General features: G+C 57.3%; 55 protein-coding genes, 1 pseudogene and 1 riboswitch. Of the genes and pseudogenes, 4 read left to right on the top strand and 52 right to left on the bottom strand.

Annotated features, from left to right (window positions below; genetic code table 11):
• Positions 1-693 precede the first annotated feature (693 nt).
• The 3 genes from pyk to FD02_RS03530 form a co-directional block, all read right to left on the bottom strand.
• The gene (gene pyk / locus FD02_RS03540) at positions 694-2,460 is read right to left on the bottom strand and encodes a pyruvate kinase (protein WP_056950512.1); all 1,767 of its coding nucleotides are present in this window, start codon (positions 2,458-2,460) and stop codon (positions 694-696) included.
• Between the two features lie 64 nt (positions 2,461-2,524).
• Positions 2,525-3,484, bottom strand: a complete 960-nt coding sequence (gene pfkA, locus FD02_RS03535; RefSeq protein ID WP_056950509.1) for a 6-phosphofructokinase — start codon at positions 3,482-3,484, stop codon at positions 2,525-2,527.
• A gap of 129 nt (positions 3,485-3,613) precedes the next feature.
• Entirely contained in the window at positions 3,614-6,904 is a 3,291-nt protein-coding gene (locus tag FD02_RS03530; protein ID WP_056950505.1) for a DNA polymerase III subunit alpha, read from the bottom strand.
• Positions 6,905-7,000: 96 nt separating this feature from the next.
• On the opposite strand from FD02_RS03530, the gene FD02_RS03525 reads away from it, so the two are divergent.
• Positions 7,001-7,204: a YjzD family protein gene (locus FD02_RS03525; protein WP_054723232.1), complete on the top strand. Its 204-nt coding sequence runs from the start codon at positions 7,001-7,003 to the stop codon at positions 7,202-7,204.
• A gap of 49 nt (positions 7,205-7,253) precedes the next feature.
• Here the strand turns inward: FD02_RS03525 and FD02_RS03520 are convergent, their stop codons facing one another.
• From FD02_RS03520 to FD02_RS03460, 13 genes are all read right to left on the bottom strand, one after another.
• Positions 7,254-8,087 (bottom strand): hypothetical protein, encoded by an 834-nt coding sequence (locus FD02_RS03520; RefSeq protein WP_056950501.1) that lies wholly within the window; start codon positions 8,085-8,087, stop codon positions 7,254-7,256.
• Positions 8,088-8,166: 79 nt separating this feature from the next.
• Positions 8,167-9,717 (bottom strand): bifunctional metallophosphatase/5'-nucleotidase, encoded by a 1,551-nt coding sequence (locus FD02_RS03515; RefSeq protein ID WP_056950498.1) that lies wholly within the window; start codon positions 9,715-9,717, stop codon positions 8,167-8,169.
• Complete coding sequence (locus tag FD02_RS03510) at positions 9,714-10,283, bottom strand: DUF1836 domain-containing protein (RefSeq protein WP_056950495.1); 570 nt, start codon at positions 10,281-10,283, stop codon at positions 9,714-9,716. The genes FD02_RS03515 and FD02_RS03510 overlap by 4 nt, the downstream gene beginning before the upstream one ends.
• A gap of 118 nt (positions 10,284-10,401) precedes the next feature.
• The gene (gene rpmF / locus FD02_RS03505) at positions 10,402-10,590 is read right to left on the bottom strand and encodes a 50S ribosomal protein L32 (RefSeq protein WP_054722742.1); all 189 of its coding nucleotides are present in this window, start codon (positions 10,588-10,590) and stop codon (positions 10,402-10,404) included.
• A gap of 159 nt (positions 10,591-10,749) precedes the next feature.
• Positions 10,750-13,341, bottom strand: coding sequence for an ATP-dependent chaperone ClpB (clpB, locus tag FD02_RS03500; RefSeq protein ID WP_056950493.1), 2,592 nt, complete (start codon positions 13,339-13,341; stop codon positions 10,750-10,752).
• 95 nt (positions 13,342-13,436) lie between these two features.
• Positions 13,437-13,787: a lipopolysaccharide assembly protein LapA domain-containing protein gene (locus FD02_RS03495; RefSeq protein ID WP_056950491.1), complete on the bottom strand. Its 351-nt coding sequence runs from the start codon at positions 13,785-13,787 to the stop codon at positions 13,437-13,439.
• Positions 13,788-13,795: 8 nt separating this feature from the next.
• Positions 13,796-14,581 (bottom strand): SDR family NAD(P)-dependent oxidoreductase, encoded by a 786-nt coding sequence (locus tag FD02_RS03490; RefSeq protein ID WP_054722738.1) that lies wholly within the window; start codon positions 14,579-14,581, stop codon positions 13,796-13,798.
• Between the two features lies 1 nt (position 14,582).
• Entirely contained in the window at positions 14,583-15,518 is a 936-nt protein-coding gene (gene rnz / locus FD02_RS03485; protein WP_054722736.1) for a ribonuclease Z, read from the bottom strand.
• A gap of 15 nt (positions 15,519-15,533) precedes the next feature.
• Positions 15,534-17,528, bottom strand: a complete 1,995-nt coding sequence (locus FD02_RS03480) for an acyltransferase family protein (protein ID WP_056950488.1) — start codon at positions 17,526-17,528, stop codon at positions 15,534-15,536.
• 23 nt (positions 17,529-17,551) lie between these two features.
• The gene (gene obgE / locus FD02_RS03475) at positions 17,552-18,838 is read right to left on the bottom strand and encodes a GTPase ObgE (protein WP_054722734.1); all 1,287 of its coding nucleotides are present in this window, start codon (positions 18,836-18,838) and stop codon (positions 17,552-17,554) included.
• 78 nt (positions 18,839-18,916) lie between these two features.
• The gene (gene uvrC / locus FD02_RS03470; RefSeq protein ID WP_056950485.1) at positions 18,917-20,707 is read right to left on the bottom strand and encodes an excinuclease ABC subunit UvrC; all 1,791 of its coding nucleotides are present in this window, start codon (positions 20,705-20,707) and stop codon (positions 18,917-18,919) included.
• A gap of 363 nt (positions 20,708-21,070) precedes the next feature.
• A complete protein-coding gene (locus FD02_RS03465; protein WP_054722731.1) occupies positions 21,071-21,814 on the bottom strand; it encodes an amino acid ABC transporter ATP-binding protein in 744 nt (247 codons plus the stop codon).
• Complete coding sequence (locus FD02_RS03460; RefSeq protein WP_156408233.1) at positions 21,795-23,264, bottom strand: ABC transporter substrate-binding protein/permease; 1,470 nt, start codon at positions 23,262-23,264, stop codon at positions 21,795-21,797. Before FD02_RS03460 ends, FD02_RS03465 begins: the two co-directional genes overlap by 20 nt.
• A gap of 159 nt (positions 23,265-23,423) precedes the next feature.
• Here FD02_RS03460 and FD02_RS11345 point away from each other — a divergent pair, with 159 nt between their 5' ends.
• Positions 23,424-23,591, top strand: coding sequence for an SPJ_0845 family protein (locus FD02_RS11345; RefSeq protein WP_175265166.1), 168 nt, complete (start codon positions 23,424-23,426; stop codon positions 23,589-23,591).
• Between the two features lie 74 nt (positions 23,592-23,665).
• Here the strand turns inward: FD02_RS11345 and FD02_RS03455 are convergent, their stop codons facing one another.
• The 19 genes and pseudogenes from FD02_RS03455 to FD02_RS03365 form a co-directional block, all read right to left on the bottom strand.
• Complete coding sequence (locus FD02_RS03455; RefSeq protein ID WP_054722729.1) at positions 23,666-23,959, bottom strand: nucleoside triphosphate pyrophosphohydrolase family protein; 294 nt, start codon at positions 23,957-23,959, stop codon at positions 23,666-23,668.
• The gene (gene yihA / locus FD02_RS03450; protein ID WP_056950478.1) at positions 23,946-24,557 is read right to left on the bottom strand and encodes a ribosome biogenesis GTP-binding protein YihA/YsxC; all 612 of its coding nucleotides are present in this window, start codon (positions 24,555-24,557) and stop codon (positions 23,946-23,948) included. Before yihA ends, FD02_RS03455 begins: the two co-directional genes overlap by 14 nt.
• A gap of 105 nt (positions 24,558-24,662) precedes the next feature.
• Complete coding sequence (locus FD02_RS03445) at positions 24,663-24,875, bottom strand: cold-shock protein (protein ID WP_056950475.1); 213 nt, start codon at positions 24,873-24,875, stop codon at positions 24,663-24,665.
• Entirely contained in the window at positions 24,875-27,652 is a 2,778-nt protein-coding gene (gene ileS, locus FD02_RS03440; RefSeq protein ID WP_056950472.1) for an isoleucine--tRNA ligase, read from the bottom strand. The genes FD02_RS03445 and ileS overlap by 1 nt, the downstream gene beginning before the upstream one ends.
• Before the next feature lie 242 nt (positions 27,653-27,894).
• Positions 27,895-28,590 (bottom strand): DivIVA domain-containing protein, encoded by a 696-nt coding sequence (locus FD02_RS03435; RefSeq protein ID WP_056950468.1) that lies wholly within the window; start codon positions 28,588-28,590, stop codon positions 27,895-27,897.
• A 26-nt stretch (positions 28,591-28,616) separates the two neighbouring features.
• Positions 28,617-29,399 carry a YlmH family RNA-binding protein gene (locus tag FD02_RS03430; RefSeq protein WP_056950465.1) on the bottom strand — a complete coding sequence of 261 codons (783 nt, stop codon included), beginning with the start codon at positions 29,397-29,399 and terminating at the stop codon, positions 28,617-28,619.
• A complete protein-coding gene (locus tag FD02_RS03425) occupies positions 29,396-29,692 on the bottom strand; it encodes a YggT family protein (protein ID WP_054722728.1) in 297 nt (98 codons plus the stop codon). Before FD02_RS03425 ends, FD02_RS03430 begins: the two co-directional genes overlap by 4 nt.
• Positions 29,693-29,704: 12 nt before the next feature.
• Positions 29,705-30,151 (bottom strand): cell division protein SepF, encoded by a 447-nt coding sequence (locus FD02_RS03420; protein WP_056950462.1) that lies wholly within the window; start codon positions 30,149-30,151, stop codon positions 29,705-29,707.
• 344 nt (positions 30,152-30,495) lie between these two features.
• A pseudogene (gene ftsZ / locus FD02_RS03415) lies at positions 30,496-31,450 on the bottom strand (cell division protein FtsZ); the annotation flags it as partial.
• 15 nt (positions 31,451-31,465) lie between these two features.
• A complete protein-coding gene (ftsA, locus tag FD02_RS03410; RefSeq protein WP_056950457.1) occupies positions 31,466-32,755 on the bottom strand; it encodes a cell division protein FtsA in 1,290 nt (429 codons plus the stop codon).
• Positions 32,756-32,878: 123 nt separating this feature from the next.
• Positions 32,879-33,715, bottom strand: a complete 837-nt coding sequence (locus FD02_RS03405) for a cell division protein FtsQ/DivIB (RefSeq protein WP_056950453.1) — start codon at positions 33,713-33,715, stop codon at positions 32,879-32,881.
• A gap of 25 nt (positions 33,716-33,740) precedes the next feature.
• Complete coding sequence (gene murG, locus FD02_RS03400; RefSeq protein ID WP_056950450.1) at positions 33,741-34,832, bottom strand: undecaprenyldiphospho-muramoylpentapeptide beta-N-acetylglucosaminyltransferase; 1,092 nt, start codon at positions 34,830-34,832, stop codon at positions 33,741-33,743.
• Positions 34,832-36,199: a UDP-N-acetylmuramoyl-L-alanine--D-glutamate ligase gene (gene murD, locus FD02_RS03395; RefSeq protein WP_054722726.1), complete on the bottom strand. Its 1,368-nt coding sequence runs from the start codon at positions 36,197-36,199 to the stop codon at positions 34,832-34,834. Before murD ends, murG begins: the two co-directional genes overlap by 1 nt.
• 13 nt (positions 36,200-36,212) lie before the next feature.
• Complete coding sequence (gene mraY / locus FD02_RS03390; RefSeq protein ID WP_056950447.1) at positions 36,213-37,181, bottom strand: phospho-N-acetylmuramoyl-pentapeptide-transferase; 969 nt, start codon at positions 37,179-37,181, stop codon at positions 36,213-36,215.
• Positions 37,182-37,201: 20 nt separating this feature from the next.
• Positions 37,202-39,349: a penicillin-binding transpeptidase domain-containing protein gene (locus tag FD02_RS03385; protein WP_056950444.1), complete on the bottom strand. Its 2,148-nt coding sequence runs from the start codon at positions 39,347-39,349 to the stop codon at positions 37,202-37,204.
• 1 nt (position 39,350) lies between these two features.
• Positions 39,351-39,563: a hypothetical protein gene (locus FD02_RS03380; protein WP_054723284.1), complete on the bottom strand. Its 213-nt coding sequence runs from the start codon at positions 39,561-39,563 to the stop codon at positions 39,351-39,353.
• Between the two features lie 177 nt (positions 39,564-39,740).
• Entirely contained in the window at positions 39,741-40,679 is a 939-nt protein-coding gene (rsmH, locus tag FD02_RS03375; protein ID WP_056950441.1) for a 16S rRNA (cytosine(1402)-N(4))-methyltransferase RsmH, read from the bottom strand.
• Between the two features lie 3 nt (positions 40,680-40,682).
• The gene (mraZ, locus tag FD02_RS03370; protein ID WP_054723285.1) at positions 40,683-41,114 is read right to left on the bottom strand and encodes a division/cell wall cluster transcriptional repressor MraZ; all 432 of its coding nucleotides are present in this window, start codon (positions 41,112-41,114) and stop codon (positions 40,683-40,685) included.
• 187 nt (positions 41,115-41,301) lie between these two features.
• Positions 41,302-41,619 carry a hypothetical protein gene (locus tag FD02_RS03365; protein WP_056950439.1) on the bottom strand — a complete coding sequence of 106 codons (318 nt, stop codon included), beginning with the start codon at positions 41,617-41,619 and terminating at the stop codon, positions 41,302-41,304.
• Positions 41,620-41,762: 143 nt separating this feature from the next.
• On the opposite strand from FD02_RS03365, the gene FD02_RS11045 reads away from it, so the two are divergent.
• Positions 41,763-41,873, top strand: a complete 111-nt coding sequence (locus FD02_RS11045) for a DUF4044 domain-containing protein (RefSeq protein WP_225352557.1) — start codon at positions 41,763-41,765, stop codon at positions 41,871-41,873.
• A gap of 141 nt (positions 41,874-42,014) precedes the next feature.
• Complete coding sequence (locus FD02_RS03360) at positions 42,015-43,001, top strand: IS30 family transposase (protein WP_225352558.1); 987 nt, start codon at positions 42,015-42,017, stop codon at positions 42,999-43,001.
• Positions 43,002-43,046: 45 nt separating this feature from the next.
• Here FD02_RS03360 and thiT read toward each other — a convergent pair whose 3' ends face one another.
• The 17 genes from thiT to FD02_RS03275 all read right to left on the bottom strand — a co-directional run bounded on the left by thiT (position 43,047) and on the right by FD02_RS03275 (position 56,938).
• Positions 43,047-43,640: an energy-coupled thiamine transporter ThiT gene (gene thiT, locus FD02_RS03355; protein WP_054723287.1), complete on the bottom strand. Its 594-nt coding sequence runs from the start codon at positions 43,638-43,640 to the stop codon at positions 43,047-43,049.
• 45 nt (positions 43,641-43,685) lie between these two features.
• Positions 43,686-43,782, bottom strand: a riboswitch (TPP riboswitch).
• Between the two features lie 36 nt (positions 43,783-43,818).
• Complete coding sequence (gene cls, locus FD02_RS03350) at positions 43,819-45,252, bottom strand: cardiolipin synthase (protein WP_056950436.1); 1,434 nt, start codon at positions 45,250-45,252, stop codon at positions 43,819-43,821.
• A gap of 73 nt (positions 45,253-45,325) precedes the next feature.
• On the bottom strand, positions 45,326-46,129 hold the full coding sequence (locus tag FD02_RS03345) for an amino acid ABC transporter substrate-binding protein (protein ID WP_054723288.1): 804 nt from the start codon (positions 46,127-46,129) through the stop codon (positions 45,326-45,328).
• Positions 46,126-46,764 carry an amino acid ABC transporter ATP-binding protein gene (locus FD02_RS03340; protein ID WP_054723289.1) on the bottom strand — a complete coding sequence of 213 codons (639 nt, stop codon included), beginning with the start codon at positions 46,762-46,764 and terminating at the stop codon, positions 46,126-46,128. The genes FD02_RS03345 and FD02_RS03340 overlap by 4 nt, the downstream gene beginning before the upstream one ends.
• 10 nt (positions 46,765-46,774) lie before the next feature.
• Positions 46,775-47,431, bottom strand: a complete 657-nt coding sequence (locus FD02_RS03335) for an amino acid ABC transporter permease (protein WP_056950433.1) — start codon at positions 47,429-47,431, stop codon at positions 46,775-46,777.
• Between the two features lie 424 nt (positions 47,432-47,855).
• Entirely contained in the window at positions 47,856-48,653 is a 798-nt protein-coding gene (minD, locus tag FD02_RS03330) for a septum site-determining protein MinD (protein WP_056950428.1), read from the bottom strand.
• Between the two features lies 1 nt (position 48,654).
• On the bottom strand, positions 48,655-49,320 hold the full coding sequence (locus tag FD02_RS03325; RefSeq protein ID WP_054723290.1) for a septum site-determining protein MinC: 666 nt from the start codon (positions 49,318-49,320) through the stop codon (positions 48,655-48,657).
• Positions 49,321-49,365: 45 nt separating this feature from the next.
• The gene (mreD, locus tag FD02_RS03320; RefSeq protein WP_056950796.1) at positions 49,366-49,896 is read right to left on the bottom strand and encodes a rod shape-determining protein MreD; all 531 of its coding nucleotides are present in this window, start codon (positions 49,894-49,896) and stop codon (positions 49,366-49,368) included.
• A gap of 11 nt (positions 49,897-49,907) precedes the next feature.
• Positions 49,908-50,768: a rod shape-determining protein MreC gene (gene mreC / locus FD02_RS03315; RefSeq protein ID WP_056950425.1), complete on the bottom strand. Its 861-nt coding sequence runs from the start codon at positions 50,766-50,768 to the stop codon at positions 49,908-49,910.
• A gap of 32 nt (positions 50,769-50,800) precedes the next feature.
• Positions 50,801-51,802: a rod shape-determining protein gene (locus FD02_RS03310; RefSeq protein ID WP_056950422.1), complete on the bottom strand. Its 1,002-nt coding sequence runs from the start codon at positions 51,800-51,802 to the stop codon at positions 50,801-50,803.
• 109 nt (positions 51,803-51,911) lie between these two features.
• Positions 51,912-52,574, bottom strand: coding sequence for a RadC family protein (gene radC / locus FD02_RS03305; RefSeq protein WP_056950419.1), 663 nt, complete (start codon positions 52,572-52,574; stop codon positions 51,912-51,914).
• Between the two features lie 56 nt (positions 52,575-52,630).
• Positions 52,631-53,260 carry an HAD family hydrolase gene (locus FD02_RS03300; RefSeq protein ID WP_054723605.1) on the bottom strand — a complete coding sequence of 210 codons (630 nt, stop codon included), beginning with the start codon at positions 53,258-53,260 and terminating at the stop codon, positions 52,631-52,633.
• The gene (locus FD02_RS03295; protein WP_056950416.1) at positions 53,257-54,546 is read right to left on the bottom strand and encodes a bifunctional folylpolyglutamate synthase/dihydrofolate synthase; all 1,290 of its coding nucleotides are present in this window, start codon (positions 54,544-54,546) and stop codon (positions 53,257-53,259) included. Before FD02_RS03295 ends, FD02_RS03300 begins: the two co-directional genes overlap by 4 nt.
• A gap of 87 nt (positions 54,547-54,633) precedes the next feature.
• Positions 54,634-55,047: a rhodanese-like domain-containing protein gene (locus tag FD02_RS03290; RefSeq protein ID WP_054723607.1), complete on the bottom strand. Its 414-nt coding sequence runs from the start codon at positions 55,045-55,047 to the stop codon at positions 54,634-54,636.
• Between the two features lie 13 nt (positions 55,048-55,060).
• Positions 55,061-56,020 carry an ROK family glucokinase gene (locus tag FD02_RS03285; RefSeq protein WP_056950413.1) on the bottom strand — a complete coding sequence of 320 codons (960 nt, stop codon included), beginning with the start codon at positions 56,018-56,020 and terminating at the stop codon, positions 55,061-55,063.
• Positions 56,013-56,258, bottom strand: a complete 246-nt coding sequence (locus FD02_RS03280; RefSeq protein WP_054723609.1) for a YqgQ family protein — start codon at positions 56,256-56,258, stop codon at positions 56,013-56,015. Before FD02_RS03280 ends, FD02_RS03285 begins: the two co-directional genes overlap by 8 nt.
• Positions 56,255-56,938 carry a rhomboid family intramembrane serine protease gene (locus tag FD02_RS03275; protein ID WP_056950410.1) on the bottom strand — a complete coding sequence of 228 codons (684 nt, stop codon included), beginning with the start codon at positions 56,936-56,938 and terminating at the stop codon, positions 56,255-56,257. Before FD02_RS03275 ends, FD02_RS03280 begins: the two co-directional genes overlap by 4 nt.
• Positions 56,939-57,308: the final 370 nt, after the last annotated feature.

Below are 57,308 nucleotides of genomic sequence, written 5' to 3'. Positions count from 1 at the left end.
GAATCGCGCTGCGGCCCTACGCAGACGTCTCTGCGCAGGTCATCACCACTTTGCCCGGCCAGGCAAGCTCAAAGTAGCGATGCGGCTGAAGCAGTTGGGCGAATAATGCTGACGGCCCGAGTCTGTGTGATATCACCGGCCGGCGAAACTCACACGTGTCGTGACGCAATGACCGACGGATCCGCTAGGCACGGCAAGCCCTGAGCGAATGGTGAGGAGAAACGCAATGTTCTCACTCATGTCCGCGTGGCGAGATGCGCAGTTGGTCCAAAATGGCCATTGCGTCACGGGCCTGTTCATCTCGAGCTGCGCGGGCTGCGCCGATAATGCGCGGTCAGGAGATTCACAGGCAGGGGCGAATGATGCTGGCGGCCCGCAGCCTGAACCAAGATTACTGGCGGTTCCCACCTGAGCAATATTGCTGGCGCTCTTACCTGGACGACATGGTGCTGACGGTCCGAGTCTGTGTGAGTCAATTGCCGGCCGGTGATGATCCCTACACCTATAAATGTCATTGAGATCGCCAAATGTTAAGGTCGCTTGGTTAACTATTTTTAAAAGCCTATTCTAGCGCGGGTTTGCGCCGCTGATTTTGATGAGAGTTTTCTCATTTTTTCGGTAATCGGGCTCGCGGAACAAAAAAACCGCCAGGCATTTCTGCCTGACGGTCGTGGTGCAGATCCGTCTGTGAGATTAAAGCGCGTTAGTAGCACCCTTGTAAACAATCCCGCGACGAGAATCAACGGTGATGATTTGGCCATCGGTGATGGCAGTTGTCGCGTCGGTCGCGCCAACAACGACTGGAATGCCCATCGCAATGCCGACAACCGCAGCATGACTCGTCAAGCCGCCGTTTTCAACAACTAAGGCAGAAGCCTTTTCGATGGCTGGCAGGTAGTCCTTGTCGGTGGTCTTCACAACCAGGACGTCACCCTTTTGCATCTTGGCCGCTGCTTCCGCAGCGTCAGAAGCGATGACCGCCTTGCCGACAGTGGATTCGTCGCCGACGCCAGAGCCTTCAACCAGCTTGGAGCCGATCAACTGAGCCTTCATGACGTTGGTCGTCCCGGTTTCGCCAACCGGCACACCGGCAACGATGAGGATCAAGTCGCCTTCTTCAGCGAACCCGAGCTCTTGGGCCTTCTTGGTGGCCAATTCGAACATGTCGTCCGTGTTAGCCGGCTTCTCAGCAACGATTGGGAACACGCCGCGAGAAATCGTCAAGCTACGCTGGGTCTTCTCGTCAAACGTTACGGCAAGAATATCAGCGTTTGGCCGATACTTGCTGATCATGCGAGCAGTAAAGCCAGATTCAGTGGCAGCCACGATGGTCTTGACGTGCATCTTTTCAGCAGTCAAAGCAACCGCACGGCCGAGGGATTCGGTGATGGTTTCCTTACCGAAGTCCTTCAGCTTCCAGTCTTCGCCTTGGTTCATGTGCTGCTCAGTGTATTCATCGATGCGCGCCATGGCCGCAACGGATTCAACTGGGTAGTCACCATTGGCGGATTCGCCGGACAGCATCGTCGCGTCGGTGCCATCGTAAACGGCGTTGGCCACGTCAGAAACTTCGGCACGCGTTGGGCGTGGGTTTTCCTGCATGGAATCCAACATCTGCGTCGCGGTGATGACCGGCTTACCAGCGGCATTGGCCTTTTGAATCATGGTCTTTTGCACGAGTGGTACTTCTTCGAATGGAATTTCGACACCCATGTCACCACGAGGAACCATCAAACCATCGGAGACCTTCAAGACGGCATCGAAGTTGTCGATCCCTTCTTGCGATTCGATCTTCGGGAAGATCTGCACGTTCAGCGCGTCTTTTTCTTCAAGCAATTCGCGGATGTCGAGAATATCCTGCGGCTTGCGAACGAAGGAAGCGGCGATGAAGTTGATGCCGTGGTCCAAGCCGAAGCGAATGTCATCGGCATCCTTTTCGGTGATCCCTGGCAGGTTGATGCCGACGCCAGGCGCGTTAACACCCTTCTTACCGCCAAGCACACCATTGTTTTGAACAGTGGTCACCAATTCGCGGTTGGCTTCGTCTTTTTCGGTGATGAGCATGTCGAGTAAGCCATCATCGAACAGCACGTGGCCGCCCACGTGGGTGTCATCGTACAGGCCTGGATACGTAACGGCAATCTTCTCCTTCGTGCCGGCCAATGAGTCGTCCATGGAAATGCGAACAACATCGCCAGTGTGGAATTCGATCTTGCCATTCGGCGTATCCTGAACCGTGGTGCGAATTTCGGCACCCTTAGTATCCAGCATAATCCCAACGGTCTTGCCGGTGATCTTCTCAGCTTCGTGAACCATGTTCAACCGGCTCAGATGTTCCTCGTGATCACCGTGTGAGAAGTTAAACCGGAAAACGTTAGCCCCCGCTTCAATTAACTTAACAATGATATCGGTCGTGTTGGAAGCAGGACCGAGCGTGCTAACGATCTTGGTTTTTTTCATAAATGGAATCGCTCCTTTAAGCAAATTTTGTCAAAGTGACGTGTATGTCAGTTTTAACCAGCAATTAGAAAGACAGATCCTGTGCGAGATCGTACAGGGATAATTCGGCTTGGTGCTTGGCATCGAATAAATCGAGCATCGGGTGACTCACCAGTTTGTTGTTCTGGATCCCAACAGCCAAGCCGCCCTTGCCTTGCAGCAACAGCTCTACCGCGTAGGCGCCCATTTGTGACGCCATGACCCGGTCGCGGGCGGTTGGTGAACCGCCACGCACCACATGACCGAGCACGGTTGCCCGCAACTGGAAGTCGCCGTATGCACTGAGTTCCTTAGCAAACTCATCGGCGTGCATGACCCCTTCGGCCAACACGATGATGGCATGCTTTTGGCCCAGTTCACGGGACCGGCGCAGGCGATCGGCAATGGCCTTCACGTTGAATTCGTGTTCAGGAATAATAATATCCTGAGCACCACCGGCTACACCAGCCCACAAGGCGATGTCACCGGCACCACGGCCCATGACCTCAACCACGAAGGTCCGCTCATGGCTGGCCGCAGTGTCGCGCAAGCGGTCGATGGCTTCAACCACCGTGTTCACCGACGTGTCAAAGCCAATCGTAAAGTCGGTGTACGGGATGTCGTTGTCGATGGTCCCGGGCAGGCCGATAGCGTTGTAGCCATGTTCGGTCAAGCGCAAGGCCCCATGATAGGACCCGTCACCACCGATGACGACCAAGGCCTCGATGCCAAACTTGTTCAGTTGCTCAATGCCGCGCAACTGACCTTCTTCTTTGGCGAATTCTGGATAACGTGCGGAGTACAACATGGTGCCCCCACGTTGAATCTTGTCCCCAACGGTGTGGAGGTCCATCTTGAAGATGTCCCCGGCCACTAACCCGGCAAAGCCGTAGTTAATGCCGTAGACCTCAAGGCCTTCATGTAGCGCCTTGCGCGCCACGGCGCGAATTGCGGCGTTCATGCCTGGGGCATCCCCGCCACTGGTCAAAATCCCAATGCGTTTCATCATTTCACCTCATGCGTAGTATTGTGGCGACGGCTTCTTCACCACTCTCGGTGGACCCGGCGTCCCGAATCCAAGCCAAAGTTAAGCATATCACTTTTCAGAAAAAATGTCGCCAGTGGGCCGAATAATTTACGAATTTTGCTTGGCGCCGGCCCGCGGGCGATACGCCACGTTTGCCGCCCCGATTAACGCGGTCAGTTGCGCCGTCAAGGCAGGACTTTGGGTCACCCAATATTGTCTCGCCAACAAGACACTTTCATGGTTAACCGCATTGACCGTAATCACCGGAATGTCCCCGCGATTTGCCGCAAGCGTTTTCAGCAAGGCGGCGCTATCGGTGAAGGCTGCCGGCAACTGCAAAAAAAGCTGCCCCGCCGGCAACGCGGCCAGCGCCGCCTCGCCCGTCGTCACCTTGGTGGCAATGAGTTGGAGGCCGTTCTTGGCCTCGGTGCGGCCGGTGACGACAATCACGGTGTTGTCCGCCAATGCCTTGACCTGCGGATATTGCTGCGGAAACACCGTTACCGACAAACTGCCGGTGGCGTCTTGACCGTCGATGAAGCCCATTTCCTGCCCTTTTTTGGTGCGGATGCGCTTGATGCGGCGAATGACGAGCACGACGGTGGTGGTTTGCGGTACGACTAAATCCGCCACGGCAGTCACCGGTTGGTAGGGCCGCAACGCGGCGACATAGCGATCCACCGGGTGGCCGGACAGGTAGACGCCAAGCACGGCTGCTTCGCGATCCAGGCGCTCGGTGGCCCCGTAATCCGGAATGGCCACGGGCTTAGGTTGCAAAACGCTGAACAATTCGACGTCGTTACCCGCCAGCCGAACCGACTCAATCAATTCGTCGAGGCCGGCGGTGGTAGCCGCCCGGTTTTGGCTGAAGCTGTCGAAGGCGCCGGCGTCGATCAATGGCAAAAAGTGATCGGGCTTCAGCCACTTAACGTCGAGGCGCTGTAAGACATCTCGCAAGGATTTGAAGGGGCCGGCTTGGCGCGCCGTCAACACGGCTTCGACAAAATCGCGGCGCATCCCCTTCACCGACATGAAGCCGAAGCGAATCGCGCCGTGGCTCAACGTGAAGGTCCAGGCGCTGGCGTTGATATCCGGACCTAATACGGTGAGTTTGCGGTGCCTGGCTTCTTGCAGGTACACGCGCAACTTGGCCGTATTGTTCAGACTGGCGTTCATCAACGCAGTGAAAAACGCAGCCGGGTAATGCTCCTTCAGGTACGCCAGCCAAAACGCCACCATGCTGTAAGCCACGGCATGCGAGCGGTTGAAGCCGTAATTGGCAAACCGGTCGATGTAGGCATACACCGTTTCTGCGGTATCCGCCGAGTAGCCCTTGGCCTTGGCGCCGGCGATAAACTTCTCGCGTTCGGCGGCCAACACCGCGGCTTTTTTCTTACTCATGGCGCGCCGCAACAAGTCGGCTTCGCCGAGACTAAACCCACCCATGGCACTGGCCACCTGCATGACCTGCTCTTGATACACCAAGACGCCATAGGTTGGCTTCAGGATCGGCTCCAAAGCGGGGGCCGGATAAGTAATCGGCTCGCGCCCATTTTTCCGGGCGATAAAGGTATCGATGTTTTCCATCGGGCCCGGGCGGTACAGCGCGTTCACCGCCACGACGTCTTCAAATGTGGTCGGCTGTAACTGTCGCAACACGCGGCGAATCCCGTTGCTTTCAAACTGGAACACGCCATTGGTGTCGCCGCGCGCGAATAGCTTCAGCGTGGCGGCATCATCCAGCGGAATCTGCTTGGGGTCGAACGGTTTGCCGGTGATACGCGTAACGGCCTCACAGGCGCTGGCGAGGATGCTCAAGTTGCGCAGGCCCAGGAAGTCCATTTTTAACAAGCCGAGGGCCTCGATGTCGCCCATCGGCACCTGCGTCTGGGCGATGCCATCGCCGCCGGTTTGCAGCGCCACGGTATCCGTCAGCGGCTCTTGCGCCAAGACAATCCCGGCGGCATGCGTCGAGTCGTGTCGCGGCAACCCTTCAATCGCCAATGCCGTGTTGAACAAGGCGGCGTTTTGCTCGCTGTCAGCGACCAGATTCTTCAGCGCCTGCGACCGCGAATAAGCCGTCCGCAAGTCGATGTGAAAATCGTTGGGAATGGCATTGCTCCACTTGGCCGCGTCGAATTGGCTGAGGCCAAACACGCGGGCCACATCGCGCAACGCCTGCTTGGCGCCAAACGTGCCAAACGTGATGATCTGCGCCATGTGGTCATCCCCATAGCGCTCGTGGACATACTGAATCAACTCGCTGCGCCGATTGTCAGGAATATCCAAATCGATATCCGGCATGTTGGCGCGGGCGGGATTCAAGAAGCGTTCGAACAACAGGTGATAGGCAATTGGATCGACTTCCGTAATGGCTAGCGCATAGCTGACCAACGCGCCGGCGGCCGACCCACGACCAGGGCCGGTCATGATGCCCACCTCATGCGCGTGGTTCATGACGTCCCACACGACCAGAAAATAATCGGCAAAGCCCATTTTGTCGATGACGCCAAGCTCGTAATCGAGCCGCTCACTGTAAGCCGCCGGCACCACCCCATCACTGAAGCGGCGGGTCAGCCCAGCAGTGGCAAGCTGGCGGAGGTAGTCTTTAGCCGGTTGCTGATTAGGCGTGGCAAAATGCGGCAACTGTGGCTGTTTGAATTCAATGGTCACCTCCGCGCGGGCCGCCAAGGCGGCTGTGGCAGCGACCGCCTGGGCCAACCCTGCCGCCTCAAAAGGGGCCGCGGCTTGCTCGGGTGGCATTAGCCAGTGAGTACCGGGATCCATCAAGGTCGGATCACGGCAATTCAGTTGGGTGCCGGCACCGATGGCCTGCAAGACGGTTTGGGTAAAGGCATCGGTGGGATCTTGATAGCTCACCGCACCCAGCGCCATTAAGGCCACGCCGGCGTCTTGGGCAAACCGAGGCAACGCCGTGTTCACGCTGTCGGCCGTAATCCCGATGGCCAGGCTCGCCGGGTGCTTGGCCGCCAAGGCGGCCAACTGGGTTTCAGCCGGCTGAGCCGACTCCCCCAGCAAGGTCTCACCCGGCACAATCGCCGCGATTTCGGTAAAGTCCGGCAATTCGGCCAGGCTCGGTAAGGTCTCCGCCAGTTTCACCGCCGAGGAGAGCCGTAGCAATTGGTGGTAGCCGGCGGTCGTTTCGGCGATCAACACCACTGTGGCATCCGCCACCGCGAGTTGCAGTCCAATCAGCGGCTTGATCCCTGCCGCCTGGGCCTGCCGATAGAAATCGACACTACCGTACATGACATTGGTATCCGTCAAGGCAATCGCGGTGTAGCCCCGGTCCTTGGCCGCGGCGACGATTTGCGCCACGGTCAGTGGGGATTGTAATAAGCTGAAGGCACTTTGGACCTGTAATTGAATAAACGTCATGTTGCCACCTCGGCTTCCATTATACCGAACTGACGCCCCAATTTGGTTGCAATTCAAAAGTGCCGTGTTAAGATAAACGTTGAAAAGAGGGATAGTATGCGATATATCGTGACTTTATTTTGGGGCATCATCCTCGGCCAAGTTGCCGGTTTCCTGATCGGCGCATTGTCCGGGGCGAGTTACGACCCAGCCACCAGCGCCATCGTAAGCGTTGTGTTCGTGCTGATTCTCTTCACGTTGCCCGCCATCATGAATCATTACACGCCAAAACCAGCTCAGGCAAAATCAGACGATCAATAGGCAACAGTAAAACACCGATGGACGCAATTCGCGCTCATCGGTGCTTTTTTTATTTCGTCATGTAAATGAATAACTCACTCGTCGAGAAGCCGACGTTAAACTTCACGCCATTGCTGCGAATGGTTTTAATCGTCGTCGCTGAGGAATCTTGGTCCTTGGTGGCCTTTTGGAAGGCACTCGCCACCTTTTTGGCATTGGCCCCAACGGCTGTGGCTAACAACCCGAACTGCAACCCAAATTGCTTCTGCTGGGTCTTGTTCTTCAACGCGCTCATTGGCACGATGTCAGCAATGCCCATTAGCTGGCCAGCTTGCACGTTGAGTCGAATCTTCCCACCGGCAGTCGCTACCACTTGCTTCAACCCGCTCACGCTGGCTGGCAGTTGCGCGTCCTTGGTCGCGGCAGTGGCCTTGGCCATGGCGGCCTTGATCGCGGCTTGCTGCTTAGCCATGGCGGCTTGTTGCGCCGGAGTCAGCTTGGTTGGCTTGGTGGTGCCGGCCGCCTTCAGTTGCTTTTGCACGTCTGCCGGCAAGGCGCTGGCAATCAATGCCTGGTTATATGTCTTCGCGATTTTTGCGTAGTCACCCATGCTCGTCGCTGCGGCCACCTTGGTGGTGACGGTTTTATTCTTGGCTTTGATCGTCACCGTTTGCTTAGCTGTGCTCACTGGTACGGTGATGACATATTTGCCATCGTTGACCTGGGCGTGCCCGCTGATTGTCTTGGCGTGGTAGCTCACGCGCTTGACGCCACCGGCATCGCCCTTGACCACAGCGACTAACCCATCGCGGTGATACGTGGTTTTCGTCGTGGTGAGTTGATGACCACAGCCCGCCAGGAGCATGACGCTCAACCCGGCCAACATCAGTCCGAATTTTTTCACATTAATCATCCTTTGTTTTCAGTCTGTGATTCAGCTTAACGCGCAGACTGCCGAGTTTCAACCAAAATATGACTCAGTGTCACATTTTAGGCAACACCGTGAAGTTATGGTTGGCCATCCCGGGCAACACTGGATGTGCCTGCAAATAGTCGGCAATCAATTCGGTCATGTCTTTTTGGTTCTCGCGTATGATCTTGCTATGGTCAAACATGCGAAAATCCCCGCCACCGCCTGCGCGGTATTGATTTACCGCCACGTCGTAGGATTGCGCCGCCGTCACGGGTTGGCCGTGATACGTCAGCGCCGTGATCCGTTGCCCGACTGGCTGGGTCACATCGATCTGATAGTCGATGCCTTCATACATATCGTAGTTATAGTGCTGCGGCTTAGGGTCGAGAAACCGCGGCGAGATGCCGAGGTGGCCATCGGCAGTCAAGGCAAAATACTCGGCGCTTTGTTCCAAAGCTGCCTTAAGGTCGGCACCGCTCAGCCGCACGACGGCCAAGGTGTTGGGATAAATGTAATTGGTCACCACGTCGCGCATGGTGATGACCTGCCCAAACCCACGACCGTCGTTATTAAACAGCGCGGTGCCCGAAATATCGGTACCGGTAGCGGCCATTTGGACCCGGTTGATGAACTCAATGTAGGGCGACTCCACCACCCGTGCGGCAAAGGCATCATGAATCGTCATGTCGCCGGTGACGCGGCCGAGCGGCGAGTCGAGCCAGTCCTCGACTTTGGCCGCCGGATCGGCCACAGCCGCCGTCACCGCATCGGCCGCCGGTGCAGCCCCCGTTGGCACCAACGTTGCGTGCTTGGCGGTGACCTGCCAGCCGGCCAGCGTCGGCGTCAGGGTTAAATCAATCCGCCCCACATTGGTCCCACGATAACCGGGTTGAGTCACGGGCACGCCATTGACGACGCCAGCCAACTCGCGGTGCTGATGCCCCGTCACCAAGGCATCGATGCCAGGCACTTGGGTCAAGGCGTAGCCGACGTTTTCACCAGTAAGCGCCTCGGTGGGTTCACCGGTGATCAGGTCGCGCTCAAACCCGCCGTGATAACACACCACCACAACATCAGCAAGGGCCCGTAACCGCGGCACCCAGTCTTTGGCCGCAGCCAGCGCCGGGACAAACGTCAAACCGGCGATATTTTGTTGACCCTCCCAGTGCGGAATGTAATCCGTGGTGAGACCCAGCACCGCAATCGTCACGCCGCCGCGTTTGACTAGCTCATAGGGCCGACCAAACGCCGGTTGGCCGGCGCGCAGGATATTCGCGCACAAAATGGGGTAATTCAGCCCCGAAATGGCCTGCTGCAGGTACTCGCTACCGTAGTTGAATTCGTGATTGCCCAAAATCCCGAGATCGTAACCCACCGCGGTATAGCCAGCAGTCAGCTGCGCCGGGTCGGGATGCACGCGAGCGGCGTAATACGCTAACGGCGAGCCTTGCAACCAGTCGCCGTTTTCCACCGTGAGCACTTCGTCGGCAGTGGCCTTCACCTGATCAATGACAGTCTTGGCTTTCGCCAACGAAAACGGCAGGTCTTGGTCGCGCCGCATGTAGTCAGTCGGCAACACGTAGCCATGCGTGTCGCTGGTGGACAAGATGGTTAATTTCATGCCTTAGCCGCTTTCTTCTTGGCTTTCGGCGTTAGTGGCAGCGGCGCCACGGCCTTGGCCATCATTTCCACCAGCAACTTTTCCAACACGGCGTTGATGGCCAGATTCACCATGGCGCTTTGAATATTGACGGTATCTTCTCGGTTCACCTTGTTAATGGTGACCTCGCCGGTGAAATCGGAATTCACTTGCTGCACCGCCCCGATAAACGCCAGAATGAACGCATCATAGGCCTGCGCCGCCTGACGGTTACGCAGCTGATAATTGATGCCCGCGGCAATCGTATCCAACGCAAACACCGGCTTGAGCATCGCAATAATCAAAATATTGGCCACTTGCCCGCGCTGGTACTTCTTCTTCTCTGGGGCGTGAATCACCCCTTTTTTCACGTAATTATTCACCATCGTCGCCGTGAGCTCGCCTAACCCCAGCGGCACCACGATGTCGTTGACGAACTGCACGACTTGATCCATGTATAAATCAAACTGCGGCAGATCCGTCCACCGCGGTAAATTGGCGCGCTGCAACCGGGCTAGATAGTCGCTAAAAATTGTTTGGTCAGCCATGACCGCCACCTCCTGTTTGGGTTAAGTATACCATAGGAGCTGGTTTCAGAGTCTATGTAAGGGGTCACGCCCACCAGCTTCGGCCACAAAAAAACACGCCCGCTTGGACGTGTCTGATTTAGGCCTTGGTGTTGTCGTTGCTCTTCACAACTTGGGCGCCTTTGTAAAAGCCTTTTGGTGAAACGTGATGAGAAACGCGGTATTCGCCAGTAGTGGCATCAAATTGCAAGTTTGGCACATTCAACTTGATGTGACCACGACGCATACGCTTCTTGGTCTTAGATGTTCTGCGTGCTGGAACTGCCATGAGCGGAAAACCCCTTTGCTATAGATTTCTTACTTACTATACCGGACGGCGGGAAAATTGCAAGCCCCAGCCACGCCAGTATGGGTAGCGCAGTGCTACCACAGCATCAATAATCATACCCGAAAGTCGGCGTCAAGGCAATACCTTAACAGCGAAAAGTTAGGCTGGTGCGCTGGTAAACGTTAATTTGCCCTCTGCCACCCCTAGCGTAACGGTGCTCGGCGGCACAATTTGCCCGCCGATGATCTGCTTGGCCAGCGGCGTTTCAACGGCGGTGGTAATCAGCCGCTGCAACGGCCGTGCGCCATAAGCCGGTTCGTAGCCTTTGTCGGCCAACCACTCGGACGCCGCCGGGGTAACCGAAAGGTGAATGTCTTGGGCGGCCAAGCGCTCGTTCAACCCGGCCAGGTCCTTCATCACGATTCGCTCGATGTCTTTCAGCTGCAGCGGGTTGAACATGATAATGTCATCGACTCGGTTCAAGAATTCTGGCTTAAAGTGGCCACGTACCAGTTGCATGACCTGCTCGCGCCGTTCGGGGGTGATGCGCTTGTCGGTGGCCATGCCATCTAGCAACGCCTCGGAGCCTAGGTTCGAGGTCATGATGATGATGGTGTTTTTGAAGTTCACCGTGCGGCCTTGGCTATCGGTCAGCCGACCGTCATCCAACACCTGAAGCAAAATATTGAAGACATCCGGGTGTGCCTTTTCGATTTCGTCCAGCAAGACGATGGTGTAAGGCGAGCGCCGAACGGCTTCGGTCAGCTGACCGCCTTCTTCATACCCCACGTAGCCCGGTGCGGCCCCAACCAGTCGTGAAACGGAAATCTTGTCCATGTATTCGGACATGTCGATGCGCACCATGTGTTTCTCAGAGTCGAACAAGGTGTCCGCCAGCGCCTTCGCCAGTTCAGTTTTCCCCACGCCGGTCGGACCAAGAAACATGAAGCTCCCCAGCGGCCGACTGGGATCCTGCAAGCCTGCGCGTGACCGCAACACGGCATCGGCCACAGCCGTGACCGCTTCGTCTTGGCCGATCACGCGTTCATGCAGGTGATCGGCCAGGTGCATCAGCTTATCGCGGTCGCCTTGCACCAGTTTCGCCACCGGAATCCCGGTTTGCCGCGAAATCACCTGAGCGATTTCGGTTTCGGTGACCGACTCTTGCACCAGCCAGGAATCCGGCCGGTCGGTGGCTTCCAACTTGGCTAATTCCTTCTCCAAGGCCGGAATCGTGCCGTGCTGAAGTTTAGCCGCGGTTTCTAGATCGTAGCGACTTTGGGCATCTTCCAGCTCGTGCTTGGCCTGATCGATTTCTTCTTTTTTCGCGTTGAGCTGATTGATGTCGGTTTTTTCGGCATCCCACTGCGCCTTAAGTTGGTTGGTTTGTTCCTTGAGGTCGGCCAGCTCGCTGCGCAGCTGGGTCAAGCGCTTTTGACTCGCTGGATCGCTTTCCTTGGCCAGCGCCTGCTCCTCGATTTCTAACTGCATCTGCTTACGCTCCGCCACGTCGAGCTCGGTTGGCCGCGAGTTCATCTCCACGTTGATATTCGCGCTGGCTTCATCGATCAAATCGATGGCCTTATCCGGCAAAAAGCGGTCGGTGATGTAGCGGTTCGACAGCGTCGCCGCCGCCACCAAGGCGGAGTCATGAATCCGCACGCCATGGAAAATTTCGAAGCGTTCCTTGAGTCCGCGCAAAATCGAAATGGTATCTTCGACGCTTGGCTCTTGCACCAAAACACGCTGGAAGCGCCGCTCGAGGGCCTTATCCTTTTCGATGTTTTCCCGGTACTCATCCAAGGTGGTGGCGCCAATCAGGTGCAGCTCGCCGCGCGCCAACATCGGCTTGAGCAGGTTGCCGGCATCCATCGCCCCTTCGGCCTTGCCGGCACCAACGATGGTGTGAATTTCGTCGATGAAGAGAATGACCTGACCCTCGGACTTGGTGACTTCCTTAAGCACGGCTTTGAAGCGTTCCTCAAACTCCCCGCGATACTTCGCGCCGGCCAACAGGCTCCCCATATCCAGCGAGATGATGGTTTTATCTTTCAGGTTATCCGGCACGTCTTGGCGCACGATGCGCTGCGCCAGCCCCTCGACGATGGCGGTTTTGCCGACGCCGGGTTCACCAATCAGCACCGGGTTATTCTTGGTTTTGCGAGATAAAATCCGGATGACATCGCGAATCTCCGAGTCGCGGCCGATGATGGGATCCATCTTCCCACTGCGCGCCTCTGCCACCAGGTCGGTCCCGTATTTCTTTAGCGACTGATAGTTATTCTCCGCCGTTTTGCTCGTGACCTTGGCCCCACCTCGCGCAGTGTCGACAACTTGCTTAAAGTGCTTGCGGTCGAGCCCGTGATCCGTCAGGTACTTGGTCAGCGGTGAATAGGGCTGGCTAAACAGCGCCATCATCACGGCCTCAGTGGCGATGAAGTCGTCACCAAGTGCTTGCCTTACCTCATCCGCATTTTGCAACAACGCCGCCAGGTTTTGGCTCATGCTTTGGCCATAGCTGGTCACGCCTTCCACCACCGGCTCATCGTCTAGCGCCTGGTCAATTGCCGCGTTAAACCCGGTCACGTTGATGCCGGCTTGTTTCAGCAACGCCGCGCCGAAGTCATTCGGCTGGACGAGCCCCTTAATCACATGCGGAATATCAATTTCTTGATGGTGCCGCACCTGAGCGATTTGTTGCGCGCCGCCCAGCGCCTCTGTGACGGCTTGCGTAAACTGATCTGGATTCATGACAATCTCCTTCCCGTACGTTCTCCCCTTTAGTATACCAAGTTGGCATTGGTCAGCATAGGTCAAAGGACTGAGCCGAGAAAAAAAGCCCCGAATTAGGGCTTGGCTGACGCCTGCGTTTGCGCCAGTTGCTGCTCCAGGGCCTTCACCTTGGCCTCCGCCTTGGCGGTGGCCGCGGCAATCATCTTGTCGCGCTCTGCGGTGAGTCGCTGATTGTCGGCGGTGAGCGCCGCCAATTGCTTCTTCGTCGCCACGCGACTACTGGTTGCCACTAGCAACGCAATCACCGCACCGATGATTACGGCCACGACAATGATAATAATCAGCGGCCAGGAAAACGTGGCCCCAAAAAAGTTCACGGCCACGGGTTGCCGATTCAATAAGGCAAACACGATGAGGACTAACGCCAAGACTAGGCCGACAATTAACCGTTGTTGATTCTTCATGGCACTGCCTACTTTCGATTAAACACGCCACCGGCCAGCATATCGCCGACCCGTGGGAACAGGTCATACAACTTAGCCGCAACATTCATCACCACCGGCGCGTTAATTTCCCGCACCGGCCGGTGAATAGCGGCGACGATGCGCGCGGCCAGGTGCTCTGGATCAAGCGCCAGCCACGCCACCCGCTGCAGGTAATCCCCTGCGCCGGCTACGGCAAAGAAATTCGTTTTGATCGGACCGGGATTGACCGTGGTCACCCGTACGCCGAAGGGTCGCAGTTCCAAACGCAAGGCGTTGCTGTAGCCGATCACGCCAAACTTGGTGGCCGAGTACACCGCCGATTTTGGCGTCGCGATTTTGCCTGCCATCGAGGCGACGTTGATGATGTGGCCGTGGCCAGTTTCGACCATGGCCCGGCCGACAAGTTGCGTCATGTACATGGTCCCAAGGAGGTTGACCCGCACCATTTTGGCCACCAGCGCCGGCTTGGTGGTGACGGCGGGCTCGAAGTGGCCGAACCCAGCGGCATTCACCAAGGCATCAATCGGCCCGACTTCGCGTTGAATCCGGGCCACCACTGCCGCCATGGCGACCGGGTCGCTCACATCGAGCACATAGGCATAATTAGGCAAACCCGAGGCCGCAGTCGCTGCGGCTTGGGCCTGCTGCAAGGCGATTTTGCGGCGGGCCAACAACACCACCGTGGCCCCGGCTTTCGCCGCGGCCACGCCAACTGCCTTGCCTAACCCGGAAGAACCACCTGTGATGACCACGATTTGGCCAGTTAAGCGCATATTAGCTCTCCTTTTCAAACGGAATGTCGACGGCTTCTAGGTCGCGCACCACGGCAGTGTGCGGGAACACCGCCTGCGCCGTGCGTTGCAACTCCACGGCGGCCTTACCCAGGTAGCGCGCGGAGATATGCGTCAACAACAGCCGCTGCACGCCGGCCTGCTTGGCCAACTTTGCCGCCTGTAGATTCGTCGTGTGATAATACTGCCGCGCCAGCTTCGCCTCATCAGGGCCAAAGGTGCTTTCATGCACCAGCACCGTGGCGTCTTTGGCCAAGGCCTGCTCGCTGTCAGTAATTCGCGTATCGCCACAAATCACCACGGTGCGGCCGGGCTGCGCGGCGCCAATAAAGTCATGCCCGTCAAACCTGCGGCCATCTGGGAGCGTGATGGTGGCGCCAGCCTTCAGCTGGGCATAGGCCGGGCCGGCGGGGATGCCGGCGGCGCGAACTTTGTCGATCAGCAGCTCCCCTGGGTGCGGTAACTCCTCCACCCGGTAGCCGAAGCTTTGGATACGGTGGTTCAACGCCGCAAAGCTGACCTTAAACGTGGCGTCTTGAAAAATGACGCCGGGGTTGTGCAACAGCACATACTTGATCTGATACGGCAACCGCGTCTGGGTAATCTTGAGGCTGGTTTGGACAAACTGCTCGATCCCGGCGGGGCCATAAATGGTCAACGGCTCCTCGCCGCCTTGATTAGCGCGGCTCGCCAACAACCCCGGCAACCCAAAGATATGATCGCCGTGCAAATGCGTAATGAAAATCTTGGTGATTTTGCGCGGGCGAAGCGTCGTGCGTAGGATTTGGTGCTGGGTGCCTTCACCACAGTCGAACAACCACACCTCGTTGCGCTCATCGAGGAGCTTCAGCGCTAGGCTGGACACGTTGCGACTTTTCGATGGCGAGCCGGCGCCAGTACCGAGAAATAATAACTCCATTGTCTGCTTCCTATTCTATGAATGGACTCCCGCCACGATGCACTTGGTAATGTACGCCGCGTAATGCGGTGCGCCTTTAGGGTTGGGATGGACCTGATCGGGATAAAACCAGTCCTTGTGGCTGTTCGAATAGCCGTACCAGTCGATGATGGTCAAATTGCGGAACCGCTTGGCCGCCGCGGCCAACTGCGCATTGACTGGATTCTGCCAGCTGCGCGTTGGTACCCGGACGTTGATCCAAAACACCTGGCGCGTGGGCCCGATGACCCGCATCATCGCATCAAACTGTTGGCGGGAAAACGGGCCGTTGGTGCCCAGCCCGACCAGCACGACTTGCGCCAAGGCGCCGGTATTGGCTAGATTTTGCATCTGCCCAATCGACGCACTCATTTGTCGCGCCACCTTGGCCTCGATGTATGCGTGTGGCATCAGTTCCTGCAACCACGGCTGGCCATCTAACATGACCGAGTCGCCGACGCCGGTGATGCCGATTTGTTGGGCCTTTTGCAGCTCCACTTGCGTCAACCCGTACTTTTCGTACTTTTGGTTGACCGGGTGCTTTTGCGCAGCGGACTCTGCCGCGGCGCTGGCGGCTTCTTTTGACTTGCTCGCCGCGACCGAATTTGCGGCGACCGACTTCGCCTTGGCGATGCTCGCCTTAGCTGCGGCCAGCCGCTTTTTCTGCGCCAACTTGTCCGCCTTGGTTTGCTTCAGCCGCTTGGCCAGTTGCGACTCGTGAACCGCCGTCGCGTGTGGTGCCTGCACCAACCCGACACTGCCGATGGCCAGAATCACCGCGGCAATTGCCACGACGATGCGCGGCGTGCGGTCGGCCACGCGGCGGTCAACCAGCTGGGCGAACCACGTCCGCAATTGGCGGTAATCAAACTTCGCCACCGGCTGTTCGATGAAGCGGTACGACAACTCGGCGATGACCAAGATCAGGGCCACTTCGATCACCGGATAGAGGAGCGGGTGATCGGCCACGTCGGTGAATTGATGCTCAAAGGCAATCATTACCGGAAACTGATACAAATAAATCCCATAGCTCCGCGAACCCAAATAGGCAAAAAACGGATTGGTCAGCAGGCGGTTGAAGTGCCCCGCCGGATGCGCCACCACGGCGACCAAGGCCGTCGCCAACAGCGAAAAGCCAAACATGCCGCCGAGGTACAGCGCCCCGCTTTGGGCACTCAGCGTGAAGGTCATGATGAGCAAGCCAACCAGGGAAACACTCCCGATGCCATCAAGGGTCCAACTGGCCGCTTTCGGCAAGTGGTCGCTAAGTTCGGCACTCGGCCACACAAAAGCCAGCGCGGCCCCTAACAAAATCGAAAACGCCCGCGTATCCGTCCCGTAATACAGCCGGCTTGGATCAGCAGTTGGGTGTAATGCGAAGAGCAAAGCCATCCACGCCGCGCTGACGACAGCTAACGCCACCACGACGCTGGCCATTTTGGTCCGGTGCTTGACGAACACCAACAGGCCCAACACGATGACCGGCCAGATCAGATAGTACTGGCCCTCAATCGACAGTGTCCACAGGTGGGTAAACGGCGACTCGCCATTGGCAAACCGGGCAAAATACGATTGGCCATGCGCGATTTGCCACCAGTTGTAGACATACGTGAGATTCGTCAACACCATCATGTGCAAATGGTGCAAAAGCTGCCGGTTGAACAAGGTGATGTACGCGCTAGTGGCGAACAAGACGGCAATTAAACCGGGATACAGCCGGCGAATGCGTTTGAGGAAAAACGTCTTGAAGTCGATGCGACCAGTGCGGTGATATTGCATCACCAAGCCATCAGTGATGAGATAGCCGGACACCACCATAAAAATGGGGACACCCAAATACCCACCTTGGAACAGCTCGGGGCGCAGGTGGTACATGATGACCCCAATCACCCCCAGCGCACGCAAACCGTCGAAGCCCGTGATGTAGCGCCGCTTCGGCCGGTCAGCAGTCAGCTTAGCCTCTCGTTTCAGCTTGCGCTGTTGTTGCGACATGAGTCGTCCTCACTCCAATCAAATTACTCCACAAATTCAAACGTAAAGTCGTCGATGGCGACCAAGTCTCCTTGCTTGGCCCCCGCCTCGCGCAACGCGTCGTCGACCCCGAGGCTACGCAATTGGCGCGCGAACCGTAAGACCCCGTCGTCGTGATCGAGGTTGGCCATTTTGAAGAGCTTCTCCAGCTTCTTGCCACTGAGAATAAAGGTGCCGTCTTCGTCTTGGCTCACCTTCAAGTCGCTGTTATCCGGTGTGAAGGTATACTTACCCGGCGTCACGGTGTCGTGCAAGGCAAACGTCGGCGCCGTCGCCAGTGCAGTGGCCGTGGCCTGCAACAACGGCTGCACGCCGTCATGGGTGATGCTGGAAATGGCGAAGATGTCTTGCTCGCTCACGCCTTCTTCTAACAGCGCCGCCTTAAATTCGGCGAAGCGTTCCTTGGCTCCTGGCAAATCGAGCTTGGTCGCCACCACCAGTTGCGGCCGCGCGAGGATCGTTTCGTCGTAACTGGCCAGCTCCTGGCGAATGGCGTGGTAATCCGTCAACGGGTCGCGCCCGTTATCGGGATCCATTTCCACCAGATGCAGAATCACCCGGGTCCGCTCCACGTGGCGCAGAAACTGAATGCCCAGCCCCACACCGGTATGCGCGCCTTCAATCAAGCCGGGTAAATCGGCCATGACAAAATCGGTGCCGTCATCAAGCTGCACCATGCCGAGGTTCGGCACCAAGGTCGTGAACTGATACGCCGCAATCTTCGGCTTCGCTTGCGTCACGACGGACAGCAACGTCGACTTACCGACAGAGGGAAAACCAACTAAACCGACATCGGCCAACACCTTTAACTCCAAGGTGATGAAGCGATGTTCACCGGGTTCGCCGTTTTCGGCAATTTCCGGGGCGGTGTTTTTCGGTGACACAAAATGAATATTGCCGCGGCCGCCACGCCCACCCTGGGCGACGACCAGTTCGTCGCCGGGGTTGACGAGATCGCCAAGCTCCTCATGCGTATCGGCATCATACACCGTCGTCCCTGCCGGCACAGCCAGGCGGACATTATCCGCCTTGCGCCCGTACATCGACTTCGGCTGGCCGTTGTCACCGGGCTTGGCCTTAAAGTGCCGTGAATAGCGGAAATCCATCAGCGTCCGCAACCCCTCGTCCACATATAAGACGACGGAGCCGCCATGCCCGCCGTCACCGCCGGCCGGGCCACCAAACGGTACAAACTTTTCCCGCCGGAACGCGACCATGCCGTCGCCACCTTTTCCGGCTTGTACTTCAACTGTCACCTGATCGACGAACATAGGCGTCCTCCATGATTTTGTCTAATCCAATTGTACAAGCATACGGAATTTAAGCCGGAAATTCAAGTCGCCTTGCGGTCACGGTTCGGCGGCCAGCGACACCTTGATGGCCTGGGCCACCGTTTTGCTGATGCCCAACGCCTGAATGTCGGCCACGCTCGCCTCGCGAATGTGGGGAATCGTCTTGAATTCGCGCATGAGTTTCGCCCGGGTGCGTGGCCCAACGCCACTGATGGTTTCCAGTCGACTGGAGAGTGAATTCTTATTCCGCAGCTGGCGGTGGAACGTGATCGCGAACCGGTGCACCTCGTCTTGAATCCGTTCGAGCAAATAAAAGCCTTGCGATTTTGGATCCAAGTCGATGGGGTCGTCTTGATCGCCAAATAATAAGGCGGCGGTTTTATGCTTGTTGTTCTTCACCATCCCCGCCACAGGAATGTCGAGGTTGAGCTCGTTGACCAGGACATCCTTGGCCGCGTTCATTTCAATCGCCCCACCATCCATGAGAATCAAGTCGGGCAACGCGGCGTGTTCCTTCAACAACCGCGTGTAGCGCCGGCGGATCACTTCGCGGGTATTGGCGTCTTCATTGGCGGAATGGTCGCCTTCAGCCTGGGCCAATTTATATTTCCGGTAATTGGTTTTTTCGGCTTGGCCGTCAACGAACTGCACCATGGCGCTGACCGGATCGGTGCCTTGAATGTGGCTGTGGTCAAACGCCTCGATGACGTGGCCATGCGGGAGGCCAAGCGCGTCCATGATTTCATTCTGGGCGCCGATGGTGGTGCGGTTATCCAGCTCCAGCAGGCGAAACTTTTCCTCAAGCTTGATGCGCGCATTTTTCTTCGCCAAGGCCATCAAGTCGCGCTTCTCCCCGCGTTGCGGCGTCCGCACCGGCAAGTCGAGCACTTCGGCCAAGACGGCGTTGTTCACGCCCTTGGGGACCAGGACCTCCTTGGGCCGGACGTTGTTCTTACGGTCATAAAACTGCATGATGAAGGACTCGAATTCTTCTTCCGCAGAGTTGACGATGGGAAACAGCCGGGATTCGCGCTTCATCAAGCGGGCCTGGCGAATGAAGAACACCTGGATGCTGATCCAGCCTTTATCCATATAGAAATTAAAAATGTCGCGTTGCGTGCGATCGGTGGAAATAATCTTCTGCTTTTCGACGGTGACTTCGATGTAGTGCAGTTGGTCACGCAACTCGGCCGCCCGCTCAAACTCGAGGTCGGCCGCCGCGGTTTTCATTTGCTTGGTTAATTCCGCGCGCACCTTGCCGGTATTGCCGTCGAGAAAACTCTTGATTTTGGCAATTTGCGCGTCGTACTCCGCCTTGGGGACCTCATGCCAGCACGGGCCGAGACACTGCCCCATGTGATAATACAGACACGGCCGGCCTTGGTAGCCATTGCAGCGCCGCAGCGGGTACACCTTTTGTAAAAAATGCATGGTTTCTTCGGCGGCGTAGACATTCGGATACGGGCCGAAATAATAGGCGCCGTCCTTGCGCACGTCCCCGGAAATCATGATTTTGGGATCGCGCTCGTTGGTGATCTTGATGTATGGATAGCCGGTCCCTTTTTTTAACTTGATGTTGTAGTAAGGTTGCCACTTTTGAATCAAGGTGATTTCAAGCAGGAAGGCTTCCTTGTCGCTAGAGGTCACGATGTAATCGAAGTCGGCGATATTGGCCACCAGTTGCGCCGTCTTGCCGTCATGGCTGCTCTTAAAATACGAGCGCACGCGATTCTTCAGGTTCTTGGCCTTGCCGACATAAATAATCTTGCCGTTCAGGTCCTTCATTTGATAACACCCCGGCTCATCTGGGAGCAAGGCGAGTTTATGTTCAATATGCGCAGATGCCATCGTTGCCTCCTAAAACAAACGTTCGGGGTTAATTGTAAAGATGTTGGCGGGTAAATGCAATCCAGCTCTAGTGTACCGACTTCACCTTTTCCTCGCAATGCCAGGTGCTTTCGGAACCACACAAAAAGACCGCTCCAGACTTTGTGCTGGAACGGCCGACGCTTATGAATTCTTTCAAATTCATAACTTAGTCTAACATGGATCCGGCGCCGCAAAGGTATAGATTAAGTTAATGGTGTTAAGAAAGAGTAAAATCGTAAGCGGTTTTATTAAGGCCAACTTTTTCCGGGTGGCTTTTGTCGGCCGTCCGCGAAATTACGCAAAAACAGCCCCGACTTTCGCCGGGACTGTTCAGTGCAATCATTATTGCGCGAGGACCTTGCTTAAAAAGTCTTTGGTCCGGGCCTCTTTCGGCGCCGTAAAGATTTCTTCCGGGGTGCCTTTTTCGGCAATCACGCCGGCGTCCATGAACCAAACCTGATCAGCCACTTCACGGGCGAAGCCCATTTCGTGGGTGACCACGATCATAGTCATCCCCGACTTGGCCAGGTCCTGCATGACCTTCAACACTTCACCGACCATTTCGGGATCCAGCGCACTCGTCGGCTCGTCGAATAACATGACATCGGGTTCCATCGCCAATGCGCGGGCAATCGCCACGCGCTGCATTTGGCCACCAGACAGGCTACTTGGATAGGCATCGGCCTTTTCCTCGAGCCCCACCTGCTTCAGCAAGGCCTGCGCTTTAGCCGTGGCCGCCGCATCGTCTGCTTGCTTGACCTTCATCGGCGCCAGCTTAATGTTTTCCAGCACCGTCATGTTCGGAAACAGGTTGAACTGCTGGAACACCATGCCCATTTTCTCGCGGACTTGATCGAGTTGCTTTTCGCTGAGGCTGGTGAGGTCCGTGCCTTCAAAATCGATTTCGCCGCTGGTCGGCTGATTCAGCAGGTTGAGGCTGCGCAAGAAGGTACTCTTCCCGCCGCCGGACGCCCCGATGACTACAATCACGTCGCCTTGGTTGATGGTTTCGGAAATATCGTTTAACACGACGTTATCCCCAAACTTTTTCACGAGGTGCTTAATCTCAATTAGTGCCTTCGTCATGTTTCATCTTCCTTTCATAGTGGCCCAAGAGCTTGGACAATCCGAATGTTAATACGAAGTAAATGACCATGGCCACGATGATCGGCTGGACGCCTTTGTAAGTGGCCGTTTGCACGACTTTCAACTGATAAATCAAATCGGTAACACCAATAATAGAGACGATGGAACTTTCCTTGATCAACGAGATGAACTCATTGCCTAACGCCGGCCAAATGTTGCGCAACGCCTGGGGCAACACCACGGTTTGCATCGTCAGCCGTTGCGACAGGCCGAGCGACCGCGCCGCCTCTGTTTGCCCCACCGGAATGCTTTCGATCCCGCCGCGGATGATCTCGGCGACATATGCGCCGGAGTTCAGCGACACGGCGATGATCCCGGCGATCAAGGCCGGAATATCGATGAAAATGCCGATGCCGAAGTAGACGAACATGACCTGGATCATCAACGGCGTGCCGCGGACGAATTCGATGTAGGCCACCGCCAATGCGTGCAACACCTTCACCTTACCCAACCGCATCAGGGCCAAGAAGACCCCGAGGACGACCCCAATCAACACAGAAATCGCGGTGATCAGCAAGGTGTACCCAATCCCTTTGGCAAAGAAGCGCCAATAATGGAACATGCTGGTGTTGGTCGTATTGGTTTGCATGTAGCGACCAGCTTGCTTGAGGTATTGCGGCAATAGCTTTTGCTTTTGAATGGCGTCAATCGACCGGTTGGCGGCGTTGACCAGGCTGGTACTGCCCTTGGCAAACCCAATCGCCGTGCCGTTTTCGTCGCTACCTAAGTCGAACTTGCCGGGAATCAACGCCAGCTGGTTGTCGTTTTGGACATAGGCGCTGGCGACGGCTTCTTCCATCACGACGCCTTCGACCTTGTGCGACTTCAGCGCCAGAATCAAGTCGGTGACCTTCGTCAGGCCTAACAGGCTCGACTCAGGCATTTGCTTTTTCACCAAATCCGCCTGCAACGAACCAGTTTGTGCGCCGACTTTCTTATCGACAAAGCTTTGGTGGTTCTTGTACACCTTGGCGTCGGCCTTGTTCACGACGATGTCTTGGCCGCCCTTGTAGTAGATCTTCGAGAAGTCCACGCTTTGGCGGCGCTCATCGGTTGGGGTCATGGCGCTGAGCACCATGTCGACCTTCCCGGTTTGCAACCCGACCAACAGTGAATCGAAGTCCATTTGCTTGATGACCAACTTCACGCCGATGTCCTTGGCGATTTTCTTGGCGATCTCGACATCCATCCCCACCACGACGTTTTTGCCGTGCTGGTTGACCAAGAATTCATACGGGGCGTAATCTGGGCTGGTCCCCATCACCAAGGTCCCTTTTTGCTGGACCTTGGCGAGACTATCATCCGCCGCGTGCACTGGTGTTGCCATGCCGCCACCAACCATGGTTGCCAACATAAACAACCCCAATACCCATCGCCATACTCGTTTAATCACTAGAAATTCCTGCCTCCCACTGCGCGTCACCGGGCGCCCGGCCGTCGCTTGTATGGTCTATACTATACACTGTAAGTTGTTTTTATGCAATTAATATTCAAAGAAAAAATTCACCCGCTGTGCTATACTGAGGCCAATAACCTGGAGGTGAAGCCAATGGCCCTCAAAGTGAATACCAAAACCGACTGGGGCGAGATGTTCGACAAGTTTGCCGTCATGCCCGACGAAAAAGTTGCCACCGGTCCCGACCCCAAGCACCAGGCTGAACAAGCCAAAAAGGCCAAGGCCAAAGCGGCCGAGCAAGCCAACAAAGCAAAAGACTAACCACCAGGAGCCGTGACCCGCGTCACGGCTCCTTTTTTGTGCTTGAACCAAAAAAACAACCGCCGCGGCGGTTGTTACTTCTTTTCCATATTCGGGTAACGCTTGGCCAAGGCGGCGAGGTTCTCGGTGGCAACATCGTCGAAGGGAATGTCGGCCCATTGCGCGACTTGAGACAAATACCACAGCAGGTCGCCCAGTTCGTGGGTCAACTTGCCCTTGTCCAAATCGTTGCCTTGGAAGGTGTACTTGTTGACCAATTCGATAATCTGCCCGGTTTCGCTCGCCAGGCCCAACGATAAGTGGGTCAAGACGTGCTCGTTCCCCGCCAGCGTCCGGTTCGCCTGTGCTTGATACTCATTTAGTTCCATGTTCACTGCCTCCAATGTTTGCCGCGGCTTCAAGCCATTGCCACACCGCGTCCTTGCCTTCCCCGGTGGTCGCCGAGAATAAAATCAGCGAGTCGGTTTGATTCAGTTCCAAGCCTTGACTCAGCGTGCGCAATACTTTGTTGCGCTGCGAGCGACTAGTTTTATCGACCTTGGTGCCGACCACCAGCACCGGCAGGTGATAATACTTTAAATATTGATACATGCTGACGTCGTCGGGACTCGGCGCATGTCGCGCGTCGACGAGCTGCACGACGCCGCGCAACTCCTGGCGGGCGCTCAGGTAGGCTTCGATCATTGCCGCAAACTTCGCCCGAGCGGCCTTGCTGACCTTGGCGTAGCCGTACCCAGGCACGTCGACAAAATACAACAGCGATTCGATGTTGTAGTAGTTCAACGTCTGGGTCTTCCCTGGCACACTCGAGGTGCGGGCCATACCGTTGCGGTCGATGAGACGATTGATTAAGCTCGACTTGCCGACGTTACTGCGGCCGACGAAGGCCACCTCAGGGTAACCCGTCGAGGGATATTGCGCCTCCGATACAGCGCTAATGGTTAATTCTACGTGATTGACTCGCACCTTGCGGCCTCCTTCAGCAAAAAACTTCTTTCATCAGTGTAGCATAGATTGCCCACTAGCCGGGGGCAAAAAAACAGGCGAGTCAGTTTGACTCGCCTGTCACCGTTATTCTGCGGAATCGGGTAATACTTGCACATTGGCCGCCTGCGGACCCCGGGGCCCTTCGACAATGACGAATTCGACGGCTTGACCCGGCGTCAACGTTTTATAGCCGCCGCCGAGAATCGCGGAGAAATGAACGAACACATCGGGCTGATTCGGCACTTCGATGAAGCCAAACCCTTTGTCCGGCTCCCAAGTCTTCACGCGTCCTTCCATTATTCTAAGCCCTCGCTGGCCGCTTCTGGAAAGTTCGCGGTGACGATTGCCGCACACCGCGCACACAACGTCGGGAAGGCCGGATTCGCGCCCACCGTCGTCGTGGTCATCCGACAGCGCTGACAAACCTCGCCATCCGCGTGCGTCACGGTCAACGTCAACCCGTCGACCACCTCAGCATTCGCCGGCGCTGCTGCCAAATCGGCAACGGTGAACTGCGAAACAATGAGCAGTTGCATCACGTTGGCGTCTAAGCGCTGCAACAGCGCTTGCGTCGCGTCGTCGGCATACACCGTGACGTGCGCTTCGAGCGACTTGCCAATGACCTTGGCGTCACGTGCCACTTCCAAAGCCTTTTGCACCTTTTCCCGGAAGGCCATGAAGGCACTCCAGTCGGTTAACAAGGACTCAGCATTCGGCACCGTTTGTGCCTCAGGCAACTCGGCCAAGGCGGCAAAATCTCGGTCCTGGTGCAACAATGGCCAGATTTCCTCAGCCGTGTGTGGCAGGATCGGCGTCAAGAGTTCAACGATGGCCAATAGCGCCTGGGCCATTACCGTTTGCATCTGGCGCCGAGGCAGGCTCGCCTGTCCTTCGATGTACACCACATCCTTGGCAAAATCCAAGTAAAACGCCGAGAGGTCGGTGGTCAAAAACGTGGTGATGGCCTTAACGACAGTCGCAAGGTCATAGGCGTCATACGCCTTTCGGGCCGTGGCAATGACCTGATTCAACCGCACCAGCATATATTGGTCGACGCTACCCAGCGCCGCCACTGGCACCGCATCGGCGGCCGTGAAGTCGCTGGTGTTGGCCAGCATGAAACGCAGGGTGTTACGAATCTTCCGGTAAGTCTCACTGGTTTGGGCAAAGGTGTCTAACGAAACCTTCATGTCGGAACTGGAGTCGACCGACGCCACCCAGAGCCGAATAATTTCCGCCCCGAACTGCTTCTCCACCGTGTCTGGCACGATGGTGTTGCCCAGGGACTTGCTCATTTTCCGGCCTTCCCCATCCAAGGTGAAGCCTTGCGACAGCACTTGCTTGTAAGGGGCAATGCCGTTGTTGGCAACGCTGGTAATCAGCGAGCTGTTAAACCAACCACGGTACTGGTCGCTACCTTCGAGGTAGAGGTCTGTTGGGTAGGTCAACTCAGGCCGCGCCTGCGCTACCCCGGCCCAGCTGGAGCCAGAGTCAAACCACACATCCATGATGTCGGTTTCCTTGGTGAACTGGCCGTGCGGCGAGTGTTCATTGGTGTAGCCGGCCGGCAACAACTCCTTGGCGTCGCGATCGAACCACACGCTGGAGCCAAACTCACCGAACAAATCGGCCACATGGTCAATCGTCGCTTTCTCGATGATTGGCGTGCCGTCTTCGGCATAGAAAATTGGCAGTGGTACGCCCCAGGCCCGCTGACGCGAAATGACCCAGTCGCCGCGGTCGCGAATCATGTTGTGCAGGCGCGTCTTGCCCCAATCCGGGAAGAACGTCACCGTGTCGATGGCGTCAAGGATCTGTTGGCGGAAGGATTGCACGGAGGCAAACCACTGCGTCGTCGCCCGGTAAATCACCGGCTTTTTGGTCCGCCAGTCATGCGGATAACTATGCGTGAAGAAGTCGAGCTTCAACAGCGCGCCTTTTTCGGTGAGGGCCTTGGTAACCAGCCGGTTGGCATCGTCGTAAAAGACGCCTTCAAACCCAGGTGCATCCTTGGTCATGAAGCCCTTTTCGTCGACGACGGAATACACCGGCAAGTCGTACTTGACGCCGACCTTGTAGTCGTCTTCACCATGACCCGGGGCGGTATGCACCAGCCCGGTACCGGCGTCAAGCGTGACGTGGTCGGCTTCCATGACCAGACTCGTGCGATCATATAGTGGGTGCTGAGCGGTCATGCGATCCAGCGCCGTGCCCGGAAAGGTCTTCAACACCGTGTAGTCGGTCCAGCCTAACGCTTCGGCGACGCTTGGCAGCATTTCCGCGGCCACAACGTATTTGTGGTCCGCCACTTGCACCTGGGCGTATTCAAACCGCGGATTCACTGCGATGCCGAGGTTGGCGGGGATCGTCCAAGGCGTCGTCGTCCAGATAATGAAGCTCGTGTCGCTAGTTAACAAGTCCTTGCCATCGACCACCTGAAAAGCAACATAAATCGACGGCGACTTCACGTCGTGGTATTCAACTTCGGCTTCGGCCAAGGTCGACTCGCTGCTCCAAGACCAATACACCGGCTTCAAACCATGGTAGATGTAGCCATTTTCGGCCATCTTCCCGAAGACGCGAATCTCGGCGGCTTCAAACTCGGGCTGCAAGGTGATGTACGGATGATCCCAGTCGCCCATGACCCCAAGGCGCTTGAAATCGGCGCGCTGCTTGTCGATTTCCTTCATCGCAAACTGCCGGCACAACTCGCGGTAGTCGACCATGGACATTTCCTTGCGGCGCACGCCTTTTTTCGCCAGCTGCTGCTCGATTGGTAGGCCATGCGTATCCCAGCCAGGCACGTATGGGGCCCGGAAGCCGCTCATCGACTTGGCGCGGACGATAATGTCCTTGGTGATCTTGTTCAAGGCGTGGCCCATGTGAATGTTCCCGTTGGCAAACGGCGGCCCGTCGTGTAACACAAAGGTCGGCTTGCCTTCGTTTAATTTTTGGCGCGCCTCGTAGACGTGATTTTCCGCCCACACCGCCTGCAATTGCGGCTCCTTGTTGGGTAAGCCGGCCCGCATCTTAAACGGGGTCTTGCCGAGGTTCAACGTTTCTTTGATCTTCATCCTGTTCCTCCCACTTCCGCAAACAAAAAGCTCGCCCTATGCTTTGCATAGGACGAGCGAATCGTGGTACCACCTAATTTCGGAGAATTGCTTCTCCCTTAACAACCGCTAACGAGGTCATCCGGCCGCGGCTCTTCGCCGTGACGACTAAGGTCTGATACCCTACGCTAGATCGCCTCGGGCTTACACCACCCCCGAGTCGCTTCACCGACTACTAACGTAAGACGCGTGACCCTCCGTCTTTATTCTGCGTCACTATTGCTCGTGCTACCTTCGTCATCCGACGGGAACACGATTTCCGTATAGGTCTGACCGGCATCGGCGCTTTCCGTCGTGCTGGCACTTTCGGCCGTTGCGGCTGACTCCGAGTTTAATGAATCAGTCGGCTGGTTGTCAAGCTCAGAATTCGTGCTGGGGTCGAGATAATCCGACGCTTCGTTGTTGGAGGCCAGCAATTCTTTCCATTCTGGGCTCTTCACGACTTCAAGCTGGGACTCCAACATCACCTGCAGGCGCTGACGGAACACGCGAGTCTGACGGCGCAGGTCTTCGGTTTGCACCGTGATGGCCTTGTTCTTGGCGCTGGCGTCGCTGAGAATCTGGTTGGTTTTCTCGGTGGCTTCGGTCAGCATGTCTTGCGCGTTTTGCTCGGCCTTTTGGGTAATCAGCTGGGCTTCGCCTTCTGCGTTGCGCTTGACCTTGTCGGCGGCTTCTTGGGCCACGAGAATCGACTGGTTCAAGGCGTCCTTCATGTCAGAGAAGTACTTGACCTTCTCTTGGGCATCGCTTAACGACTTGTTCAAGCGTTCGTTTTCTTTAATCAAGGCGCTGTAGTCCTTGATAATTTGACTCAAAAACTCGTTGACCTGATCTTGATCATACCCGCGCATGCGGACGTTGAATTCCTTATCGTGAATATCCAGTGGACTTAATGCCATAATGCTTCCTCCTCAAACCGTCATGTTTATTTATGTAGGACGTCAAAGTTGACGCGCTGTCGTTCTTTTTTCGTCGTGCCGAGCAAGTGATGCAGGCGAATCCTGCCAAATCCCCGCACCGACACCATGTCGTGCGCCGCCAACTCCATATCCGGGCGGCTTTCGGTGGCAAAGTTAACGCGCACCTTACCGGCTTCAATCAGCGCCTTAGCACGAGTGCGGGACATCGAAAACACGTGGCTGACAATGGCATCTAATCGCATCGATGCCACCGTGGTGATCAACGGCTCCCATTCCGATAATGGGTGAACCGCATAAGTCAACGGCGTATCCTCAAGCCTCACGCTAATTCTACCAATTTTTGTGACATTTGTCTTTAACCAATCGCTCATCGGCTGGGTCGTAGCAAATTGCCAGGTGCTACCATCGGTGATGATGTCACCGAACACCCCGCGTTCGAGCCCCAAGTTGGCCAATGTGCCGAGAATATCGCTATGGTGCAACTCGGCGAACTTCTGGGGATACTTGATGGTCAATAACGCGATAGCGTAGTCCTCGGGCTGAGGCTCGAGGTAACTCGGAGCGAACACGACCCGCCGCCGCTCGGCATGGGGATACCCGCCGAACGAATGGCCAATCACGGCGTCTTGACTACCGATTAGGACATGGGCGATGTAGGTTTGCCGCGGATCGAGAAAATCGGTCAGCACCGGCCGGTATTCGCTATCGGCCGTGGCCAGCTGTTCCGCCAAGGCGTCGATGGTACTCGCCTCTTCCTTGCGAAAGTGCTGATAAATTTCCGCATTCATCCCGCCACCAACCTTGGCACTAAGGCCCAGTAAAGGTAATCCACGGCGCGCCGGGCGATGGCCAAAACCGCGAAGGCCAAGATAGGCGAAAAATCAATGCCGGCCAGGGCCGGAATAAAGCGCTGGAACCAGCCGAGAAACGGCTCCACAATCTTCCCCAAGACCTGACCAAACCCGCTATCGAGAGCCCCTGGCAACCAGGTCATCAACACGTAAACGGCCATGGCAATCATGTAGGCATACAGGCCCCAGGACAGGATCGTATAGATGAAGTTGAGTACTTGTAATGCCATGCAATCACTCCTTTAATCGCGCAGGTCGACGTCTTGGTCTTGGCCCAGGCTTTGGGCCAGTGACCCGTCGACTTGGAAGTTCGCCGGCGTCGCCAGGAAAATCTGCTCACCGATGCGCTTGATTTCACCATTAATGGCAAACACGGTGCCGGTTAAGAAATCGACGATGCGCGTCGCGGCTTCGGGTTCGATGCGATCGAAATTCACCACCACCGCGCGGTTGTTCAGCAGGTGCGTGCCAATTTCCTTGGCATCGGAGTACACCCGCGGCTCGTAAACGACGATTTTCGCCGTTTTGTCGTTGGGTTGATTCATCGCGACCACCTTATTTCCCCGAAAGTTTTGCGGTGTCGGTTGCGCCGGCGCTGCTGTGGTAGGTTGGACCGGCGCAACGTCTTCCTCCTCGGGATCCAAGGTGAAAAACTTGTTGAACGTCGCCCCTAGCTTTTCAAATGCCATGGTTGACCTCCTTGTTAAGAGACAGACAACGGCAGCCCACCGGGCTGCCGTGACGACCGAAGCCGGCTAGTTCTGGCGCCGGCGCTTGAAGAATGGTGGTTGATCGTCGCTGTTATCCGGTTGGCTCTGGTTCGGCTGGCTTTCGTAAATATCAAAGCTTGGCTTATCCCCGCTGAGTTCGCTGGATGATGGCTCCTGTTGGCGTTCGCTTGGCTCCTGCCGCAAGTCCCACTGGCCAAACGGATCATCCGCAGGCTTCGTGGTCGGTTCGGTGGCTGGCGTCGCCGGCGCAGTCTTGGCGTTAGCGGCCCGCTGAGCGGCGCGCCCACCATTACCAATGCTGGTTTCATCGATGCCTGTGGCGATCACAGTGACCACCACTTCGTCGCCGAGCTCTTCGTTGATCGACGTCCCGAAGATGATGTTGACATCATCGGTGGCCGCTTGCGCGACGATGTCCGACGCGTCTTGCGCTTCAAACAACGACATGTCTGGGCCACCGGTGATGTTCAACAACACCTGCTTGGCCCCGGCGATGGAGACTTCCAACAACGGGCTGGAAATCGCCTTTTTGGTGGCTTCCACCGTGCGGTTCTCGCCGGTAGCGGAGCCAATGCCCATCAAGGCAGAGCCTTGGTTGGCCATGACCGTTTTGACATCGGCAAAGTCCAAGTTGACGTAGCCGGGACTCGTAATTAAGTCCGAAATGCCTTGCACGCCTTGGCGCAGCACGTTATCGGCAGCATGGAAGGCTTCCAACATCGGCGTCTTCTTGTCGACGATTTCTAACAAGCGGTTGTTGGCGATGATGACCAAGGTGTCCACGTGTTGCTTCAACTCCGCGATGCCGGCGTCGGCGTTCTTGGCGCGCTTAGGGCCTTCAAACGAAAATGGCCGCGTCACGACGCCGACGGTTAAGGCGCCTTGGTCCTTGGCGATCTTGGCCACGATTGGCGCGGCGCCGGTCCCGGTGCCGCCGCCCATGCCGCAGGTCACGAAGATCATGTCGGCGCCTTTTAAGGCTTCACCGACGGCTTCTTCGCTTTCCTCTGCCGCTTTTTGGCCGACGTCCGGGGTCGAGCCGGCGCCTAAGCCACGGGTCAGTTTCGGGCCAAGTTGAATCTTGACTTGCGCCTGACTCGCCGTTAAGGCCTGCACATCCGTGTTTGCCGCGATAAATTCAACGCCTTTGACGTCTTCGGCAATCATGCGGTTGACGGCGTTGCCGCCAGCCCCACCTACGCCGATTACTTTGATCACCGCACCGGTGTCCGAGTTTTGATCCAGTGAGAATTCCATTGTCTGTCCTCCTAGTTATTCGAAGAAATTGCCGATGAAGCGCTTAAAGACGCTGCTCTTCTTTTCCGTCGGGGTCGTCTTGTCCGCAGGCTTGGCCTGCGGGGCGGCGGTTGGGGTTGGTTCCCGCACCGCCTGCAAGGTCGGCGTCGGTAGCACCGAGGCAACCAAGATGTCGACGTCGGTCATTTGCGCCGCCGATTGAATCAGGCCCAAGCCTTGCGTGAAGGCCGGGTGCCGCAACCCCATTTCCTCTGGGATGTAGCGCTTAACCGGATGATTGAAGATGTCTTGCGCCAACTCGACGATCCCCGGCAAGGCGGTGGTGCCGCCAGTAATGACGATGCCACCTGGCAGGCTATAGGCATTAATTTGTTGCAACGCCGCATCGATGCGTTTGAAAATCTGGGTCAGCCGCGCCTCAATAATTTCCGCCAAGTATTTTTCGGAAATCATCACGGGTTCGGTCTTACCCACCACGGTAACGGGAAACTGCTCTGTGTCATGGGTCGCCAGAGAGTCCGCATTGCCGTAGTCCCGCTTCAACTTCTCCGCGTCGGTAAAGCCGGTATTCAGCACCACCGAGATATCCTTGGTGATGTATTCGCCGCCTTCTTGATCGACATCGGTGAACTTCAGCTTGTTGTCGTGCATCACCGCCGCAGTGGTTTGGCCGCCACCCACGTCGATGAGAATGGTCCCAAAGTCGCGTTCGTTAGCCGATAACGCCACTTGCGCGGCGGCCAGTGGCGCCACCACGATGCTGCCGATGGTCAAACCGGCCTTTTCGATGGCCCGCTTGGTGTTGTGCAACACCGTCTTGGGCACCGTGAACAAGATGCCGCGCAATTCGAGGCGCACCCCGATCATGCCGCGGGGATCCTTAATGTCATCAAACCCGTCGACGATGAATTCCGTCGGTGCGAGGCTAAGAATCTCGCGTTCCGGCGGCAGGTTCCTGACCAAGGCAGCCGCGGCGACGTTTTTCACGTCGGCGTCGGTGATTTCCTTGCTTTGATCGCCCACGGCAATCATGCCCGTGACCTGCTCGATTTTTAGCATGTTGGCCGGGACGCCAGCGACCACGCGGTCAATCTTAATGCTGGCTTTTTCTTCCGCCTGATTCACCGCGGCGCGAATCGCCGCCGCGGCTTTGTCGATATCGACGATCACTCCGCGGCTCAAACCCTCGGAGCGTTGACTCCCCACACCAATAATATTCATCTGACCTTGTACGTACTCGGCAACAATGACTTTTATTGAGGTGGTCCCGATATCAAGTCCAACGTAAATGTCTTGATTTCCCATGAACCCGGAACCTCCTTAACTATTCGTTATAGTTAATTTTTTAATTCACGTAACACTGAGCTAATTTTACCACACCTGTCGAGCTGTGGGGCCAGGGTGCCCTATTTCGCCACATTCCGTCAACTATTTTTTCGTTGTTGTTGAATTCGGGGTGAAATACGCGCCAACCTCCAAGTCGACGGTCCCATGCCCTTTCACCTGAGCGATAATTTCACGATAATACTTGATGCGTTTACCAATCGTTCGCGAGTCGGCGACGATGCGGTTGCCGTCGGTCATCGTGAGGCTGATTCGGTAAGGGTTGGCCCCGCCTTTGGCCGCCCGCACCTCGGACACCGCCCGTCGAATTTCGGCGGGAAAACCGTGAACGGTGCGGGCAATCGGCAACACCTGCTTGGCCGTGAAGTCGCTAAAAATCGGGTAGTTTGTCGCGGTCGTCGCTGTGCCGCTGGCTAACACGGCACCATCGGCCATCAACAGATGATACCGATTTTGCTTTTCCACATAGCCCAGCGCCGCGTGTTCGCGCACTTTGAGGTGAATGTGGTTGAAGCCGGTGACCCTGAGTTGCACCGCAGCCACGGCGGGTTGGCGCTGCTTGATGCGTTGCGCCACCGCAGCGCGCCGGAAGAACAGAGTCAACACCGGATCGGTTTCGGTGAGGCCACTGGCGTCGATCACCCCTTGGGCGGTCGCGACGCTTTCGCCGGTGACGGAAATCTGGCCGACTTTTGCCGCCGGCGACACCATGTAGCCGAAAAAGCCCAACAGCACCAGCAACGGTACTAACACTAAGGCCAGATTGCGCCACTGATTATGGCGCCGCAACGCCGACACCGCAGGGAGCTGCAGTGCTTGTTGGCGCCGCTTAGCCGAATGGTGGTTGCGTCGCTTGGCCTGATAGGCCTCCCAAGGCGTCATGTCGGTGGTGGTGCGGGAACGAAAATGAAACCTGCGCATGGCGCCCTCCTTTCTTTTGAAGCGTTTATGCGTGCATGGCGATGGCCGATTGCATGACGGCAATCAACCGATCGGCGGCGTCTGGCACGCCGAGTTGCTTGGCGGCGCGGGTCATGCGCACCAGCCGCTCATCATCTTGCATGAGGCTGGCGACGCGTTCGCCAAAGTCGGGGCCGAGTTCGGTTTCCGGCACCACCATCGCCGCGCCGGCCTTGGCCAGGCTTTGCGCGTTGATGAATTGGTGGTTGCCGGTGACATTGGGACTGGGAATCAACACGGCAGGTACCCCAAGCGCGGTGAGCTCCGCGAGGCTGGTGGCCCCGGAGCGGCCGATGACCAGAGTCAAATCCGGTAAAATCGCCGGCATGTCATCGACATACGGAACGATTTTGACGTTATCTGGCACCGCGCCGGCGGCCTTGATCACGGCGTCGTAGTGGACGCGCCCGGTGACAAACAAGGTCTGAAAATGGCTCGCCGCAAACGTCGGCAGTGCCGCGATGGCGGCCTCATTGATTTTCGGTGCACCGCGCGAGCCGCCAAAAATCAGCAAGGTCCGCTCGCTGGGCGTCAAGCCAAAGTCGGCCAGTCGGTTGTTAGGCCGCAAATGCGCCACTTGTTGCGCCCGGGGGTTGCCGGTTTGCACCAGCTTCTTGGCTGGAAACGTATCGGCGACCTCGGGAAAGGCGTAGGCGATCTTGTCCACGAAGCGGGCCAGGAATTTGTTGGTGACCCCGGCCACGGAGTTTTGCTCGTGAATCACCGTGGGAATATGCAACCGCGTGGCCGCAAACACCGTCGCCGCGGAGACGTAGCCGCCGGTGCCGACCACGACATCTGGGCGAAAATCGCGCAACAGACGCTTGGCCTTGCCGATGCTGCCGAGAAACATCGTCACCGTTTTGACGTTGCTGAGGCTCAACGAGCGCTTAAAGCCTTGCAACTCGATGGTGGCAAATGGGATTCCCGCCTTGGGCACGATCCGGCTTTCCAGTCCGCGGTGGGTGCCGACGTACAAGACATCGGCCAACAACCCGCGGGTCTTCAATTGTTCGATCAGCGCTAACGCCGGGTAAATGTGCCCGCCGGTACCGCCGCCGGAAACGACGACACGCATTACGCTTGCTCCCCTTCCAATTGCTTGACTGCGGTGATGAAGGCATCGCCGCGCACCTCAAAGTTCGGGAACTGATCCCAACTGGCCGCGGCCGGCGACAGCAACACGACGTCGCCGGGTTCGCTGGCGGCAAAGGCCAGCGGCACAGCAGTAGTCACGTCTTTGGTCGTCTGCACCGGCACCCCAGCCTGCTTGGCGGTCGCCTCAATCAACGGCGCGGTTTGGCCAAAGGTGACAATGCTGCGCACCTTGTTCTTGAACAATGGCACGAGGTCATCCATCGGCAAGTGCCGATCTAACCCACCGGCCAACAACACGATGGGCTGGGTGAAGGCGTTGAGCGCCACCGAGCTTGCCTCGACGTTCGTGGCCTTGCTGTCGTTATAAAACTTGCGGCCGGCAATGGTGGTCACGTATTGAATCCGGTGCTTGACCCCGGTGAACCGGCGCAACACGCGCGCAATCGCGGCGTTATCGACGCCGCTGAGCTTGGCCGCGGCAATGGCCGCCAAGGCGTTTTCGATGTTGTGCGTGCCGGGAATCTGCAAGTCGGCGGCAGGCACGATTTGCTCACCGTCAAAGCACAACCAGCCCGCCGTCAACGTCGCCCGGGCGCCGGCTGCGCCTTGGCGGGAAAACGGCACGATGGTGGCATGGCTCTGTTTGGCCAGCTCGTGCATCTCGGGTAGATCCCAGTTCATGATGAAATCGTCTTGCGCGGTTTGGTTGGCCGTGATCTTCATCTTGGCGGCGACGTAATTGGCGCGGCTGCCATGCCAATCCAGGTGCGCCTCGTAGATATTCGTCAACACGGCGATGTGCGGGTGCAGCGTGGTGGTGCCGGCGAGTTGAAAACTCGATAATTCCGCCACGATGGTGTCAGCCGGGCCAGCGGTTTGCGTCACTTGGCTGATGGGAATGCCGATGTTGCCGGCGTCATAGGCGTGCTTGCCGCCTTCGTTGAGCATCAGGCCAATCAGCGTGGTGGTCGTCGTTTTGCCGTTACTGCCGGTGATGGCAATCCAATTGGCATCGGACACCTCAAAGGCCAGCTCCGGCTCGGTGATGATCGGCAGCTTTAACTCGAGGGCGCGTTGGACCATGGGATTGCTGTAAGGAATACCGGGATTTTTCACCATTAAGGCAAAATGCTCGTCCAACAGTTCCACCGGGTGGCTGCCGGTGATGACCTTAATGCCATCGGCCAGCAGCGACTGGGCGGCCTTGTTGTCGTCGAATTTCTGCTTGTCGTTGACCGTCACCAAGGCGCCGAGGCGGTTCAGCAGCCGCGCCGCATTCACCCCACTCATGCCTAACCCAAGCACCAATACTTTTTGATTCGCAAACGTCGTAACCGCACTTTTCATGATTGACTTCTTTCTATAGGAAAATTAACAGATAAATTGCCGAGGCCAAGGCCCCAACCACCCAAAAGGTCCCATCGATGCGCCATTCGGACCACCCGAGCATTTCAAAATGGTGATGAATCGGGGTCATCTTAAACACCCGCTTGCCGTGGGTCAGCTTGAACACGCTGACTTGAATGATGACGCTGGCGGTTTCGCAGACGTACACCAAGCCGATGAGCAGCAACGACCACTCGCGCTGCAACAACAGCGCCACCGTCGCCAACATCCCGCCCAGCGCCAGCGACCCGACGTCGCCCATGAAGATCTGCGCCGGCTTGTGGTTGAACAACAAGAAGCCGATCATCGCGCCGATGGTCACCAGGCAGATAATCAACACGTCGGTGCGGCCCTCGTGCGCCGCAATGATCGCATAGGTGCCAAACGAAATGGTGGCCAACCCAGCGACTAACCCGTCCAACCCATCGGTGAGGTTCACGGCGTTACTGAAGCCGACCAGCCACACGATGGCAAACAGGATAAACAACCAAGACCAGTTCAACTGGCCGAGCACCGGCACGTACAGCGTGTGGGTAAAGCCTTCGTGGAAATAGGCGACTAAAAAGACGGTGGCCCCGAAGATTTGACCCAGTAGCTTTTGCCAGGCGCGCAGGCCCATGTTGCGGTGTTTGGCCACGCTCACGAAGTCGTCAACAAACCCCAGCGCCCCATACAACAACAGGATAAACAAACTGACCCACACGCTGGTGGACAACGCCGCTTGCCACCAGGCGGTGCCGATGGCGGCAACAATGATTGCGCCGATGAAGACAACGCCGCCCATGGTCGGCGTGCCGGTTTTGGCCTCATGCCACTTGGGCCCTTCCTCGCGAATCGTCTGCCCTTCTTTTTTGAAGCGCATATACCCGATAAACAAGGGTAAAACGATGATGGTCAGCGCAAAGCTGGCCACCATCGGGATTAACATTTCTGCAAACTGCATGACCCAAACTCCATTCTCATTTACTCGAACTTAACCGTCACCGAACCGTTGCCTAATAGCGCACCGGTTTTCACGCTTTGGCTGACGGCATAACCGTCGCCTTGCAGGGAAAACTTTTTGCCGGTTAACTGGGCCAATTTTAACACATCGCTTTTCGCCCAACCAGCAACGTTGGGCATCGTCATCGCGCCGTTGGTCAACATCAAGACCCGCGAACCGGCTAACGCATTCGTGTTGGCCGCCGGCAGCTGTTGGACGATCCGGTTGCCGGTGCCGACCGTGGCCGCCAAGAGCCCCGCCGTTTTCAGGCTGGTGCTGGCCGCAGACGCGCTCGCGCCGGTGACCGGTGGCACCGCCACCGTCTTGGCGGTTGGCACCGCGGCCCCGGAGCCGGCCAAGGCCAAGGCCCGGGTCATCATCGGCTTGAAGATGCTGGCCATGATGGTTTCGGCGGCCTTGGTCATTTTTTGCGGCTGCTTCATGGTGATGTACAGCACGTATTTCGGGTTGCTGGCCGGGGCCATGCCCATCACGCTGAAAATGTAGTTCGAATCGCCGGTCAGGTAGCCACCGGCTGGCGACGCGATTTGGGCCGTCCCGGTTTTGACCGCCAAGTCGACGCCGGGCATCTTGTAGGCCATCCCGGTGCCGTAACTGGCATTGACGACCTGACGCATGGCATCGACGACTTGATTGGCCGTGTCCTTGCTGATGGGTTGTCCCACCACCTTGCGGCCATATGTCACCGTTTTGCCATTCTTGGTCGTCACCGACTTGACGATGCGCGGCTGCACCATTGGCCCGCGGTTGGCGACGGCGGTGACGCCTTGCATCATTTGCATGACGGTGACGTCGATACTTTGCCCAAACGAGGTCATCGCCTGGTTCAACGGCGACTTCAGGTCATAGGTGCCGGCCACCTCGCCGGGCAGCGTGACGTCGGTGCGCTTGGCAAACCCGAACTTGTTAAGGTAGGTGCCCCAATTCTTGCCGCCCATGCCTTGTTCGATTTTCACCATGCCGACGTTACTGGACCGCGGGAACGCTTGGCCAATCGGAATGCTTCCCCAGCCGCTGGTTTGCCAGTCGTAAATCGTGCGATCGGCCACCTTGACGGAACCGGAATGGTAATAGGCATTCGGTTGGTAGGTGCCGGTTTGAATCGCGGCGGCCAACGTGAAGATCTTCATGACCGACCCGGGTTCGTACACGTCTTCCACCAACGCATCGCGCCACATATTGCCCAGGCCTTTTTTGGTGCTGGGGTCAAAAGTCGGTCGCTGGGACGCCGCGAGAATCTCGCCGGTTTTAGGATTCATCAGCACCGCCGTCATCGACTTCGGCGCGTATTTCGTCTGAACGCTACTCATGAGCGTTTCCAGGTAGGACTGCAAGCCGGCATCAAGCGTCGTCGTCACCGTGCCACCGTTCACCGCTGGTTTGACCTTGGTTTTGCTGGCGGGTAGCTGATAACCATAGGGATCGGTTTGCGCCGACTTGAAGCCGTTGGTCCCGGTGAGCAATGAATTAAATTGTTTTTCCAGTCCCATCACGCCGACCAGCTGGGTGGTTTGTTGGCTGGTTTGCGCCTGGGCCAACCCCACCACGTGGCTGGCAAAGATGCCGTTGGGATAAAGCCGCGCCGGACTATCGGTAAAGTACACGCCGGTCAGGTGCTCGGCTTGAATCTGGTTGCGCACGGTCAGCGACAGGCCCTTGCCCGCGTTGCCGAACTCGACTTGATACGCCTTTTTGGCCGGGTTGAGGTACTCCAAAATCCGCGCCTCGGACAACGGTAAATACTTGGCCAGGACCTTGGCGACATGGGCCTTGTTGGTCACGTAAAGTTTCTTCTTGCCATTCATGTAGCTGTGATCGAGCACGGCGTAGACGGAATAAGTGCTGGAATCTTCGGCAATGACTGCGCCGTTGCGATCAAAAATGGCCCCGCGCTTGGCCTTCAAGGTGGTGTTGGTAGCATATTGGTGCTCGCGATAGGTACTCAGGTTGGCGGAATCCACGCGGCCCCCTAACCCAATATACGCAAATCGCACAGCAAACCCGACGAAGAGCCCAAACGCCAAAAGCGTCAACAAGCGCCCGATGATCAGGCGATTGCGGTTGGGATGCTGCGCGGTTGCTGTGCGATTATGAACTAGTTTTTTCATCTTATTGATTGACTCGCTTTATATTGCCTTCGATCACGGTTAACCCGTGAGCCTTGGCAAAAGTGCTAAGCCGGGCGGAATTCGTCAGCTCGCCGATGGTTTGTTTGTAGTCGTCGACGTGTGAATTCTCCGCGACGATCTGCGTTTGCAGGTCTTGGTACTGGCGATTCGCGCTGGCCAAAGTATCCTGCGCAGTCAAGAATAACAAACTCATTGCGACGGCTGCAAGTCCACAACAGACACTGAGGAGTCGTTCTAAGGGGCTAAACGCGATGTGCCGCGGGGCGGCCACCGGTACCGGCACCGGTTCAACATGCGGCTTCGGTGCCGGAATTGGTTCAGCGTATTCTGTGAATTGACGTGCGGTATTCTCCATCATAATGACAACCCCTTACGAACGTTTTTCGATGACGCGCAGCTTTGCGCTGTGGGCCCGATGATTCTCAGTGAGCTCGCCGGCACTCGGTAGCACCGGTTTGCGGGTAATTAAGGTGAAATCCGGTTGCGCGCTAGCCGGAATCACCGGCAAATCACGTGGCACATCTTGGACGGACGTTTTTTCCTTGAACATGGTCTTGACTAGGCGATCTTCCAGCGACTGGAAGGTGATGACGCTGATGCGCCCCCCTGGCGCCAGCAGCGTTAACGCCTGCGTCAGGCTCGCCTCTAAGGCGCCCAGCTCGTCGTTGACGGCGATGCGAATGGCTTGAAACACCCGCTTCGCCGGGTGGCCGCCGGTGCGGCGCGCCTTGGCCGGAATCCCGGCCTTAATCAAGTCGACCAGTTCAAAGGTCGTTTCGATTGGTCGCTCGGCGCGGGCCCGCTCGATTTGCCGGGCGATGGGCTTGGCAAATTTCTCTTCACCGTAACGGGAAAAGATTCTGACCAAGTCGTTGAACGACCACTCGTTGACCACCGTCTTGGCGGTCAGGGCCTGGCTTTGATCCATTCGCATGTCTAACGGGGCATCGAAGCGGTAGCTAAAGCCGCGAGTGGAATCGTCAAACTGCGGCGAGCTGACCCCGAGGTCGTATAACACCCCGGTGACCTGCGTGACGCCGAACGTGGCCAGCGTGCTTTGCAAGTCCCGGAAGTTGGCGTGCACCAGGTGCAAATTGGCCGGCAACGGCGCCATGTCCGCTTCTACCGCCGTGATCGCCGCAGCGTCTTGATCGAAGCTGTACAGCTGGCCAGAGGTGAGCTGGCTGAGTAGGCGCTTGGTGTGGCCAGCCCGCCCCAGCGTCGCATCGACGTAGGTGCCGGTGGGCTGCACGGCCAGTTCATCAACCGCTTCGTGAAGTAAAACCGTTTCGTGCGTATATTCAGTCATGGCTTACAGTCCAAACTCTTCAAGATTTTCGGAGATGTCATCGAAGCTGTCTTCAGCGGTGGTTTCAAAGCTGTCCCACCGCGCCTGACTCCACACTTCGATGCGGTTAGCCACGCCGACGAGGACGCATTCCTTGGTTAAGTCCGCGTGTTGAATCAGCGGCGCCGGAATGTTGATCCGGCCTTGCTTGTCCAGCTCGCACTCGGTGGCCGCGGAATACAGGAAGCGAGTAAAGGTCCGCGCGTCTTTCTTGGTCAGTGGCAAGGTGGCGAGCTTGGTTTGTAGCTTCGTCCATTCATCTCGGGGGTAGCCGAACAGGCAACCGTCCATGCCCCGAGTGAGTACAAAAGTCGGGGTCAGCGTCTCACGAAACTTGGCCGGAACGATCAAGCGGCCCTTCGCATCGATGCTGTGGTGAAATTCGCCCATCAGCATAACAACCCCTCCTTTTTGGATGATAGGTACAGTCTACCACATCCCCCCACTCTCCTCCACAAAACCCCACAAATTTGTCTTGACAAATTTGTTTCAAGCGCGAACAAATTTTCGGGCAACAAAAAAGCCTTGAAATCTCAACGATTCCAAGGCTTACTCAAGGTGGTGCGGCGGTGGGGGAAAATCCTTATTCCCCGATAAAAATCCCTGCTAACCACCACACCATGGTGGCCAACGCCAACACGCGACTCACCCAGTGGGCGTAAGTGGTGAGCAGAAAGTCAGCATCCCGGCTGACCACCATCACCACCACGCCGATTGCCAACGCCACGGCGGCGAACAACACGGTCCAAATGTAGTTGGGTGCCGCCGCCAGCGTCAAGCCGGCTGTGGCAATCAAGGCCACGGCGGCCAAGCCAAAATACGCCAGGCGCCCGCGATACTGCCAGCGCAACACTGCCACTGCTAACCCGATTGCCCAGATGATGGGCACGACGATTGCCATCACTCGCAAGATTCGGCCGCCACCTTTCCGTTTTCTCTATCATACCGGTTTTACCGAGAACTAGAAAGGCCCAACCCGGTTGCCAGCGCCACGAAAATCGGGTATCATGACGGGGAGAAATAAATGGACGGGAGGTGGCTCTGGTGAAACAAAAGCGGACAAAGTTCTGGGTCATTACGCACATCGCCGCCTGGGCGATGTTGATTGTCACAGTCGCCGGCTCGGTGGCAGTGATCTTCAGTGTCTTACAATAGTGCTTCGCTAGGCCGCACGCCTAGCTTTTTTTTGGCCTTGAATTTACAGTTGAAGTGGAACATTGCGAAAAAAGACTGACTCACCAGGAGACAGCGTAGAATGTTGTTTGTCGAGAACAACCATCATACGGAGGTTTCCTAATGAGCCATTACTATCAGCTTACAGCTATTGAACGTGGTCGTATAGAGTCTTTTATTCAACTTGGGTTATCATTTCGCCAAATAGCTACACGCTTAAATCGAAGTGTCAGCACAATTTCTAGAGAAGTTCACCGCTGTGCTAAGGAGTACAAGGCGTTATCAGCACACAAGGATTATCTCAAAAGGCGTCAAGCTTGCCACCGCCATCGAATCTTTGAAGACAAGGCGCTGTGCCGTGCTGTACTCAGCGCTATCCAAGATAATCATTGGTCACCAGAACAAATTGTAGGAAACTATCAACGTATCAAAGGATCCAGCCCGTGTAGCTTTGTCACAATCTACCGTGAGATCTATCGACATAATCTTGGTTTTCCCAAGAATCATGGTGCTAGAGGTATCGCCCGCAAATTGCGACATCGAGGTAAAACGAGACATAAGAAAGGCTACGTTGAGAAACGAGGAAAGATTCCAATCTCACATAAATTGGCCGAGAGGCCAACAGAAGCTAACACACGTTCACGGATTGGAGACTGGGAATTGGATACTGTCGTTGGCCGAGATGGTGGCGACGTATTGGTCACCATGATTGATCGACGCAGCCGGTTGTTGTTGGCGCAAAGAGCCTCAGGTAGAAAGGCACTGCCTGTTCTCGAGACATTGAAAGCGATGTTCGCAAAGATTCCGCATCAAATACTTGCCACAATCACTCCTGATCGCGGTAAAGAATTTCGATGTCATAGGGATCTCACAAATGAATATAACGTGGAGTTCTATTTTCCAAATCCCCACACTCCCTGGGCTAGAGGAAGTAATGAAAATACAAATGGGTTGATTAGAGAATATATCCCCAAAGGAACAGACATTGCTACAATCTCAGACGACGAAATCAATCAGATGGTGTGGCAGATCAATACAAGACCACGCAAGATGTTTGATTGGAAATCAGCGCTGGAAGTCTTCTGGTCAGAGATGTTCCACTTGGATTGACAATTCCGGGCCAAAAAAAGACGAGTCAGCGACTCGTCTTTTGCACTACGCCTGGCGCAAGCTTTGCGTCGGCTTCGGGACAAACAGGTGCTGAGCAATCAAGACCAGCGCGCTGACCACCACGATGGCCAAGATGCTCGAGCCCACCGCGGAGCTGCCGTTAGAAATCAGCGAATACAGCCAAGCGGCCTGGCCCTTGGGTGCGTAACTGCCCCAGTACACCCACCCCGCCAGAAAATGGCAGAAGTACTTGATGAAGGTGCCGATCAAGACACTAGCCCAAGCCAGCGCTACCGCGCGGTTCTTGTGGCCGGCGTGCAAGGCAGATTGAAACGCAGGCGCCACCAAGCCGGCAAAGCCGACGACGGTAAAGGCGATCGGGTATTCGAGAATCCCTTGCACCACGTTGAGCACGCCGCCGTCGCTTAAGCCACGCAGCAACAAGTCCAACAGGCCCCAAACTAACCCGGCAGCCAGCGCCGGCTTGGTGCCGCGCCGCAGCGCCAACACCGTCACGGGGATCAACCCGTAATTGACCTGAATGGCGTTAATCGAGTGCGGTAAGTACTCCAACGCCATGGCAAACGCGGCGATAATCGCCACTTCAACAAGTACCGTTAAGTTCTTTGTTCTTCCCATAAGAAAAGCCTCCCTTGTTCGAGTTACCGACACAAAGAAGACCGTTTGCACGGCCAACACAATCCCTACGCTCGTATTAACGAACAGGTTCGAAGGGTCTGGACAAGTCCACTCTCAGCCAATGGCTCCCCTTTGTGATGGTTGCTCGTATTCACTTAACAGGACAATTATACCACGCTTACAAAATTGGTGCGAGTAATCTTGACAATTCCCCACTGAGCCGCTGGCCGCGGCGCTTGGCCGCCACCATCGCCTTGGTGTACCGCACGGTATGCGCCATGTCCGCGGTGAACAACGCGGCGGCTTCCCGGGCCAAGTGGCGATCATAAATAAACGCCGCCAGCTCGAAATTCAATGTGAAGCTACGCAAGTCGAAGTTCGCCGTGCCGGTGGCGACATACGCTTCGTCGACCACAATCGTCTTGGCGTGCAAGAAACCGTTCGTGTAGCGATAGACCTTTGCCCCGCGTTGCACCATCACGTCGAGGTAATACTGTGACGCCTTGGCCATCAGCGGCTGGTTAGTGCGCACCGGCACCATGATCCTGACGTCGATGCCGGCGTTGGCGGCGATGGTTAAGGCGTCTAGCAGGCTGTCATCCGGCACAAAGTACGGCGTTTGTAGCCAGATGCTGGCCTTGGCGAGCGTCAACAGGCGCAGATACCCTAGTTTTAAGGCCGCCATCGGCTGTTCCGGGCCACCGGCGACAATTTGCATGGCGGTGGTGCCGGTATCGGCCGGCGCCGGAAAATAACTTTGCTGGAAGTGCACTTTTTGAATCTTCGCCGTGGTGTTCCAATCCAGGAAAAATTGCGCCTGCAGCACCGCCACCGCCTGCCCGGTGATGCGCAGCTGGGTGTCACGGTGAATGGGCAGGTGATGCGGCGAGCTACCGATGTCAAAGCCGCCCATGTAGCCGATGGTGCCGTCGATCACGGTGAGCTTGCGGTGGTTACGGAAGTTCACGCGGGGGTTGATGCGCCCAAGCTTGGTGGCAAAAAACGGCTCGACTTGGCCCCCGGCGGCGCGCAGCGGCGCCCAAAACTTCCGGGTCAGCCGGTGTGAGCCGAGGCTGTCGTAGATCACCCGCACCCGCACGCCTTCGCTGGCTTTTTTCGTCAGCAAGGCCACCAGGTGTTGGCCGGTGGCGTCGGGTTCGATGGTGTAGGCCTCGATGTGGATGTGATTCACCGCCGCGGCGACATCCTTCATTAAACTGGCGGTGAACTGGTCGCGGGCGGCAATCAGGTGGACGTCATTCATCGTCGTGACCAATGCCCCGTCGACTTGCAACAGCGTCCGCACGAGAATCGGCAGGCCCGCCGGCGCGCTGGTGTTGATTAAGGGCGACCCGACGGCGACGGCCTCTTGTTGCCCGGCGATCAGCGTGTCGATGCCGAGGTGTTGCTGCGTCGCCAAGGTATTGAGCTTTTTGCTGGAAAGCTTGCGGCCAAACAGCCAGTACAGGCAAAACCCGATGACCGGCAGCAGCAATAAGACCAATAACCAGCCCCAAGTCGCGGCGATGTCTCGCGGCTGGCGGAACACCGTGATGATGGCACTCACGGCGTTAATGATGATGATGCCCAGAATGCTTAGCCCGAGCCACATGCGCCCACCCCCTTTCACGCCCTTAACTTTACCACAACAGGCCCCTTGCCTGCGCGGGCAAGGGGCCTGTCAATTAATCTGCGGCGTTGCCAAACCACTTGTGCTTGAGCTTGGCCATGGTGCCGTTTTTGGTCAACGTCTTAAAGCCGGCGTTGATTTTTTGCTGCAACTCGGTGTCGGACTTGCGCATGCCCACCGCGAAGTCCTCGGCGTCAAAGTCGCCGGTGAGGACGCGGTAGCTGCTCGGGTCGGGTTGGTGGGCGATGTAGTAGCGCGCGTATACCTCGTCCATGAAAATGCCTTGAATCCGCCCGGCGTTGAGATCCAAAAACGCGTCGGTGAAGGTGTCATACAACACCGGATTCTGCTTGGCGATGTATTGCTTGAGCAGCTTCGGCTTGGCGTCAAGCGCCGCGGCGCCACTGGAGCCGGTTTGCACGCCGAGCGTCTTGCCCTTCATAGCGGCAAAACTGGTGACGTTATCCTTGCGCTTGGTTACCAGCAGCTGGTGGTTGACCAGGTAGTCATCAGAAAACCGCACCTGCTTGGCCCGCTCGGGAGTCACTGAGTAGCCGTTCCAAATCAAGTCGATGGTTTGGTTCTTCAGCTCGGTTTCCTTCATCGACCACTCGATGGGCTGGAAGCTGACCTTCACGCCGTAAAGCTTGAACACGGCCTTGGCCAAATCGATGTCGAAGCCTTCAAGCTTGCCGCTTTTGGCCCGAAACCCCATCGGCACGAAGGAATCATCCAAGCCAACCACCACCGTTTTGTCTTGCTGAATGCGCGGCCAGGAGTTGGCCGCTTTCGTGCGGGCGCACCCGGCAGTGGCGAACAACGCCAAGCCGGCGAGCAACCCGATTAACCACTTCCTCATTGCGCCTCACCTGCCTTTTGCACCTGGTACGTGGTGTCCGCCACGGCTTCGGCAAAGGCCATGTCATGGGTGACCACCACCTGCGTCATGCCTTGTTGCTTGACGCTGTCGATCAGGCTGGCCACGCTGTCGCGCAGGTTCGGATCCAAGGCGCTGGTTGGCTCGTCGTACAGCAGGATTTCAGGATTTAAGGCCAAGGCCCGGGCGATGGCGACGCGCTGCTTTTGGCCACCGGATAAGGCGTAGGGATAGCTGTTGGCTTGATCCGGCAAATCCAGCTGGGTCAATAATGTCATCGCCTGCTGCTTGGCGTCTTGTGGACTGGTGCCTTGCAGCTTCGGCGCCAGCGTGATGTTCTCCAACACGCTGAGGTTTGGAAACAGCTCGAAGCCTTGGAACACAACGCCGATGACGCCGTCTTTGCGCAACTGGGCCGGCGTGGTGGTGGCACCGTTATATATGAATTCCCCACTGTCCGCCGTGTCCAAACCGCTGATGATGCGCAACAGCGTGGTTTTGCCGGCGCCGCTGGGGCCGACGACGGCCAGCGTCTTGGAATCGGCGATGGTGAGACTAACCCCGGTCAACACCGGGGTGCCATTAAAGGCCTTGGTAATATTTTTCAGTTCTAACATGAGCACCCTCCTAACGGTAATACGCAAAGGCTTTTTCCACCCGACGTTGCAAGAAGGTGAAAATCGCGGTGAGCAGCAGGTAAATGATCCCGACTAAGACCAGCGGCACCAGGGTCACGTCGCGCGAGGTGGCGACGTTGCCGGCGCGAAGCAAGTCGCCCAAGCCGATGACGTACACCAGGCTGGAATCCTTGACCAGGTTGATGACTTCGTTGCCGATGGACGGCAGGACGATTTTCAGCACCTGGGGAATCACCACGTAGCGCAAGGTTTGCCAGCGCGTCAGGTTCAACACCGTGGCGGCTTCAAACTGTCCTTGCTCGATGGCGCCAAAGCCACCGCGGAAAATTTCGGCGAAGTAGGCGGCGTAGTTAAGGATGAAGGCAAACGCCGCGGCGTTGAAGCGGTCAAACACGATGCCGACCAGCGGCAGCCCGTAAAAGACGAAGATCAACTGCAACAACAGCGGCGTGCCGCGGAACAGCCACACATAGGCGGTGAGCACCCAATTGATGATGCGACCGATGATCGATTTGACGTGCGGCACCAACCCCACCGCCAGGACCATGCCCAATGGCAAGGCCCCGACCAGCGTTAAGGCGAATAACCCCAACGTGAGCTTCAAGCCGGATAATAATGCCGGCAAAATCTGCATGATATATGTCATTTTACTGCCTCCTATGAATGAATTGCGTTGAATGAAAAAAGCGCCCGACTAGGCCTCAGCCTAATCGGACGCAATGCGTGGTACCACCGATGATTGCCGCGACGTCACCGCCACAGCCTCATGTGGTTGAGAAAAAACAAAAAGCCACCCACCAGTAGCAAGCTACTAGAGGGCGGCGTACCGCGGTTCCACCTCATGCACGTCACGGTGTCACCACCGCAACCTTATGTCGTTTCTCAACCACGGCGATAACGAGCCCAGCCGCCATCGCCTACTTCGTTCAACGATGGACTCATGGATGTGTGCCACACTGTTCGCCACCCGGTTTCCATCCCTCCAGGCTCTCTTCAGACGAGTTCAGCATCGCGATTCCACTCAACGCTTTTTGTATTGTCACTTACTCTAATCATAAACTCATTTGTTGTCAACCCTGCCGGTGAAATAATTTTGCCCAGAAGCCGACTTTTTTTTGCTCGATGTTCATCAGCGGCACACTTTCGCCCAACAGCCGCCGCGCAATGTTGCGGTAGCCTTGGCTGGCCGGGTCGTCGGGATTCATCACGACGGTTTCGCCGCGGTTGGAGCTGGCGATGACCTCGTCGTCATCCACGACGATGCCCAACAAGTCGATGCCGAGGTGCTGGGTGATTTCCGTGACGTCCATGGACCGGCCGTCTGCCATCATGTGCTCGCGGATGCGATTAATGATCAGGCGCGGCGGGTACACCATGTCGTGTTGTTCCAGCAAGCCAACGACGCGATCGGCGTCACTGACGGCGGAAATCTCCGGCGTGGTCACCACGATGGCGCCGTCTGCGCCGATGACCGCGTTGCGAAACCCCTGCTCGATGCCCGCCGGCGAGTCGAGGATGATGAAGTCAAACTCGTCGCGCAAGGCGGCGACAATGTCGCGCACCTGCTCGGGCTGCACGGAATCCTTTTCGGCGTTTTGCGCGGCTGGCAACATGTACAACAAGTCATCAAACCGCTTGTCCTTGACCAAGGCCTGGTGCAGCTTGGCGCGACCGGTGGCGACGTCGACGATGTCATAAATGATGCGGTTGGACAGGCCCAACACGACGTCGAGGTTGCGCAGGCCGATGTCTAAATCGAGCATCACGACGCGCTTGCCTTGTAACGCCAAGGCGGTGGCGATGTTGGCACTGGTGGTGGTCTTGCCGACCCCGCCCTTGCCGGATGTCACAACAAGAGATACCCCCATGCTACATGTCCTCCAGTTTCCGGAACAATCTCGGCCGCAATTTCGCCAGCTGGGTCACGCTACCGTGATCCAAGATGTGTAAGTCGTTGATGAGGCTCAGCGTATCAGCCGAATACTGGTTCTTTTTCTCGATGATTTCGATGGTGTCGGCGATGCGAATCTGGCCGGCGTGGTGAATGTCCCCGGCGATGATGGCGGCTTGGTCGCCGTGGCTGCCGGCGATGATCAGCCCGCCTTGCGCCTGCCCCAGCATGAACACGCTGCCGCTAGCCGCCAGCGTGCCGCCTTGGTGCAGGTTGCCGGTAAACAACACGTCGCCGTCGACGGTCACGGTTTGCCCCGAGCGAATGATGTCGCCGTTGAGGTGCACGAGCCGGCTTAAAAACGCCTCGCGCATGGCCGCCGGCGTGTCCACCGCCGCGTGCACGGCACTGACGGTGAAGCGGTCAAAGTCGGCAAATACCGCCTTGACGGACTCGGCTTGTTCGGCAGTCAGCAGGCGCTGACCGGTTTCCAAGACAAACTCCACGTTGCCTTCATCGGGGGTATCCTGCGCCAGCTTCGTCAATAATTCCTGAAGCTGCGTTTGAATCTCCGCGAGGCTGGCGGCGTCTGCCAATTGAATTTCAAATCCGGCTTTGCGGCCTTTTAACGTGACTGCGTCCACAACGCTCCTCCTTAAAATCAATAAAACCACCGCGCGGCGGTGGTTTTAGCGCTGATTTAAGTTTATCAGTAATCGCCGTAAAGGCAAATAGCAGATTGCAAATAGCCCGATGTTCACCAATAACCCCGGCGCCAGGTGCACGGTGATCAAGTTGGTCCAGCCCACCGCGCCGTACCCAGTGAAGCGATTCAGCAGGTAGTCACAGGCGGCATAGGCGGTGAGAAAAATAATCTGGGTCACGCCCAAGTACAGCGGCGTGCGCGGAATATACGGCCGCAGCTGATCCGCCAAGAAGACGACCAGCGGCCACAACAACGTGTTGATGCCCAGCATCCCGGTGTAAAAACTGTCGAACAATAACCCGGCCACCACCGCGAAATAAATCAAGTAGCGCTCGGCCGGCACGAAAATCGCCAGCATGATCAACAACATCAAGGTCAATTGCGGCGTGGCCATAAACGTCGGCTGCATCAGCCACTGGCCGAGCCACTGGGCCACGGCCCCTTCCAGCAATAACGCCGCGAACAACAACAAGGCCACCCAGCCGTGGCCGGTGAATGGCCGCTCGTTTTCCATGTTACTCACCGCTAATCACCTTCGATCGTCCGGGCAATCACGGTGACGACGCTGACGTCGGAGAAGTTGGCGGCAGGCTTAATGGTGACGGTGTTGGCGAGGCCGTAGTCGTCTTTTTGCACGCTGGCCACGGTGCCGATCAGCAAGCCTTTGGGCGTCGCGCCGCCCAGGCCGCTGGTAATGACCTGGTCCCCGCGCTGAATCGCCTTGTTGGTGTTGAGCTGGCTCATGACCAAGTCGCCGCTGGTGGTTTTGTAACTGGTGATGACCCCTTCGACCAACGCGCCGTTTTTCGTCGTGATTTGCGCGGCAAAGCGGTTGGCGGCCTTGTTGTCGGTCGTCAGCATCTCCACCTTGGCGTTGGTGCGGTTGACCTCAATGACGCGGCCAATCAAGCCGCTCCCCGCCATCACCGGCATGTTTTTCTTCACGCCGGCGCCGGCGCCCTTGTTGATCACCATGATGTTGCGCCAATCGGTTGGCGAGCGCAGCATCACCGCGGCGCTGATTTGGGTGTAATCCGTCAGCGTGCCGTTGAGCTTGAGCTGGGCCTTTAGCGCCTTGTTTTCGCGTTGGGTCGTGGCCAGGCGGACCTTGGTTTGCGCCAGGTCCTCGACTTCGGCCTTCAGCTTGCGGTTTTCGCTGTAGGTGTCCAGCAGGTCGTGAATGTCATTCAGCCCGCCGCGCACCCAGTTGCCAGGCGCGGCGACGATGCGGCCGCCGATGCCGACGACGTCATTACCGATGGTTTGAATCACCGGCGGCGTGTCGTCAGAATTGCGCACCATGATCGAATAAGAAATCAAGCCCATGCTCAGCAACAGCGCGACCATCAGCACGATCAGATGTTTATTTGAGAAAAAATTGTGCATGGGGAACTCCGTTTCTCGCCAAGCCGAGCTAATTAGTGCTTCAAGGCGTCAAGATTTTTCAGCGATTCACCGGTGCCTTTCGCCACACAATCCAGTGGGTCCTGGGCGATGAAGACTGGCACCTTCGTCGCGTCGGAAATCACCGAGGCCAGATCCTTCAACAACGCCCCACCGCCGGTTAACACAATACCGTGGTCGATGACGTCGGCGGCGATTTCCGGGCTGGTTTCTTCCAGCGTATCCTTCACCGCGTCGATGATGGCTTGAATCACTTCTTGAATCGCCTTGGCGACGTCGACGGCCGTGATGTCGATGGTTTCCGGCAGCCCCGACAACAAGTCGCGGCCGCGAATGGCCATATCGTCGAGGTCCTTGGCCGCCGCCACGCTGGCGCTGCCGATGGTCATCTTGATTTCCTCGGCGGTGCGCTCCCCAATCAACAGGTTAAAGTGCGCCCGAATATAGGCGACAATCGCCTCGTCCATCTTATCGCCGGCATTGCGAATCGAGCGGCTGGACACGATGCCGCCGAGCGAAATCGTGGCCACATCCGTCGTGCCGCCGCCGATATCGACCACCATGCTGCCGGTGGGATCCATCACGGGCAAGCCGGCACCGATGGCCGCGGCGTAGGGTTCTTCAATCACAAAAGCGTCCTTGGCGCCTGCGACCTTGGCGGCGTCTTGGACGGCCCGTTTTTCGACCTCGGTGACGCCGCTGGGGACGCACACCATCACGGCAGGATGCGCATTCTTCCCGGCAAACGCCTTGTTCAAGAAGTATTTCAGCATCGCGGTGGTGGTATCGTAATCGGCGATGACGCCGTCTTTCATCGGGCGAATCGCGGTGACGTTGGCCGGCGTGCGGCCAATCATGGCGCGGGCTTCGGCGCCCACGGCAATCACCGTGTCGTCTTGCGTGTTGCGGGCGACCACGGAAGGCTCGTTGACCACGATGCCCTTACCTTCGATATACACCAGCGTATTGGCGGTGCCCAAGTCGATGCCTACATTTTTTGTTCCAAATCCAAACAAGTCGTTCTCTCCTTCGTGCGCACAATTTCATCTTCTGAATTATACCATAGTTCCCCCGGGCAATTGGCGCGGCGACGAAGCAGAATGGGTGTAAGCGGCACCTTTATGATTAACTTAATGACAACGCGTCTGGGTGCTCAGAAAACGCATAGTAGTTGTGCGCGCCGATGATCAAGTGGTCGGCTAACGCCATGCCCATCAGCTGCCCGGCGCCGATGAAGCGCTCGGTGACGGCAATGTCGGCCTCGCTGGGCACGGTCACGCCGCTGGGGTGATTGTGCGCCAAGATCAGCTGCGCGGCGTTCACCAACAAGCCTTGGCGAAACACCACCCGCGGGTCCACCACCGCGCTGTCCATGCCGCCGCGCGCCACCTCGGTTTCTTGAATCACCCGGTTTTGCGTATCGAGAAAGATGACGATGATCACCTCTTGCGTCACGCCGCTAAAGCGCACCATCAAATGCTCGGCCAGCTCGGGCAAGTCCGCGTAATCGCCGACGCGCAGCGACTGGCGCTCGAGCACCCGCCGCCCGATTTCCGCCGCGGCACTGACGCTGGCCGCCTTGGCCAAGCCCAGCCCGCGCACCTGCATCAAATCCCGCACCGGCGCCGTGGCCAAGCCGGCTAACCCGGGGTACGCCGCGGTGATTCCGCCGGCCACCTCGGCCAACGACGCCACCTGACTGCCGCTGCCTAACACCACCATCAACAACTCGGCGTCCGTCAACGTTTTGGCGCCGTGGTCACGCAACAATTCGCGAGGTTGTGCCATCTCGATTCCTCCCCTTAGCCATCAAAAAAGGTGGCCATCGCCACCAACTAAGAAGATTACGCATTTGCCGCCAGCCACGCCGGCAACGCTTGAAAATCATTTAATCGGGCATCGGCGGCGGGCGCCGGCTGCGCGAGGTCGACGATTTGCACCGCCCGCAATCCCGCCGCCTGGGCCGCCGCTACCCCCAGCGGCGTGTCCTCAACGGCCACCACGGCACTAGCGGGTAACTTGGCCTTGGCCAACGCCTGCAAGTACGGCGCCGGATCCGGCTTGGCCGGCCCGTCGACGTAAGGAAACAGCCAGGTGAACGTCTCGGTCCAGCCCGCCTGCTGCAACGCCAGCTGCAAATGCGGCAGGCGCGAACTGGTCACCACGCCCAGCCGGTAAGTTTGCGCCAACGTCGCTAACGTCTGGCTCACGCCGGGCAAGGCGATATCCGGCGCGGTGCGAAACCAGGCGTCGACATAGGCGCGCACCTGGTCCTTGTACTGCTCGACGGCCGGCCCCACCAAGGCGGTGAGAAAATCGTGCTCCGATTGCATGCTGGCCCCAAGCAACGGCAGAAAGTGCGCCGGCGGCAGCGGCCGGCCCATGGCGTGGGCGGCGACACTATCGCCGCGCAAAAAGGCCCGCTCGGAATCAATCAACGTCCCGTCTAAATCAAAGAAGATGGCTTGAATCATTGGTCCCCTCCTAGTAAGGTTTGCCGCACCGCGGCCACCAAGTACAACGACCCGGCCACCACCAGCGGCTCATCGGCATAATCACTCATGTGCGCGGCCAGGGCTGCCTGCCAGCTGGCAAACCGCGCGCTGTTCGGCACGTCCGGATAATCCGCCACGGCTAGCGCCCGCGGATTATCCGGCACCGGCACGAACCACAGGCGGTATGGCGTTTTGGCTAAGGCGGCCACCATGCCGGCGACATCCTTGTCGCCTAAAATCCCCACCATGAGCGTCAGCGGCTGGCTGCCAAACACGCGGCGCAAGGTGGCGATGAGGCTGTTGATGCCTTGCGGATTGTGCGCGCCATCTAACACGATCAGCGGCGCGTCGGAGATTTTTTCCATCCGCGCCGGCCATTGACTGGCCGCTAACCCCCGGCGAATCTCCCGCGGACTCAGCGGCCAGTCCCGGGCCTGGGCAAACTGCTTGGCCGTGGCAATGGCCACGGCGGCGTTGCCGAGTTGATACTGCCCCACTAATGGCAACTCGAGCTCCGGCAGGCGCCCGGCGTCATCCCGGTAAGTGAAGCTTTGGCCCCAGCCCACCAGGCGCCCGTTTTCAGCAAAAAAGTCGCGGTCTAGCGCCAGCCACGGACTGGCGGTGGCGGCCACCTTTGCGGCAATGACGGTTTCGGCTTCTTGGGGCAGGTGGCCGGTCACCACCGGCACCTGCGGCTTGATGATCCCCGCCTTGTGGGTGGCGACGCTGGTTAAGGTATTGCCCAGGAGCTTTTGGTGATCCAACCCGACGCTGGTGATGGCGGATACCACCGGCGTGATCACGTTGGTCGAATCGGTATCGCCGCCGATGCCCACCTCGATTACCGCGGCGTCCACGCCTTGCTGGGCAAAATACCAAAACGCCAACGCGGTGATAAACTCGAATTCCGTCACGGCAAACGCCGGCTCTTCCACACGAATCGTCGCCAAGGCGTGGCGCCCGGCGGCTACGGCGGCAATCAGTCCCGCGGCGGGAATCGGCTGGTGGTCAATCATGATGCGCTCGTTAAACCGCATGATGTACGGCGAGGTGAACAACCCCACCGTCAACCCGCTGGCCTCAAGGATGTGCGCCACGGCGTTAGCCACCGAGCCCTTGCCGTTGGTGCCGGTGATGTGGACATACGCGCCGGTTTGGTGCGGGTTGCCCAAGGCGGCCAGCAGGCGCAAGATGCGGTCGTGCTTGCCGGTTTTGGCCAGTCGCGGCAATTGGTGAATATAGGCGATACTTTCAGCTTCGTTCATGACAGCCTCCATTTTGCTTCATCCTATCATGCCCTGCCACAACGAAACAAGGCCACCTCATGCTGTTCACGAGATGGCCTTAGCGGCTTACAGCCCCTTTTTCTTCTTCGTCTTACCGGACCAGTTGCGGTAGCCTTTTTGCAACCAATAAACTTCGGTAAAGTCATGCTTCTTCATCCACCCGGCGGCGCGAATGGACAGATCGCCGGTTTCGTCGTAGACGTACACCGGCAAGTCGTGGCGCAACTCGACTTCGCGGGTCTTGAGTTGCGTGTACGGCAGGTTGCGGGCGCCGAGAATGTGGCCCGCGTCGAAGTCCTTCTTCTCCCGCAAATCGATGATCTGCGCCTTGCGCATGCTGGTTTCAAACGCAGTGGGCGTCAACTCGCCGCCGATGTCCTTCAGCCGGTTCTTGCGGAACCAGGTATACAGCCAATCAAAGCCCCACACCACCAAGATGGCGCCGACCAGAATCAATAACACATTAACTAAATAGCCCAAAATTGATCTCTCCTTACTTGCGGGCGAGGCTGGCGGCCCCAATGACCCCCGCGGTATTGCCTAACGTGGCCAGGCGCAGCTTCGTGGTTTCGCGGACATTCGGGAAGGTGAACTGCTTGAAGTAGTCCGTCACCCGTGTCAACAAGAAGTCCCCGGCTGCACTCACGCCGCCGCCGATTAAAATATATTCCGGATTCAGCATGTTGCCGACGTTGCCGAGGCCCAGACCGAGGTAATAGGCCACCTTGTCGACAATCATCAGCGCCAGCTTGTCGCCGGCCTTGGCCATGTCGAAGACGATTTTCGACGAAATCTCGTCGCCGTCATCGAGGGTTTGCTTGAGTTCGGACTGGCCGGCGTATTCCTCGGCCATGTCGCGCGCCACGCGGACGACGCCGGTGGCGCTGGCGACAGTTTCGAGGCAGCCGCGCTTGCCGCAGGTGCACAAGTAGCCGTTAGGTTCAACGGTGACGTGGCCGAGCTCCCCGGCGCTGCCGGCCACGCCGTGCAGCAATTTGCCATCGGCGATGATGCCGCCGCCGATACCGGTGCCCAGGGCCACCAAGGTAACGTTGGCCGCCGCGTCGCCGGCGCCTTTCCACTGCTCGCCTAATGCCGCGACATTGACGTCGTTATCAATGGCAAACGGAATCCCCGTGCCGGCTTCGATGTCGCGCTTCGGGTGCTGCAGCGTCTTCCAGTTGAGGTTGTACGCGCCAATCACCGTGCCGGCGTTGACGTCGACGGAGCCCGGCGAGCCCATGCCGATGCCTTGAAAGTCGCTGGGCTGCATGTTGTAGAGCTTCAGGTGCTCATTGATCGAATCGATGATGTCGGGAATGATGTGCACCCCGTCGTCTAAGATATTCGTGTCGATGCTCCACCGTTGCTGGATCTCGCCATCAAGGGTGAGAATCGCAAATTTGGCCGTGGTCCCACCGAGATCGACGCCCATTAGTTTCTTGTCACTCATGGTGTTTTTCCTCCTCATGCGGTGCCATTGGCGGCACCAATGGCGTTTTTTCTTCTCGTTCGTGTTCGTGGCGCAGCACGATTTTCGCGCTGGCGTAAGTCTTGTCGTCGATCAGCTGCAAGTGGTGCAGCCGTTCGACTTCCACGGCGGCCAGCTCGATGTCCCATAAACGCTTGCCGACATGAATGTAGGTGCCATATTCCTTGAGTAGCTGCAGCACGTCGTAATAAGTCTTCATCCCGCGTACCCCAGCCGCAGTAGCACCGCCCCGGCCACCACCAGCACCGCGGCGCACACCACGCGCCGACTCGTGCTCATCGTGCCGATTTGCGGCGCGCCAACCACGCCGGCAATCAGGAAGCCGCCCAGCAGCCCGCCGATGTGGCCCGCCATGTCGACTTGGCTATCGAAGAGATTAAACGCCAAGTTGATCACGGCCATGGCCAGAAACTGCCGCGCCAGCATGCGCACGGTGGGATTGTCCCGAAAGACGTCACCGAGCAGCAAAAACGCGCCCAGCAGGCCAAAAATCGCGGTCGACGCCCCGGCAGACACCACCTCGGGCTTGAAGACGAAGCTGGCGACGTTGCCGGCGATGCCACTGACCAAATAAATCACCAAGAAGCGCCAGTGGCCAAATAGCCGCTCGGACAGCATGCCGAGGTAATACATCGACACGGCATTCACGACAATGTGCATCAAGCCGACATGGACAAACATCGGGGTGATGAAGCGCCACCACTCGCCGTACAAAATAATGTACGGATTAAACCTGGCCCCGTAGCGCACCAGCACCTCAGTTTGCGTGCTACCGCCGTTGACGGTTTCCAGCAGGAATACCGCAAAGGTCACCGCGAGCAGCGCGTAGGTGACAAACGGCGTGTTGGCCAGCCGCGTCCGCCAAAATGGATTTCGCATAGCAAGTTCCTTTCTAGTGGTCACACACGCAAAAAAACCAGCAACCGGTGAGTTGTTGGTCTCCATGAAACCGTACGCATGCCACCATAGTCAAGCAATAGTGTAGCATTAATTGTTTCCTCGCGAAAGCGGGGAAACAATTAAGCTGCCCGCGAGCGCAGCGATGCTGGCATTGCACTTTTCCCCGTGAGCAGTGCGTAACTGCCCTTAAGAAAAAATTTACTTACTGTTCGTTAGCTGTTCGCTTGTCGGCAGCGCTTTCCCCTGCTAGACTGTAAGCATACAAATTTGTAGGGCATGCGGCCCACAGCGAGTGCAGCACCGCGGCTCGACCAATTGCCCCAGGCACCCGGAGTCACGGTACTTGCAG

It is taken from the genome of Lacticaseibacillus nasuensis JCM 17158 (assembly GCF_001434705.1).
GTDB classification, from domain to species: Bacteria; Bacillota; Bacilli; order Lactobacillales; family Lactobacillaceae; genus Lacticaseibacillus; species Lacticaseibacillus nasuensis.
The sequence above is the reverse complement of the archived record's forward strand: the minus strand, read 5'-3'. Positions and strand labels throughout refer to the sequence as shown.

What these genes read in the sequence shown, in the direction of transcription:
- FD02_RS03300 (WP_054723605.1), bottom strand. Translation starts at nt 53,260, where the DNA reads ATGATTCAAGCCATCTTCTTTGATTTAGACGGGACGTTGATTGATTCC.
- FD02_RS03510 (WP_056950495.1), bottom strand. Translation starts at nt 10,283, where the DNA reads ATGGCTGACCAAACAATTTTTAGCGACTATCTAGCCCGGTTGCAGCGC.
- FD02_RS03380 (WP_054723284.1), bottom strand. Translation starts at nt 39,563, where the DNA reads ATGAGTTTGTTATTCTTGACTGCGCAGGATACTTTGGCCAGCGCGAAT.
- minD (WP_056950428.1), bottom strand. Translation starts at nt 48,653, where the DNA reads ATGGGGGTATCTCTTGTTGTGACATCCGGCAAGGGCGGGGTCGGCAAG.
- mreC (WP_056950425.1), bottom strand. Translation starts at nt 50,768, where the DNA reads ATGCACAATTTTTTCTCAAATAAACATCTGATCGTGCTGATGGTCGCG.
- FD02_RS03530 (WP_056950505.1), bottom strand. Translation starts at nt 6,904, where the DNA reads ATGACGTTTATTCAATTACAGGTCCAAAGTGCCTTCAGCTTATTACAA.
- obgE (WP_054722734.1), bottom strand. Translation starts at nt 18,838, where the DNA reads ATGTTCGTCGATCAGGTGACAGTTGAAGTACAAGCCGGAAAAGGTGGC.
- pfkA (WP_056950509.1), bottom strand. Translation starts at nt 3,484, where the DNA reads ATGAAACGCATTGGGATTTTGACCAGTGGCGGGGATGCCCCAGGCATG.
- FD02_RS03515 (WP_056950498.1), bottom strand. Translation starts at nt 9,717, where the DNA reads ATGAAATTAACCATCTTGTCCACCAGCGACACGCATGGCTACGTGTTG.
- FD02_RS03280 (WP_054723609.1), bottom strand. Translation starts at nt 56,258, where the DNA reads ATGAAGACTTATTACGACGTGCTGCAGCTACTCAAGGAATATGGCACC.
- FD02_RS03335 (WP_056950433.1), bottom strand. Translation starts at nt 47,431, where the DNA reads ATGACATATATCATGCAGATTTTGCCGGCATTATTATCCGGCTTGAAG.
- FD02_RS03340 (WP_054723289.1), bottom strand. Translation starts at nt 46,764, where the DNA reads ATGTTAGAACTGAAAAATATTACCAAGGCCTTTAATGGCACCCCGGTG.
- FD02_RS03480 (WP_056950488.1), bottom strand. Translation starts at nt 17,528, where the DNA reads ATGTCGCAACAACAGCGCAAGCTGAAACGAGAGGCTAAGCTGACTGCT.
- cls (WP_056950436.1), bottom strand. Translation starts at nt 45,252, where the DNA reads ATGTGGCTCGGGCTAAGCATTCTGGGCATCATCATCATTAACGCCGTG.
- FD02_RS03345 (WP_054723288.1), bottom strand. Translation starts at nt 46,129, where the DNA reads ATGAGGAAGTGGTTAATCGGGTTGCTCGCCGGCTTGGCGTTGTTCGCC.
- murG (WP_056950450.1), bottom strand. Translation starts at nt 34,832, where the DNA reads ATGCGTGTCGTCGTTTCCGGCGGCGGTACCGGCGGGCACATTTACCCG.
- FD02_RS03420 (WP_056950462.1), bottom strand. Translation starts at nt 30,151, where the DNA reads ATGGCATTTGAAAAGCTAGGGGCGACGTTCAACAAGTTTTTCACCTTG.
- FD02_RS03295 (WP_056950416.1), bottom strand. Translation starts at nt 54,546, where the DNA reads ATGAACGAAGCTGAAAGTATCGCCTATATTCACCAATTGCCGCGACTG.
- FD02_RS03275 (WP_056950410.1), bottom strand. Translation starts at nt 56,938, where the DNA reads ATGCGAAATCCATTTTGGCGGACGCGGCTGGCCAACACGCCGTTTGTC.
- FD02_RS03430 (WP_056950465.1), bottom strand. Translation starts at nt 29,399, where the DNA reads ATGAATGCGGAAATTTATCAGCACTTTCGCAAGGAAGAGGCGAGTACC.
- FD02_RS11345 (WP_175265166.1), top strand. Translation starts at nt 23,424, where the DNA reads ATGGCCCTCAAAGTGAATACCAAAACCGACTGGGGCGAGATGTTCGAC.
- FD02_RS03495 (WP_056950491.1), bottom strand. Translation starts at nt 13,787, where the DNA reads ATGAAGAATCAACAACGGTTAATTGTCGGCCTAGTCTTGGCGTTAGTC.
- ftsA (WP_056950457.1), bottom strand. Translation starts at nt 32,755, where the DNA reads ATGGGAAATCAAGACATTTACGTTGGACTTGATATCGGGACCACCTCA.
- mraZ (WP_054723285.1), bottom strand. Translation starts at nt 41,114, where the DNA reads ATGCTGATGGGCGAATTTCACCACAGCATCGATGCGAAGGGCCGCTTG.
- ileS (WP_056950472.1), bottom strand. Translation starts at nt 27,652, where the DNA reads ATGAAGATCAAAGAAACGTTGAACCTCGGCAAGACCCCGTTTAAGATG.
- pyk (WP_056950512.1), bottom strand. Translation starts at nt 2,460, where the DNA reads ATGAAAAAAACCAAGATCGTTAGCACGCTCGGTCCTGCTTCCAACACG.
- rnz (WP_054722736.1), bottom strand. Translation starts at nt 15,518, where the DNA reads ATGGAGTTATTATTTCTCGGTACTGGCGCCGGCTCGCCATCGAAAAGT.
- FD02_RS03455 (WP_054722729.1), bottom strand. Translation starts at nt 23,959, where the DNA reads ATGGAACTAAATGAGTATCAAGCACAGGCGAACCGGACGCTGGCGGGG.
- FD02_RS03360 (WP_225352558.1), top strand. Translation starts at nt 42,015, where the DNA reads ATGAGCCATTACTATCAGCTTACAGCTATTGAACGTGGTCGTATAGAG.
- radC (WP_056950419.1), bottom strand. Translation starts at nt 52,574, where the DNA reads ATGGCACAACCTCGCGAATTGTTGCGTGACCACGGCGCCAAAACGTTG.
- FD02_RS03465 (WP_054722731.1), bottom strand. Translation starts at nt 21,814, where the DNA reads ATGACGAAGGCACTAATTGAGATTAAGCACCTCGTGAAAAAGTTTGGG.
- FD02_RS03435 (WP_056950468.1), bottom strand. Translation starts at nt 28,590, where the DNA reads ATGGCATTAAGTCCACTGGATATTCACGATAAGGAATTCAACGTCCGC.
- mraY (WP_056950447.1), bottom strand. Translation starts at nt 37,181, where the DNA reads ATGCAGTTTGCAGAAATGTTAATCCCGATGGTGGCCAGCTTTGCGCTG.
- clpB (WP_056950493.1), bottom strand. Translation starts at nt 13,341, where the DNA reads ATGAATCCAGATCAGTTTACGCAAGCCGTCACAGAGGCGCTGGGCGGC.
- FD02_RS03405 (WP_056950453.1), bottom strand. Translation starts at nt 33,715, where the DNA reads ATGCGCAGGTTTCATTTTCGTTCCCGCACCACCACCGACATGACGCCT.
- rsmH (WP_056950441.1), bottom strand. Translation starts at nt 40,679, where the DNA reads ATGACTGAATATACGCACGAAACGGTTTTACTTCACGAAGCGGTTGAT.
- FD02_RS03285 (WP_056950413.1), bottom strand. Translation starts at nt 56,020, where the DNA reads ATGAGTGACAAGAAACTAATGGGCGTCGATCTCGGTGGGACCACGGCC.
- thiT (WP_054723287.1), bottom strand. Translation starts at nt 43,640, where the DNA reads ATGGGAAGAACAAAGAACTTAACGGTACTTGTTGAAGTGGCGATTATC.
- FD02_RS03525 (WP_054723232.1), top strand. Translation starts at nt 7,001, where the DNA reads ATGCGATATATCGTGACTTTATTTTGGGGCATCATCCTCGGCCAAGTT.
- FD02_RS03425 (WP_054722728.1), bottom strand. Translation starts at nt 29,692, where the DNA reads ATGGCATTACAAGTACTCAACTTCATCTATACGATCCTGTCCTGGGGC.
- murD (WP_054722726.1), bottom strand. Translation starts at nt 36,199, where the DNA reads ATGAAAAGTGCGGTTACGACGTTTGCGAATCAAAAAGTATTGGTGCTT.
- FD02_RS03365 (WP_056950439.1), bottom strand. Translation starts at nt 41,619, where the DNA reads ATGGCAATCGTCGTGCCCATCATCTGGGCAATCGGGTTAGCAGTGGCA.
- FD02_RS03445 (WP_056950475.1), bottom strand. Translation starts at nt 24,875, where the DNA reads ATGGAAGGACGCGTGAAGACTTGGGAGCCGGACAAAGGGTTTGGCTTC.
- FD02_RS03490 (WP_054722738.1), bottom strand. Translation starts at nt 14,581, where the DNA reads ATGCGCTTAACTGGCCAAATCGTGGTCATCACAGGTGGTTCTTCCGGG.
- FD02_RS03385 (WP_056950444.1), bottom strand. Translation starts at nt 39,349, where the DNA reads ATGAAAAAACTAGTTCATAATCGCACAGCAACCGCGCAGCATCCCAAC.
- uvrC (WP_056950485.1), bottom strand. Translation starts at nt 20,707, where the DNA reads ATGGCATCTGCGCATATTGAACATAAACTCGCCTTGCTCCCAGATGAG.
- mreD (WP_056950796.1), bottom strand. Translation starts at nt 49,896, where the DNA reads ATGGAAAACGAGCGGCCATTCACCGGCCACGGCTGGGTGGCCTTGTTG.
- rpmF (WP_054722742.1), bottom strand. Translation starts at nt 10,590, where the DNA reads ATGGCAGTTCCAGCACGCAGAACATCTAAGACCAAGAAGCGTATGCGT.